Annotated in this window: 45 protein-coding genes, 1 tRNA gene and 1 pseudogene (2 of these 47 only partly in view); 23 read left to right on the forward strand and 24 right to left on the reverse strand. The window is 36.2% G+C overall.

Annotation, left to right across the window (positions count from 1 at the left end; all coding sequences use genetic code 11):
- From K350_RS30705 to K350_RS0102645, 4 genes and pseudogenes are all read right to left on the reverse strand, one after another.
- Window positions 1–3,391, reverse strand: the 5' portion of a protein-coding gene (locus tag K350_RS30705; RefSeq protein WP_028978589.1) for an Ig-like domain-containing protein. 2,012 nt of this gene lie to the left of the window's left edge; 3,391 of the gene's 5,403 nt are visible here — the first part of the coding sequence; its start codon is at window positions 3,389–3,391; its stop codon lies beyond the left edge, outside the window.
- A gap of 39 nt (window positions 3,392–3,430) precedes the next feature.
- A complete protein-coding gene (locus K350_RS0102635; protein ID WP_156026872.1) occupies window positions 3,431–3,925 on the reverse strand; it encodes a hypothetical protein in 495 nt (164 codons plus the stop codon).
- A gap of 324 nt (window positions 3,926–4,249) precedes the next feature.
- Window positions 4,250–4,453 (reverse strand): annotated as a pseudogene (locus K350_RS33060) (T9SS type A sorting domain-containing protein); the annotation flags it as partial.
- A gap of 248 nt (window positions 4,454–4,701) precedes the next feature.
- A complete protein-coding gene (locus K350_RS0102645) occupies window positions 4,702–5,394 on the reverse strand; it encodes a hypothetical protein (RefSeq protein WP_028978591.1) in 693 nt (230 codons plus the stop codon).
- A gap of 393 nt (window positions 5,395–5,787) precedes the next feature.
- Here K350_RS0102645 and K350_RS0102655 point away from each other — a divergent pair, with 393 nt between their 5' ends.
- Entirely contained in the window at window positions 5,788–6,330 is a 543-nt protein-coding gene (locus K350_RS0102655; RefSeq protein ID WP_156026875.1) for a hypothetical protein, read from the forward strand.
- 577 nt (window positions 6,331–6,907) lie between these two features.
- On the opposite strand, the gene K350_RS27110 is transcribed toward K350_RS0102655, so the two are convergent.
- Both K350_RS27110 and K350_RS0102670 read right to left on the reverse strand, forming a co-directional pair.
- The gene (locus K350_RS27110; RefSeq protein ID WP_051312794.1) at window positions 6,908–7,297 is read right to left on the reverse strand and encodes a response regulator; all 390 of its coding nucleotides are present in this window, start codon (window positions 7,295–7,297) and stop codon (window positions 6,908–6,910) included.
- Window positions 7,298–7,446: 149 nt separating this feature from the next.
- A complete protein-coding gene (locus K350_RS0102670) occupies window positions 7,447–7,779 on the reverse strand; it encodes a hypothetical protein (protein WP_028978593.1) in 333 nt (110 codons plus the stop codon).
- 283 nt (window positions 7,780–8,062) lie between these two features.
- Here K350_RS0102670 and K350_RS0102675 point away from each other — a divergent pair, with 283 nt between their 5' ends.
- Window positions 8,063–8,437 carry a helix-turn-helix domain-containing protein gene (locus tag K350_RS0102675; RefSeq protein ID WP_028978594.1) on the forward strand — a complete coding sequence of 125 codons (375 nt, stop codon included), beginning with the start codon at window positions 8,063–8,065 and terminating at the stop codon, window positions 8,435–8,437.
- A gap of 144 nt (window positions 8,438–8,581) precedes the next feature.
- On the opposite strand, the gene K350_RS0102680 is transcribed toward K350_RS0102675, so the two are convergent.
- Complete coding sequence (locus tag K350_RS0102680; RefSeq protein WP_028978595.1) at window positions 8,582–9,199, reverse strand: hypothetical protein; 618 nt, start codon at window positions 9,197–9,199, stop codon at window positions 8,582–8,584.
- Window positions 9,200–9,570: 371 nt separating this feature from the next.
- On the opposite strand from K350_RS0102680, the gene K350_RS0102685 reads away from it, so the two are divergent.
- Window positions 9,571–10,767 (forward strand): hypothetical protein, encoded by a 1,197-nt coding sequence (locus K350_RS0102685; RefSeq protein ID WP_028978596.1) that lies wholly within the window; start codon window positions 9,571–9,573, stop codon window positions 10,765–10,767.
- Window positions 10,768–11,418: 651 nt separating this feature from the next.
- On the opposite strand, the gene K350_RS0102690 is transcribed toward K350_RS0102685, so the two are convergent.
- Window positions 11,419–11,637, reverse strand: coding sequence for a hypothetical protein (locus K350_RS0102690; protein ID WP_028978597.1), 219 nt, complete (start codon window positions 11,635–11,637; stop codon window positions 11,419–11,421).
- Between the two features lie 86 nt (window positions 11,638–11,723).
- Here K350_RS0102690 and K350_RS0102695 point away from each other — a divergent pair, with 86 nt between their 5' ends.
- On the forward strand, window positions 11,724–12,128 hold the full coding sequence (locus K350_RS0102695; RefSeq protein ID WP_028978598.1) for a VOC family protein: 405 nt from the start codon (window positions 11,724–11,726) through the stop codon (window positions 12,126–12,128).
- Between the two features lie 252 nt (window positions 12,129–12,380).
- Here the strand turns inward: K350_RS0102695 and K350_RS0102700 are convergent, their stop codons facing one another.
- A complete protein-coding gene (locus tag K350_RS0102700) occupies window positions 12,381–12,620 on the reverse strand; it encodes a hypothetical protein (RefSeq protein ID WP_156026877.1) in 240 nt (79 codons plus the stop codon).
- Window positions 12,621–12,774: 154 nt separating this feature from the next.
- On the opposite strand from K350_RS0102700, the gene K350_RS0102705 reads away from it, so the two are divergent.
- Window positions 12,775–13,179: a VOC family protein gene (locus K350_RS0102705; RefSeq protein WP_028978600.1), complete on the forward strand. Its 405-nt coding sequence runs from the start codon at window positions 12,775–12,777 to the stop codon at window positions 13,177–13,179.
- A 363-nt stretch (window positions 13,180–13,542) separates the two neighbouring features.
- Here K350_RS0102705 and K350_RS0102710 read toward each other — a convergent pair whose 3' ends face one another.
- On the reverse strand, window positions 13,543–14,250 hold the full coding sequence (locus K350_RS0102710) for a hypothetical protein (RefSeq protein ID WP_028978601.1): 708 nt from the start codon (window positions 14,248–14,250) through the stop codon (window positions 13,543–13,545).
- A gap of 111 nt (window positions 14,251–14,361) precedes the next feature.
- On the opposite strand from K350_RS0102710, the gene K350_RS32225 reads away from it, so the two are divergent.
- Together K350_RS32225 and K350_RS32230 are read left to right on the forward strand one after the other, a co-directional pair.
- Window positions 14,362–14,715: a hypothetical protein gene (locus K350_RS32225; RefSeq protein ID WP_162144119.1), complete on the forward strand. Its 354-nt coding sequence runs from the start codon at window positions 14,362–14,364 to the stop codon at window positions 14,713–14,715.
- A gap of 746 nt (window positions 14,716–15,461) precedes the next feature.
- Window positions 15,462–15,641, forward strand: coding sequence for a PDDEXK family nuclease (locus tag K350_RS32230; protein ID WP_156026881.1), 180 nt, complete (start codon window positions 15,462–15,464; stop codon window positions 15,639–15,641).
- A gap of 174 nt (window positions 15,642–15,815) precedes the next feature.
- Here K350_RS32230 and K350_RS0102730 read toward each other — a convergent pair whose 3' ends face one another.
- Window positions 15,816–16,181, reverse strand: coding sequence for a winged helix-turn-helix transcriptional regulator (locus K350_RS0102730; RefSeq protein ID WP_051312796.1), 366 nt, complete (start codon window positions 16,179–16,181; stop codon window positions 15,816–15,818).
- A gap of 131 nt (window positions 16,182–16,312) precedes the next feature.
- On the opposite strand from K350_RS0102730, the gene K350_RS0102735 reads away from it, so the two are divergent.
- The 5 genes from K350_RS0102735 (at window position 16,313) to K350_RS0102755 (ending at window position 21,758) form a co-directional block, all read left to right on the forward strand.
- The gene (locus tag K350_RS0102735; RefSeq protein WP_037573605.1) at window positions 16,313–17,182 is read left to right on the forward strand and encodes an SDR family oxidoreductase; all 870 of its coding nucleotides are present in this window, start codon (window positions 16,313–16,315) and stop codon (window positions 17,180–17,182) included.
- Between the two features lie 1,122 nt (window positions 17,183–18,304).
- Complete coding sequence (locus K350_RS0102740; RefSeq protein ID WP_245598413.1) at window positions 18,305–19,090, forward strand: exodeoxyribonuclease III; 786 nt, start codon at window positions 18,305–18,307, stop codon at window positions 19,088–19,090.
- Window positions 19,091–19,175: 85 nt separating this feature from the next.
- Window positions 19,176–19,475, forward strand: a complete 300-nt coding sequence (locus K350_RS0102745) for an antibiotic biosynthesis monooxygenase (RefSeq protein WP_028978606.1) — start codon at window positions 19,176–19,178, stop codon at window positions 19,473–19,475.
- A complete protein-coding gene (locus K350_RS0102750; protein WP_028978607.1) occupies window positions 19,472–20,647 on the forward strand; it encodes an iron-containing alcohol dehydrogenase in 1,176 nt (391 codons plus the stop codon). The genes K350_RS0102745 and K350_RS0102750 overlap by 4 nt, the downstream gene beginning before the upstream one ends.
- Window positions 20,648–20,906: 259 nt before the next feature.
- The gene (locus K350_RS0102755; protein ID WP_028978608.1) at window positions 20,907–21,758 is read left to right on the forward strand and encodes a hypothetical protein; all 852 of its coding nucleotides are present in this window, start codon (window positions 20,907–20,909) and stop codon (window positions 21,756–21,758) included.
- Window positions 21,759–21,998: 240 nt separating this feature from the next.
- On the opposite strand, the gene K350_RS0102760 is transcribed toward K350_RS0102755, so the two are convergent.
- Window positions 21,999–24,218: a LamG-like jellyroll fold domain-containing protein gene (locus K350_RS0102760; protein ID WP_162144120.1), complete on the reverse strand. Its 2,220-nt coding sequence runs from the start codon at window positions 24,216–24,218 to the stop codon at window positions 21,999–22,001.
- 690 nt (window positions 24,219–24,908) lie between these two features.
- On the opposite strand from K350_RS0102760, the gene K350_RS0102765 reads away from it, so the two are divergent.
- The 4 genes from K350_RS0102765 to K350_RS0102780 all read left to right on the forward strand — a co-directional run bounded on the left by K350_RS0102765 (window position 24,909) and on the right by K350_RS0102780 (window position 28,864).
- On the forward strand, window positions 24,909–27,017 hold the full coding sequence (locus K350_RS0102765) for a DUF7619 domain-containing protein (RefSeq protein WP_028978610.1): 2,109 nt from the start codon (window positions 24,909–24,911) through the stop codon (window positions 27,015–27,017).
- A 247-nt stretch (window positions 27,018–27,264) separates the two neighbouring features.
- Window positions 27,265–27,936, forward strand: coding sequence for a hypothetical protein (locus K350_RS0102770; protein ID WP_028978611.1), 672 nt, complete (start codon window positions 27,265–27,267; stop codon window positions 27,934–27,936).
- A gap of 20 nt (window positions 27,937–27,956) precedes the next feature.
- Entirely contained in the window at window positions 27,957–28,364 is a 408-nt protein-coding gene (locus K350_RS0102775; RefSeq protein WP_028978612.1) for a hypothetical protein, read from the forward strand.
- A complete protein-coding gene (locus K350_RS0102780; RefSeq protein WP_028978613.1) occupies window positions 28,334–28,864 on the forward strand; it encodes a T9SS type A sorting domain-containing protein in 531 nt (176 codons plus the stop codon). Before K350_RS0102775 ends, K350_RS0102780 begins: the two co-directional genes overlap by 31 nt.
- 204 nt (window positions 28,865–29,068) lie before the next feature.
- On the opposite strand, the gene K350_RS0102785 is transcribed toward K350_RS0102780, so the two are convergent.
- Window positions 29,069–31,174 (reverse strand): T9SS type A sorting domain-containing protein, encoded by a 2,106-nt coding sequence (locus tag K350_RS0102785; RefSeq protein WP_028978614.1) that lies wholly within the window; start codon window positions 31,172–31,174, stop codon window positions 29,069–29,071.
- 531 nt (window positions 31,175–31,705) lie between these two features.
- On the opposite strand from K350_RS0102785, the gene K350_RS0102790 reads away from it, so the two are divergent.
- A complete protein-coding gene (locus K350_RS0102790; protein ID WP_028978615.1) occupies window positions 31,706–33,040 on the forward strand; it encodes a T9SS type A sorting domain-containing protein in 1,335 nt (444 codons plus the stop codon).
- Between the two features lie 341 nt (window positions 33,041–33,381).
- The gene (locus tag K350_RS0102795; protein WP_028978616.1) at window positions 33,382–33,780 is read left to right on the forward strand and encodes an immunity 22 family protein; all 399 of its coding nucleotides are present in this window, start codon (window positions 33,382–33,384) and stop codon (window positions 33,778–33,780) included.
- Window positions 33,781–33,850: 70 nt separating this feature from the next.
- On the opposite strand, the gene K350_RS0102800 is transcribed toward K350_RS0102795, so the two are convergent.
- The 6 genes from K350_RS0102800 to K350_RS0102820 form a co-directional block, all read right to left on the reverse strand.
- Entirely contained in the window at window positions 33,851–35,068 is a 1,218-nt protein-coding gene (locus K350_RS0102800) for a PrnB family protein (protein ID WP_028978617.1), read from the reverse strand.
- 856 nt (window positions 35,069–35,924) lie between these two features.
- A complete protein-coding gene (locus K350_RS32665) occupies window positions 35,925–36,065 on the reverse strand; it encodes a hypothetical protein (protein ID WP_156026883.1) in 141 nt (46 codons plus the stop codon).
- A 171-nt stretch (window positions 36,066–36,236) separates the two neighbouring features.
- Window positions 36,237–36,581, reverse strand: a complete 345-nt coding sequence (locus K350_RS0102805) for a hypothetical protein (protein WP_028978618.1) — start codon at window positions 36,579–36,581, stop codon at window positions 36,237–36,239.
- Between the two features lie 220 nt (window positions 36,582–36,801).
- Window positions 36,802–37,761 (reverse strand): PorP/SprF family type IX secretion system membrane protein, encoded by a 960-nt coding sequence (locus tag K350_RS0102810; RefSeq protein WP_028978619.1) that lies wholly within the window; start codon window positions 37,759–37,761, stop codon window positions 36,802–36,804.
- 204 nt (window positions 37,762–37,965) lie between these two features.
- On the reverse strand, window positions 37,966–46,215 hold the full coding sequence (locus tag K350_RS0102815; RefSeq protein WP_028978620.1) for a gliding motility-associated C-terminal domain-containing protein: 8,250 nt from the start codon (window positions 46,213–46,215) through the stop codon (window positions 37,966–37,968).
- 1,257 nt (window positions 46,216–47,472) lie between these two features.
- Window positions 47,473–47,546: transfer RNA gene (locus tag K350_RS0102820), tRNA-Met, on the reverse strand.
- 115 nt (window positions 47,547–47,661) lie between these two features.
- Here K350_RS0102820 and K350_RS0102825 point away from each other — a divergent pair.
- Window positions 47,662–48,057: an START-like domain-containing protein gene (locus K350_RS0102825; RefSeq protein ID WP_028978621.1), complete on the forward strand. Its 396-nt coding sequence runs from the start codon at window positions 47,662–47,664 to the stop codon at window positions 48,055–48,057.
- A 97-nt stretch (window positions 48,058–48,154) separates the two neighbouring features.
- Here the strand turns inward: K350_RS0102825 and K350_RS0102830 are convergent, their stop codons facing one another.
- Window positions 48,155–49,618, reverse strand: a complete 1,464-nt coding sequence (locus tag K350_RS0102830) for a hypothetical protein (RefSeq protein WP_028978622.1) — start codon at window positions 49,616–49,618, stop codon at window positions 48,155–48,157.
- A 153-nt stretch (window positions 49,619–49,771) separates the two neighbouring features.
- Between K350_RS0102830 and K350_RS0102835 the strand changes: the two genes are divergently transcribed.
- Window positions 49,772–50,356: a hypothetical protein gene (locus tag K350_RS0102835; RefSeq protein ID WP_028978623.1), complete on the forward strand. Its 585-nt coding sequence runs from the start codon at window positions 49,772–49,774 to the stop codon at window positions 50,354–50,356.
- Window positions 50,357–50,547: 191 nt separating this feature from the next.
- Here K350_RS0102835 and K350_RS0102845 read toward each other — a convergent pair whose 3' ends face one another.
- Window positions 50,548–50,835, reverse strand: coding sequence for an HU family DNA-binding protein (locus tag K350_RS0102845; protein ID WP_028978625.1), 288 nt, complete (start codon window positions 50,833–50,835; stop codon window positions 50,548–50,550).
- A gap of 500 nt (window positions 50,836–51,335) precedes the next feature.
- On the opposite strand from K350_RS0102845, the gene K350_RS27115 reads away from it, so the two are divergent.
- Window positions 51,336–53,738, forward strand: a complete 2,403-nt coding sequence (locus tag K350_RS27115; RefSeq protein WP_051312798.1) for an efflux RND transporter permease subunit — start codon at window positions 51,336–51,338, stop codon at window positions 53,736–53,738.
- Between the two features lie 74 nt (window positions 53,739–53,812).
- Window positions 53,813–54,727 carry a cation diffusion facilitator family transporter gene (locus tag K350_RS0102860; protein ID WP_028978626.1) on the forward strand — a complete coding sequence of 305 codons (915 nt, stop codon included), beginning with the start codon at window positions 53,813–53,815 and terminating at the stop codon, window positions 54,725–54,727.
- 9 nt (window positions 54,728–54,736) lie between these two features.
- On the opposite strand, the gene K350_RS0102865 is transcribed toward K350_RS0102860, so the two are convergent.
- From K350_RS0102865 to K350_RS0102875, 3 genes are read right to left on the reverse strand one after another with little or no spacing between them, the layout of a single operon-like run.
- Window positions 54,737–55,489 carry an MBL fold metallo-hydrolase gene (locus K350_RS0102865; protein WP_028978627.1) on the reverse strand — a complete coding sequence of 251 codons (753 nt, stop codon included), beginning with the start codon at window positions 55,487–55,489 and terminating at the stop codon, window positions 54,737–54,739.
- Between the two features lie 3 nt (window positions 55,490–55,492).
- Window positions 55,493–56,365, reverse strand: coding sequence for a hypothetical protein (locus K350_RS0102870; protein ID WP_028978628.1), 873 nt, complete (start codon window positions 56,363–56,365; stop codon window positions 55,493–55,495).
- Between the two features lie 40 nt (window positions 56,366–56,405).
- Complete coding sequence (locus K350_RS0102875; RefSeq protein WP_028978629.1) at window positions 56,406–57,203, reverse strand: M48 family metallopeptidase; 798 nt, start codon at window positions 57,201–57,203, stop codon at window positions 56,406–56,408.
- A 202-nt stretch (window positions 57,204–57,405) separates the two neighbouring features.
- On the opposite strand from K350_RS0102875, the gene K350_RS0102880 reads away from it, so the two are divergent.
- Window positions 57,406–57,671, forward strand: partial view of a DUF4468 domain-containing protein gene (locus K350_RS0102880; RefSeq protein ID WP_028978630.1) — the 5' portion only. The gene runs 265 nt beyond the window's last position; 266 of the gene's 531 nt are visible here — the first part of the coding sequence; the start codon lies at window positions 57,406–57,408; its stop codon lies off the right edge, out of view.

A 57,671-nucleotide genomic window follows, 5' to 3' on the forward strand; every position in this document is an offset into this window, starting at 1 on the left:
CAGCAGCCGTAAGAGCACTGAAATTCGGAAGGTTCGACCAGCTGCCTTCATAATAAGCATAATCCAATCCAGACAAAGTGTTTGTCGGATTTTCAGGATTTCTAAGATCAAGAACTTTAACTGCAATCGCCTGAGAAGCACCTACAACTCCAAGGTTGTCTGTAGCAGCAGCCACGATATTGAAACTTCCTGATGCAACATTTGTAAGCGTTAATGTATATGGACTGGTTAGATCTTCGCCTACCTTAACTCCATCCTTATAAAACTCTACTTTTGCGATTGAGCCATCAGCATCTGTAGCAGTAACATTTACAGTGATGTTTGAAGCCGCAAGTACAATTGACTTGGAAGCAGGAGAAGTGATGGAAACTACTGGAATTTTATTGGTAAAATCCATTGGCGAAAGTCTGCTTGCAGGAATCGGTCTTTCAAATTCTCCTGTCGGCAATTGCCATCCATAGGATAAATTATCATCACCATCACCTTCTTTTTGCAAGGCCTCTATATAATATTTCTGGCCAGCTACAAGGTTAATAGTAGCAGATTCCTGAGTCGGATATCTGAACCAGTCTCTCAGACCTGTAGTTTTTTCAGCATATGCAATTCTGACTTTGGTTGCAGGACTTGTGCTGGAGCTTAGCCATAATTCTGTGCTTTCATCGCCTCCAATCCAAAACTTATATGCACCGGTATAAGGAGCACAGATATAACCTCTTTGACGTACACCAAAATTGTTAGCCTGATTTACTACTTCTTCCACAGCAGTCACGTTGGTTTGTGAAGTTGGAGTTGTAGATACAGGAATCAAATCTACTGATTTACCTTCAACTGATGCCCAATATTCTCTCGTTATTGAGCCAGTTCCTGTACAGGCAATAGCATCCGGATTTCTGAAAAGTTCAGTTGTCGGAATTACCTGCTTGGTTATGCCAGGACCAGAATAGCTAATTGACAGACCAATAGAAGGCTGATTATTGAAATAATAAACAGTAATAGCATGTTTACCAGCTTTTAATCCAAGGCTTCCTGATTTCTCTGTAACCGCATGTTCCCCATCATTGTTAACAATAAGTGTCTTTCCTATAAACAACTGACTTCCATCATCTGAAGAAGTGTAGAAAGTATATTGTCCATCTGAAGGAACATTCACATAACCTGTATACACAAAACCAATCTGACCATCTTTGTTTCTTGGAGTAAGATCAAAATTAGTCACAGAACCGGTTTTTACAGTGGCAAGAGAATTAAAGTTAGGCATAAAGCTCCATGTACCTTCATAATATTTATAAGAAAGGCCATTTACAGCTATCGCTGGATTTTCCGGTTCTCTTAATACAGGTAGTTTTCCGTATAAAGAAGACCTCCAAACTCCTCTACCTTTAAATGCGACATAAAGCTCTGAATTCTGAGTTCCATCATTAAACATCATGAAATCATTAATATCTGCAACAGTCGGAAGACCTGCAGAATAGTTCAGCCATGAAGACATACCTGAGTTTCTATAATAAACAGCTTTTGCTGTACCTACATAAACAGACTCATCAGTACTAAAGGCATCGTGATGAATTTTAAATATGTTCACCAATGGTAAAGAACCTGTTATCTCCGTCCATGTAGCAGCTCTGTCTGCAGATCTGAAGACGCGGCTTCCGCAGCTCATATAAACAATATTAGTATTGCTTTTTATAACTGTAACACTTGCCATCACATTTACAGGAGCAGGTGTATTATAAGTAACAAAGGATGGTGTAGCTGCCTGAGCATTGTCGCTTCTTCTTATCTTACCATCAGCAGTTACCACATACAAAACATTCGCATCCGTCGGAGATAAAGCCAAAGCTTTAATACTACCAAAAGTAGTGGAGTTTATTTTCGTCCAGCTTGGTGAAGATCCCAGAGTTGTTGTCCTGTAAAGGTCATTCTGACCAATGAATGCCAGGTTAGGATTTAAGGCAGTAAATTCCATTTCAACGTCATTTCCTCCTTGATTTGAAGTAAACGGAAAACTCAGAGATGAAGAATTTCCTGTTGAAAGGATTTTCCTTGAACCGTTTCCATTATGAGAATAAACTTCGTCCCAGCTGTAATAACCAAAAGATAAGCGGTCTCCATAATCTCCACCGCCAATAGTTACCCAATTTTTACCATCAAATGTGACTTCTCCGTTATCTTGTGTACCAACATTCAGCACTGCTCTTTTAATCGGACTGGCAGCAGCATGGTAGATCTCAAGACCAGCAAGGCCATCGCTTTTTTGTGTCCAGCCCCATCCTCCGTCAGTGCTTACCCAGATCCCACCATCATTGGCATTGTAAAGTTTGGTAGCATCAAATGGAGAAAACACAATATGACGCATATCTGTATGTACTTTATTTGCCCATTCGCTCATCTGAGTCCAGGTAGCACCTCCATCTGTTGATTTCCAGACAACGTGCCCCACAGCATAAAGTGTATTGCTATTCAGGGGATCTACAGTTATGTCGTAGTTATAATTGCCTTGTCCTCCGTCATCGGCACTATAACCATTCAAATTTGGAGAGCCCGCCGGTTTGATTACAGTAAAAGATGAGCCGCTGTTTGTAGATTTTAAAATAGGAGTTTCTTCCTGCAAATAAGGAACATCATCCGTTTCCAGATGCAGACCAACAAAGCTTAAATAGACTATATTAGGATTGGCAGGTGTCACTCCTATCCTTCCTCCATTGCTGATACCAGTAGTTGTAGGTAAAGATATCTGTGTCCATGTATCGCCCATATTGTTGGAAACCCAGAACTCATTGAAGCTAGCGGCATAAATAGTAGTAGATCCTGCTCCTGGCTTGAAGATCATATCCGTAAAGTTACCTCCGCTCTTTTTAACAGTCCATGTAGCACCCGCATTGGTTGACTTCCAGATACCATCATTGGTAGCTGCAATCAGAACATTGTTATTGGTAGGTGACATTAAGAGCTCCACTGCCAAAGCATTTCCCAGACCGCTGCTGCTGCTGGTCCATGTCTGTCCACCATCTATAGTTTTATAGATGCCAATGCTTTCATTTGTGCTGTAATAATTAGGATCTCCGGTACCGATGTACATTGTCCTTGTATTGGTGTAATCTATGCAAACACTTGACAAGCGACAGAAAGGCAAATTATCTGTGCCTGTAGGTGACCAGTTAACACCTTCATCATTACTTATAAAAAGACCACCCATAGCCGTCATTCCATAAAGGATTTTCGGATCTGTAGGGTGAAATTTTAATTGAGTTACCCTTTCAATTCCATTGATCTGACCCATTCTGTTCAGAGGGAATTCATAACCTACAGGTTCCCATTTCTGAGCTCTTGTGAATAAGGGATAAGCGCTTAATAGTAAAATTATTAATGCAAATCGTAATAGTGGTTTCATGATTGTCTTATTAAATTTTTTGGGAGTAAAAAATAAGAATTAAGGTCTCTGATTTTTATAAATCTCAAGTCTTTGCTCTTGAGTCAGGATGCTGCCGTCAGGCTGTACATAGGGAAGTACATCCTTTCTCCATGATTTGAACCTTTTGTATTCAATCATGTATTGAGCACTTTCAGTTACTTCTTTCTCTTCTGAATGAAACAACCTTCCAACAAGGCTCCTCTTACTTTCTTCTTCTTCCTCCTCCTCTTCTCTACCTTCTTTTTTGTTTTGTTTTCGTTCAAACTCTTCTTCCACATCCGGCTCAGGCCGTTTTTTCCAGTATTGGTCATAAGCCAGCAAAATATCATAGTAATTTGCTGCCGAATCACTCATCATGGAAATCCAGAGTGGATCTTTTCTGTAGGCGCGTAATGTTGCTTTAGATACTTTTCGGGAATTTCCATAGGCTCCCTGAGTCTGGACACTACAGGAGCTTACAGAAATGGCCAAAAAGAACAAAGCAGGAACTGTCCGCCAGCTTTTTTTTTTCATAGGCATTTTGTTTTTTTAGTTTGGAGTAAAAAAATCCAACCCTCTATGGTTGTAGCTTAAAAATAGTTTTGTGTTAGCCCAAACTATGTAACTTTTGTTACATTATAATATCAGAGAAAGACACTATATTGATTCTTAAGACCTTAATTGCTAAAAATTTTATCAACGCCAGAAGAATTTATATTGCGATTGCTTTAATCAGAAAAATTTGAACTCTCTTTTGGTGAGTTATAATCAAATTCCCCAAAATAAAACCAAACTAAAAAGCCTCCGAACATGACGCTGCGGAGGCTTATAAAAATAAAACTAGTGTGTTTTACTCTCTTATTTTTTCACCACTTTAATTGTCTCTATAATTGTCTGATCATTCAACTTTACAAAGTAAATACCAGGAGCGTTTGATTCACCCAATGTAAATGAACAACGTGCAGAGATGCTCTCAAAAAGGTCTCCTGAAGCACTTAACACTTCAACTTTTACTTCTTGTTTTGAAGCCGGAATTAAAACTGTTGCATTCTCAGCAAAAGGATTCGGGAATACTAAATAATCCTCACTCTTATAACATTAAGATCTTCATGGTATCCTTTTCCTTCTTCCAAAGTTGATGGTAAAAACTTTAACTTCAATCAACCGGAGTATGATCTGATTCAGGAATTGCTTTAGCCGGAGAGGTTAAGAAAGAAGAAGTAATTGAAGGTTGTAACGGTGATTAAAAAAGAAAGCATACCTAAAGAGTATGCTTTCTTTTTTAACTTTAATTGAGTCTTATTTAAATGTTAAGATACATTGCTAACATTTGCTTTATTCATCATATGCTCATAATGATTTGCAATATAATTATTGATTGTATCATAGAAAGCTTCAAGCTCCATTTCATCAAGATCTATTATTACTTCTTCATTGTTTGACTTTAGCAATTGAATCTTTTTAATGACTCCATGTTCATCTTTTACCAATGTAAAATTAAGAACCTCTTTTAGTTTAATAAGTCCTGCCTTCTTGTTGTTCCTGAATTCGATAAAGTCGTTGGAAAACTTTAAGAAGTCATTGTAATTGTTAATACCTGAAGCAAGTTTCTCTACAATCGGAGCAATGATACAAACTGCAGCCCACAGAAAGAATCGGATGTGATTTATCTCGTATTCGAAATAGATAAAACCGAATATAGCAGGAATGAATAAATAAATAAACACTTGAGTCTTTAACTTATTCCTTCTGTTTCTGAAAACTATCTCGTTATTTACTTCTTTGATTTTTATAGGAAATAAAAACTCTTCCCAGATAATCAATACCATAATGATCACGGCAACGCCAACAAGTATCATTCCCGGATAAACATTACTCTTGCTGATCTCAAGAAATGGAACGTCGAATATCTGATGCGACAAAAAGATGGAAAAAATAAATATAAGCAACAGGAGTCCAATACTGAATTCTTTCGGATATGTAGGACGGATTAACTTTCGCATAGTGATACAATTTAAACTTTAATGAACTTCTATTATCATTAATAAATCAGGTAATTAAGCTCTTATTCCTTCAAAAATAAGACTTTCTACCCTCAAATACATGCAGAAAATATATTTTCTCCTTTCTAACCTGATTCTTGCTGACTTTAAAGATCTTAGCAGAATCTACATTAATCTCGCGAAAAAAACTAAAGGCAGTTTGGTGATATTTCTTTATACAGATTTTAAATAGAAGTGGACATATCAATTTTAACTGAAGAAAAACCAGGGAAAACCCGTAGAGGCGACATGCATTGCTCTGTACAAATTTTACTAATTGAATATTTTTAGATGAAGTAAATGAGGAATATGTGCACAGAATGCGTATATAACCAATCATATTCTATTATAAATATGTTTAAAATTTTTGCTTTAACAATTTTGGGAATCTATCTCTATCAGGACTATCAGACTGATAGAACTCAACACATTAAAGCAAAAATAATTCATGCCATTATTCTTATCGCGTTTACACTCATGTATTCCGAATCATTCCGGTATATCGGATGGATGATAAGAAAATTTGATAAAGCAAGAGAAATATGGGCTGTTCCAATAGGATTTATTCCTGGCGAATTACATTTCATGATAAACATAATTCAGGCAATAGCAGGAACCTTATTAATCTATTTTTTATTTTCTACAATCAAAAGAAAAGAATCGGGACGTAGATGGATGATGAGATTAATTCCTGTAATTGCTTTTACAGAAACGATTGCCTTTTACAGAGGCTGGATTAGTGAAGGTAATGATTCATTCATTCACCAATTTTTAGCCATTACAATCGGATGTGGGATTTTTGGGAGTTTAAGCTATGCAATTATCAAAATCTATATGAGTAAGTATATGGATGATTTTTTTAATCGAAGGAATTTAAATCAAGAGGAAGTATTGTAGAGCCGCCATGCATGGCGTCTCAAACTTTGAATTTCAGCAAGCTTATCCTTTTCTGTATTCGAATATAAGGCCTGCTTGTCAATTTAGTTAGTTAAAGACAAACCGGATTAGTTATATAATTCACATATCAAAGCTAATACACCTCATCCCTACCCTTCTCCTGAAATCATGCATAGGGCTCCACCCTATGCTGACCAAACAACACCCCCTCCGAGGGCTTAAGAAAACTTTGTTATGTAGCATCACCAGCCCTGGAAGGGCGGCTTTTTATCAACGTAGGGTAAAGCCCTACGTTTTGGGCTATATCATAAAGTTAACTACAATCTTCAGACTCTCCTAAGTTGACGCCCATATCCTGAAGGAGAAGGGAACAGTCGATGCAAAAAATGTTTCAATTAAAACTAATATAACTAATAACATACACATTAAAGTCCCTCTCCTTCAGGAGAGGGATTTAGGGTGAGGTCTTTTACAATTCTATTTAATTGTCCATTATCTTCGACAAGATTTAAATACCTAATCCAAAAAACAAAAGAGTACAGCCCTTTCTTCAAAAGGAGACGCCAGCATGGCGTCTCTACGGGATAACGTTCTGCTTCCATTTAATATAATTTACTGCTCGTTGAATGATCTCTTCCAGATCCTCTGCGAGCCATGGCTTGTCATGATAATCAAAAATGTATCCCTCTCTCCTTGCTTCTCTCAGTTTACTATTGTCTTTGTGAGCAGTGATGACTATCCTTACCGGTTCGTAATGCAGCTTTATGTTATACAAGAAATCAAAGCCTGTAATATCAGGTGTGAACTGATCCAGAATGATGATGTCGTATTGATTTCCCTGCTCTAAAAGGTCCAGCACTTCCCTGTTTGAAGAGCAGAGCTGAACTTCGTATCGCGTGCGGAAGTTCGCATAAAAAGATTTTCTGTTGTACTCTTCGTCGTCGAGGTACAGGATTCGCATTTTCATAGCTAAAAGTTGATTTAATCAGTCACGCTTGCCAAGGTTCTCCACTCTTATCAGGAGCTCAATGGTGGACATGCCTTTTCTTGTAAAAAAAAGCACTACAAAATCATAGATATAAAAAACCGGAAACAGGAGCTTTAAAATGATCTTCCTCATGTTGCCAGTATTTGCGGTATAAAAACAATTATAGGAGCAGATATAGGTGCCAGGTCTCTTACTTCACAGGACATATTTTTCTCTTTGAAGTAAGCTATTCCATTTGATATAGAAAGCACTGTGATAAGTCCGTATTTGGGCGATATGGCCCGGCTCCCGGGAACTATGTTGGGTTCTATGCGCAAGTGCCCTTTAAGCCTGTTGCCGGGGGCAAAGGTATAGCACAGGTACTCATATTGTACAGGATAGACGAGGTCATCTATCAGTACACTTATTCCATTAGCCTGGACAATTCCAATGTGTTCGGTAGCTGACTTCTGTAATTTCATTGTTGCTGTTTTTAAGACAAAACATTCATTTGTAATTAACTAGCATCTAAATAATTACAAGGCATTGTACTAATATCAGGTACCTGATACTTTAAACGGGGCCTGATTTTAGTCGTTCCTGTTTTTCGATGATGACAGTATTTTCTGGCACCATCACCATAAAAAAGCACTCGATGTTTTTGTATGGTAAAGATAAAGCCCTAATTTTAAAGGATTAAACTACCTATGAAACCAACAGATTGTTTTATAACAATTTAAAGTGGTTTCGCATTCTTGAAAAGCTATGACAACACTTGGAACCAAGATCAGAAAACTCAGAGAGCTGAAGAATTTTAAGCAGGATCATATGGCTGAGCTGCTCGGCATCAGCACCAATGCTTATGGCAAAATCGAAAGAGATGAAACTGACGTAAGTCATGATCGCCTCGAACAGATTGCAAAGGCTCTGGATCTTACTGTGACTGATATTCTGAATTTTGATGAGAAGATGATATTTAATATGATGCATAATAAGGATGGCATCTATAATAATGGCGGACCTTTTTATAATCAGTTTCCTGAAGATCTGAAGAAGCTTTATGAAGATAAGATAAAGTTACTGGAAGAGAAGGTTGAGTATATGCAGAGAGAGATTGAGAGATTGAAAGAAGGACGATAAGCGTATTTCTTATAGAGATATTTTAGGTAAAGCCGGGTCGAGAGAGTCGGCTTTTTTTGTATTTATCTCAAAACACATAAAAGCTTTATCTACTATTTTCTTTCTTAGATTATAGATGCGGAAAGAAATATCAAGTCTTAATAATTAATTCTCTGGCACTGTAAAATCAAATATGACATGACCTTCAATATTCCAAATTTCATCATCCTTAACTTTCCTCAATTTTAAAATATGACTCCTCGACTTTAGAAATTCGTTAATTGCGGTTTCTGGGTATGTTAATTCGTCTAAAATATTTGAAAAACCTCTTTTTGATTTCCTTATTAATTGCCACGTTAAATTATCAAATTCATATGGATTCATCTTTTTTCCAATGAGTGTGTATACTATATTCAATTCATTAATTCTTTCTTGAATAGGGAGTTTACTCGTCACCTTCATTATACCTATGTAAAAAGGATATTTCTCATTGGAATTAACATAAATTACTCTTTCTTTTAAAGCATTGAGATGTTGCTTGATTGAGCTAGTTTTGTATAATTTTTTAATGTTTTGGTTAGCCAGTAATTTTCCTCTAATTGCGAGTCCCCAACAACCTTCTATACCAATTCGCTCAATATAACCTAGTTCCTCAAGTTCCAGTAGGAGTTGTTTTGCTTGATTATCTTTCAACTTGAAAAGTTCAAATAACAATGCTTCTGTAATAAAATTATTTTCTCCTCTTCTTAATAATATTTTGACTTTGTTTTTCTCCAGTATCATAATTTAATGTAAATTCAAGTCATGAAAGTAAATGAATTAATAATTGCCATTTTTATTAATGTCCTTTCAAGTTTAATTTTTTACTACACAGAAAGGCTTCTTTTAAAAAGTCGCCGATAATTGTTTTTTAGTGGATTCGAACCTTATAACATCCTTAACAAAAAACACTACTGATCTCCAACCAATTAACCTTCAACATCTTTTATCATTAGACTTTTTTTTAAACCACCCGAAATTCAATAATAAAGTAAAAAAAATAATACGTTAATTATAAGTACATTATACACAAAATTCATTACTTCAAATATTCATTTGATGGCAAACCAAAACAACCATTCATATAACAAACTATATATCAATTCTCTACATATATGGATTCGTTAAACCTTTCACTTTTTTTTCATCCAAAAATTGAGAAAACTATTGAACATAAGAGCTATGTTGAAAAAGTTAAAATTTCTTTTAAATACACAGGTAGCTTTGGAAATACATACATTCGATTGTCCTATTTTGTAACTTTTAATGATCAATTTCAAAAATTACCATCAACAGAAAAACAGAAAATAATGGACACCTTCCAAAGTCCAGACTTTATATTCTCCTTAATACCTCAATCTAACCATAGCACTAATAGAGAAGTTGAGAAACGAACTTTATTTCGATTTTTAGAATTCAAGCAGATCTATGTAAGCCTCATCTCTTACATTACACTTCAATTAGATAGGCATCTGGGAGAAAATATTCCCATTAAAGTTCAAGGCATAGATTTTAATCCTTACATCAACTATGCTGAAAAATATTTTAATGATATTAAAAATTCATTTTGGGCCCAAGAAGAATTATCAAATTCTCAATTTACAAGGGATGCTGAAATTTATAATCTTCTCTATAATCTAGCATTAGATTCCCGAAAACGGTATGTCGAACAAAAGGATTTGTTTAAAGCGACTGATATTGATTTGGCAAACACCACAGATGAGTTAAGGTCAATCCGCAATATATTAATTAGACATAAAGTCCCAATTAGAATAAAAGGAATAAAAACAATAGATAAGATTAAAATTCATATACCAGAATTTATTGGAGCCCTAACAAAAGATATCAAATTAATGTCCGAAGACAACTATTACAGTTCTTCCTTTGGACGACAAAGAATATCGGAACTCAAATGGTTTATCGAACATATATATGAAAACTATCTTCAAGATGAAAAAAGAGAAATCATAGAGGCACAAAAATTAGATTACATAAAAAAATTTCCAATTCAACAAGGGGATATTTTAGAATTAGTAGATAGGCGTTTAGTTGTTGCAGAATCAATAACAGTTAGTATTGAAGGATGCATAGAATTAAGATATAACCTACTAAAAACCAATCTTGAAAAAGGTAATAGGCAAAGAATAATAAAGCTTGAAAAAGTATCTTTTTACCTTAAAGCCAATTCATTTAATTCATTTCTTGAAGATGTTCATATCAAACGTATTTCTTTGCTTGGACGATGGATGCAAAAGAAAAAGTTAAAGGTTGATAATATTCCTTCTTTCAAAGCCAATCTTGTTCTCTTATGAAGATTCAAACTAATCCCCTTCATCTTCTGGTGCACGTTTTCAAAACGCGTGCCCATTGCACTATCCATTATTCGTTTGACTATTCCGGCCTAAATTAAGCCCCAATAGTTTTTATTAATCAGCCAAGGATTCCAGAGATTAGCGATTTGAATCGCTACTACACTCCTCGTCTCCACCGTTATATGCCTAAAATAATGTTTATCTGCTTCATAACTGTATAACACCATGTACCAGACCATTATTATTACATTTATTTTTTGGAAACGAGCTTATATCCTGCTATTTTGAAATTATAAACGCACAAAGGTGCAGATATAATCCAGTTACCTGTCAATTACAGTGATAAAAAATAACATATAAGAAATGGAAAATAGCCAAACAGGACTTGATAACTTGACTAACCCCTATAGTCCTCGTTTAACCAACGAGGACTGGCGAGAATAGCGATTGTATCGCATCTCCATTACTTGGTGTTGTCCGACCAGGACTCGCTTCTGGACTCTTCCCTCCCCCCAAAAAACAAAAACCACCAAGGCTCTAAGCACCCTGGTGGTTCGGATCAATTCAAACAAACAAAAGCTCCTTACACTTCAATCTGTCTGGTGACAGTGATGTTGATGGTATTGGAAAATTCCCCCACCTGAGCACTCTTCAGCTTGAAGATTCCTTTGTAAGACCAGATTGCGTATATGTCCCTGTTGGTAAAGGATGATTGTCTACATAGTCACGAGTGGAATCATTGACAAGGAAAACAAACCCTTTGCCATCTTTGCGGTCTACATAGATGTCAATAGAGTCTGCAGGGCCTTTCTTCCACTTAATAATCGGACGGTGAGCATCAAGTCCCCCACCTAGAGAAATTTTGGACATTAAAGAAAAAAACTATACTATACCTGACATACAGTTGTCACAATGCCATTTTATTTTTGTGCTATCATTAATTAAAACAAAAGAAAATGAGTAAGACAAATTTAGTATCATTAAGAATAATTACTGCTGACATTAAGCGTTTAGTGAAGTTTTTTGAGGAAGTCACAGAAACAAAAGCTAAGTGGGCAACAGAGGACTTTGCAGAGGTAAAATCTGAGTCTTTCACTTTGGCAATTGGAAGTACACGAACATTAGCATTCTTTGGAGAAGGAGTTGCTCAATCTGCGGCTAATAAAAGTATTATTATAGAGTTCCTTGTTGAGAACGTAGATGATGATTACGAAAAAATTAAAAATTTAACAAACGAAATTGTTCAGAAACCAACAACAATGCCTTGGGGTAATCGTTCGTTATTGTTTCGCGACCCTGACGGGAATTTAATAAATTTTTTTACGCCAGTTAGTCTAGAAGCTAAAGAGAAATTTGCATAAAGAATAAGCCCCGCCGCTAACAGCAGTTTTTAGAAATTCCCGTGGTGTCAGGTCTTTCGCTCCAATAGTCCTCGTTTATTCAACGAGGATTTCCGAGATTAGCGATTGTATCGCTATTCATTAACTTTAAAATAAAGGTGTTGTCCACCAGGTCTCATACCTGGACTTTTCCCTCCCCCCAAAAAACAAAAACCACCAAGGCTATAAGCACCCTGGTGGTTCGGATCAATTCAAACAAACAAAAGCTCCCTCCTACACCTCAATCTGTCTGGTGACAGTGATGTTGATGGTGTTTGAAAATTCACCCACCTGAGCACTCTTCAGCTTGAAGATTCCTTTGTAAGACCAGACTGCAGTATCTGTCCCTGTTGGTAAAGGATGGTTGTCTACATAGTCACGAGTGGCATCATTGACAAGGAAAACAAACCCTTTGCCATCTTTGCGGTCCACATAGATGTCGATAGAACCATTTGATAATCGGACGATGAGCATCAAGTCTCCCGCCTATTTCAGGGTTCACAGTCATCCTGTTTAATGCCACTAAAAGAAATTTTGGACACTAAAGAAAAAAACTATACTATACCTGACATACAGTTGTCACTATGCCATTTTATTTTTGTGCTATCATTAATTTAAACCAAAAGAAATGAGTAAGAAAAATTTAGTATCATTAAGAATAATTACTTCTGACATTAAGCGTTTAGTGAAGTTTTTTGAAAAAGTCACAGAAACAAAAGCTAAGTGGGCAACAGAGGACTTTGCAGAAGTAAAATCGGAGTCTTTCACTTTGGCAATTGGAAGTACACGAACATTAACATTCTTTGGAGAAGGTGTTGCTCAATCTGCGGCTAATAAAAGTACTATTATAGAGTTTCTTGTTGAGAACGTAGATGATGAATACGAAAGAATTAAAAATTTAACAAACGAAATTGTTCAGAAACCGACAACTATGCCTTGGGGTAATCGTTCGTTGTTGTTTCGCGACCCTGACGGGAATTTAATAAATTTTTTTACACCAGTTAGTCAAGAAGCTAAAGAGAAATTTGCATAAAGAATAAGCCCAGCCGTTAATAGCGGTTTTCCCGTGGTGTCAGGTCTTTCGACCATAGCCGTCAACTTAGTGACTACATGAAGAGATAAGCAACAGTTTGAGCAAGAGCAAGAGATCTTTTAATAAATACAGAAAGGGTTTCTTGCTCTTGCTCAAACTGTTGCTTGTTTTTTCTTTCAAAGAGAATCCAATAGTCCTCGTTTATTTAACGAGGATTCCCGAGAATAGCGATTGTATCGCTATTTCATTAACAACAAAATATAAAATTCACTGACAGCCTTTATATACCCCCAAAAACAAAACCACCAAAGCCTATAAGCACCCTGGTGGTTCGGATCAATTCAAACAAGCAAAAGCTCCCTCCTACACCTCAATCTGTCTGGTGACAGTGATGTTGATGGTGTTTGAAAATTCACCTACCTGAGCACTCTTCAGCTTGAAGATTCCTTTGTAAGACCAGACTGCAGTATCTGTCCCTGTTGGTAAAGGATGGTTGTCTACATAGTCACGAGAGGAATCATTGACAAGGAAAACAAACCCTTTGCCATCTTTGCGGTCCACATAGATGTCGATAGAGTCTGCAGCCCCTTTCTTCCATTTGATAAGAGGACGGTGCGCATCAAGCCCTCCTCCTATTTGAGGTTTCATGGTCATCTTGTCTAGTGCAGAATCTGCAGCAATAATCATGAGATCCCTGCCAATAGCATCGTTGTAATTCCTATGATTTTTGATTCTCTGCACCATTTTTCCCACTCTCTTAAAGATGCCGGGCTTTACAAGCAAAGGCTGTGTAAGAACAGGTGTTGGGGCAGGATAAGAAATCTCTCCTCCTCCTTCCTGGCCATCATACATCAAATTTTTGAAGCCGATTTGCTGAGATGCTACACTCTTTGCTATTTCCGCAGCTTCAAGTGAATAGATGGCAACAAGAGCATCATTGGAAACGCTGAGAACTTCATCTGGAAGTATGCCTACATTTTCTGCATGACCTGCAAGTTTAATGGAAAAGTTTTTGAGCCAAATAGCTCTGTCTTTATCTGCCCTTGGCAGATATCCCGTGTTGGTGGACATAGTTGGTTAACTGGTTTAAAAGATTCTATTAAAAAAATAACTGGCTCAATATTAGAACATTAATTTATTCGACGCAACATTTTTTTTCAAAAATATCCTCCGCAAAGACTCGTGCTTAAGCACGAATGGTGCGTACTTAAGCTCCGTTGCCTCGTGCTTAAGCCTCAAAGCTCCGTGCTTAAGCACCAGAGTTCCGAGCTTAAGCACGAAGCTTCCGTAATTACTCACAGAATGAGCGGCAATATTAACATCACTTCCGAAAGTACTCACGCAGCATTCGGGAGTACTCACAGCCTCATCGTGAGCACTCCCGATGGGGACGGAAGCACTTCCGCAGGTCCTGTGCTTATGCACGGTCACTTTTTGCTTAAGCACGGACAATATTTGCTTAAGCACAGGCACTCTGAACTTAAGCAAAAAAAGCCCGTGAGTAAGCCAGATATAGTCCGGAATAAGCTCTATTAGTTCAGGAAAAGAAATTTTGAATGCGGGCTTATGAATATTGCTACCGTCATATACGCTCCTCGGTCTGTGGCTCACAGACCGAAACCTTTCCACCATGATCAAAGTAGTCTAATTAACTCTCCTTTTTTCATGAGTGTCATTTTTTTATTTTTGATGTAATAAGCTTAACCAATTATGGAAAAATTCTTTAAAGAAAGACGAATCTCTATATAACTTTTTCCTTTATTATAGATTATGGAGATTATTTTGGATAACTGTTATGGATAGATTCCGGTCTGTGTGCCAAAGACCGGTGAGAAAGGGGTTAGTCAATTGAATGATTGGTATCCACCTTTATTTTATACTTTGCAATATCCATTAATTCTCGTTTTTAAGAGCATCAGATTCTGCCCTGGGAGTGGACGTTTTTTTTGCCCATTGATATAGAACTTGAGAAGGCGTTATAGCAGGGCCTCATGATTTTGATAAAGAAATTATTGACAAATACGATATGTATAGAATTAAACGATATTTCAAACCTTTCACTGATATTAAGCCCAGTAGGACTTGGGGCTGTGATTCACCTATTGAATTGTTTTAATTCAAGGTCTCGCATTTAAAGATTTATTTCCTATACTTCAAACTTTAATTTTAAAAAATGGTGAAGCCCATGACAATTTTTATGAAATGATAGCAAGCGAGGTATTCATAAAAGGGGATGAATTGTTAACAGAAGTTGACTTATATTTTCCTGACAAAAAGTTGCTATTTTCTGTGATTCTACAAAACATCATAGGAATGGAAAGGTCAAGATGAAGGATGAAAAAATATCAAATGAATTACAAAATTTAGGAATTAAAGCAATAAGAATACAAGGAAGTGAAATTGTCAATAACTTAGAAAAGGCAGTTGATAGAATATTGGAAGAAGTAAAAAACAACACCTAACATTGTATATAGCAAATTGGGTGTTTATTTGTATTAGACAGTTTAGTTGTGTTTAGGAACAGCGGCGGAAGTCGAAAGTACTTTGCTTTCTTCCACCCTACTTACCATATACTGGCCGTTATAGGCTAGGGTGGAACAAACTATAAATAAACTGAGAAACTTTCGACAATCAACTTATTTTTTCTTTCCGATTATGTTTTTTCGATGTTGTAATCCCCATTCTAACATCACATCTAAAACTTTACGATAAGCATACCCAGACTTTGTTAATTCATACTCTACTGTAACAGGTACTGTGTCGTAAACTGTCCGATTTATAATACCGTTAACTTCCAAATCTTTCAATTCCTTAGACAACATTCGTGGATTTATTTTTGGAATTGTCTTTTCCAATTCAGTAAAACGCTTTTTACCAAAAAGCAATTGCGCTATAATAGGCGTTTTCCACTTTCCATTAAGCACATTTAAGGTATCGTGAATTGCCAAAACGTAATCGGTTGAACAGTCTTTAATACTGTTTATCTCTGATATTTTACTCATAACTACTTCATTCAGTTGTCTCTATATTTTTGTATAGCGCTATACAAAAGTATAGTACTATATATTTTATAGTTAAGGTAGATAACTTTGTCTTAATAATAAAATGTTCCATTAAATAAAACAAAAAGAAAATGAGCAAAATACTAATTACAGGAGCAACTGGTCGTTTAGGAAAAACAGTAATTGAACAATTATTGAAACACACAGCAGCAAATAATATCGTGGCATTTGCAAGAGATGAAAACAAGGCAACTATCATAAAAGAAAAAGGAATTGATGTAAGATTTGGGAGCTATGAAGATACAGCATCCCTTGAGAAAGCTTTAAATGGGATAGATAAAATTTTACTAGTTTCTTCTCCATCAATTGAAAATAGGTTTGAGCACCACAAAAATGTAGTTGATGTAGCGAAAAAATCAGGGGTAAAACACATAGTTTTTACCGGGGCCGTGTTCAAAAATCCAAGTGTATCGAAGACCAAAAGTTTAATCGAACCCTTATTCCAAACAGATGAATACATAAAGGCAAGCGGATTGATTTATACTTTATTACATAACTCCTTATATGCTGACGAAATAAAAATCTTTGTAGGGGAAAAAGTTCTTGAAACAGGAATTATCTTTCCTGCAGGAAACGGAAAAGTTCCTTACGCTCTTCGAAGAGAAATGAGCGAAGCAGCAGCAAATGTGTTATTGCAAAACAATCACGAAAACAAAATCTATGAACTTACGGGAAATGATTTATATTCTTATGAAGATATAGCAAACATCTTCTCTTCTTTATCTGGAAAAACCATCAGTTATACAGACCTTGACACTTCAGTATATTCAGAAAATTTAAAAATTTTAGGTATACCTGAAAACTTCGTTTCAATTATGACTGGATTTGCAACTGACATCAAAAATCATCAATATGAAATAATTAGCTCTGATTTTGAAAAACTGTTAGGAAGAAAACCAACAGATCTTAAGGAATCATTAAAAGAAATTTATAAATTTTAAGATAAAACTTAATATAAATCTTGCAGACATTGGACATAATTGAAAAAAAGATTTGTAATTAAATGAATAGTTTTTAATACAAACAAAAACCACAGCCTATAACACCAGGTTGTAGCTATAGCTGGGTGATGATGAAATTTTGAGTGCGCGCTTCTAAAGCCGCACTTTTTTATTTATTTTTATAAAGCGTGCTGGCGGTGTCTCGGCGGACAGAGAAGCGCTCTAAAACCCGCCATAGCAACAACCTAGACGGGCATCAATTAGGAGTGATTTTTATTGATGAATTCCAATCTAGCTTTAAATGAAAGTATATCAGAAAATCGCTTTGCATTCAATTTTAAAGTTAAGCATGTTTTATGTTTGATAAAAAATTTTATAAACCATTTGCTCCTCGGTCTGTGACACAGACCGAAACCTTTCCACCACGATCAGAGTAGTCTAATTAACTCTCCCTTTTTCATGAGTTTCATTTTTTTATTTTTGATCTAATCCGCTCCTCGGTCTGTGGCTCACAGACCGAAACCTTTCCTCCACGATCAAAGTAGTCTAATTAACTCTCCTTTTTTCATGAGTGTCATTTTTTTATTTTTGATCTAATCAGCTAAACCAATTATGGAAAAATTCTTTAAAGAAAGACGAATCACTATATGACTTTTTCCATTATTACAGATTATGGAGATTATTTTGGATAACTGTTATGGACAGATTCCGGTCTGTGTGCCACCATAGCCGTCAACTTAGTGATGAGACAAGTAAAAAAATAGTTTTCCCTGCTATATAAAAGAGTAGTAATAATGGAAAAAGAGAGCAACAGCAACAAAATATTCCAGGAATAGTCTTGCTGTTGCTAATTTACTTTGATTAAGAATTATGTAATTCTAAACTTGCTTAAGTTGACGGCTATGGTGTGCCACAGACCGGGGAGAAGAAGAAAATACGACGTAAAAACTGAAATAGCTAATAACATATGCATTAAAGTCCCTCTCCTTCAGGAGAGGGATTTAGGGTGAGGTCTTTTAATAGATATATTTCTCAAGCATCTAAATACCTTTTCAAATCATTTCATTTTTTAATTTTTCTTTATTAATTCTATAATTAACTTCGATTTCGAAATTTATCTATATGGCTTTACTGCATTTGGTCAATTGGAATGTAAATGGCATCCGCTCCATTATGAAGAAGGATTTTGTAAGGGACATTAACACCTTGAATCCTGATATACTGTGCTTGCAGGAAACGAAAGCCGGAGTTCATGATGTGGAAACATTGTGCGCCATGCTGCCTGAATACAAAGTTTATGGAAACGCATCAAAGGCAAGAAAAGGTTATTCTGGCACAGCTATCCTTACCAAATATGTTCCCATAAGCGTAACTTATGATATGAATATTGAAGAACACGATCAGGAAGGAAGGGTTATCACAGCAGAGTATGATCATTTTTTTCTTGTAACAGTTTATGTACCAAACTCAGGAGAAGGATTAAAACGTCTTGATTACCGCGAAAAGTGGGATGCTGACTTTTTAAAGTACGTTCTGGATCTGAACGCCAAAAAGCCTGTGATCATTGCCGGAGATCTGAATGTAGCACATACGGAAAAAGATATAGCCAATGCGAAAAAGAACTATAATAAATCTGCAGGATATACTCAAAGGGAAATAGACGGCTTCAACAGATTACTTGGTTCCGGTTTTTCAGACACCTTCAGGCTGCTTCATCCGGATGAAATCAAATACACCTACTGGAGTAACTTTTTCAATTCACGGGCAAAAAATGTTGGCTGGAGAATAGATTATTTTGTGGTCAGTAATTCATTGATCAGTCAGGTTAAAGAGGCAACGGTGAGCAATGAATTCATGGGTTCAGACCATTGCCCCATTGAGTTGAAGATTGAGATAGTTAAAAGTTGAAAGCTGAAAGCTGTTCCGTTAAATATTTGATAACATTAAGAAAGGCTATAATTTACCTTTACCAACAATAAAAATATTCACTACTATGATTGCAACTATTGTACATGTATATGTAAAACCTGAGTGCGTAGAGGCTTTTATAGCAGCTACCAAACAGAATCATGAGGAATCGGTTAAAGAGGCCGGTAATCTTAGATTTGATATACTACAGGATGCTTCGGATCCATCAAAATTTGTTTTTTATGAAGCTTATGCCAGCGAAGCGGCAGCGGCTGCACATAAAGAAACCAACCACTACCTTACCTGGCGTGATACTGTAGCTCCATTTATGGCTAAACCTAGAGAAGGTGTAAAACATCAAATATTATTTCCACAAAATTCATGATTGCACCATTTGTATTTGCACGCAACCCTGCCATTCAATTCGGATCAGGAAAAATCTCCGGTCTTCCTAAAGCTGTAAAAGCTTACGGCAGACAGGTCCTTATCGTAACAGGTGCTGCTTCTTTTATTAAAAGTAAAACCTGGGAGAAATTACAGGATGATTTCTCTAACAACGGCATTACCTGGGATCATTACACAATTGATAAAGAACCCTCTCCTTCGCTGGTGGATGAATGTGTTAAAAATTTTCAGGAGAAAAATATAGAGGTAGTTGTAGCTATTGGCGGTGGAAGCGTGTTGGATGCAGGGAAGGCTATTTCTGCCATGCTGAGAGAAAATGCATCTGTACAATTATTTCTTGAAGGTGTTGGAACAAGAACGCATTCTGGCAATAAGGTACCGTTTATTGCTGTCCCTACAACGTCAGGCACAGGAAGTGAAGCAACAAAAAACGCCGTGTTGTCAGAGGTGGGAGAACAAGGATTTAAAAAATCTTTGCGCCATGATAATTTTGTTCCTGATCTGGCAATTATAGATCCTGATCTGACATTATCCTGCCCTAAGCACATAACAGCATATACTGGTATGGATGCTTTTACTCAATTGCTGGAATCATTTCTATCTACCAATGCCAACCCAATGACTGATTCTCTTGCCATAGAAGGATTGAATAGAATTTCTGCCTCATTAGTCAATTGCTATGAAAATGGCAACACGGATATTGAAGCGCGCACAGATATGGCTTACGCTTCTTTGATCTCAGGCATTACCCTTGCTAATGCAGGTTTAGGTACAGTGCATGGTTTTGCTTCCACAATCGGTGGATACTTTGATATCCCTCATGGTGTAATTTGCAGTGCATTAATGGGACCTGTCAACAATATAACGGTAAAAAGCCTTCAGCAAAAAGATCCCCACCACATTGCCTTGCAGAAATATGCTAAAGTTGGCAAGATGTTCGCAAAGGAAAAAAATAAGTCTGATGCCTATTATATCGAGTTTATTGTAACGCAGATCGATGAGCTTACAAAGAGATTGGAAATACCAGCGTTGTCTGCATTTAACTTAACAAGTAAAGACATTGACCGGATAGTCACAGGATCTGACAATAAAAATAATCCTGTAAAGCTGAGTCCAGAACAGATGGCGGAAGCATTGGAAATGGCGTTGTAAATTTCTTAGCAACACTTTGAGCAACAGCAAGGCATTTCTGAGATATTTTGTCGCTGTTGCTCAAACTGCTCCTTTCTTCAATAGCCCCTTTGAATCTACGAGGATACCCTGGAATAACAATTGTATCCCTTCCCTGAACGCTAAGAATATTTCAACCAAACAAAGCAAAATTTAAAATCTTAGGTTATTGATTAAAATGTATCATTTTACTTAATTAACCGTAGTAAAAAACCAAATTAATAAACCACAACCCAAACCAATGAGAAAACCTTTTTTCAAACATTTGCTAGCAGCCTTGTTCGCTGTTTCACTTGTTATGACAGCGCAGGCACAAAGGAAACCCAGCGATCCTAAGCATGAAAATCATTATAAGGTAGAACCGATAGATACCGACGTATTGCATATCGAATTCATTGATGCCCACTCCCAGCAAGCCTTTACTCAGGTAAAGTTAAAGATCACCAATAAGACTGAAGACTTTATCTATTTTAAAGGAAATGAACCTACATTTAAGTATGAATTCGGAGACCAGCATGCCAGCGGTGGCGGAATGTTTCAGAGTATGAATATGGTGATTGATCCTAAAGCTACGGAAACAAAAATCCTTAAAGTAAGTGGCGGTCAGAACTTTCACGTGGAAAAACTGACCCTGATTTTAGATGGTTTTTACAGAATTTCTTCAGAAGGTAAAAAGCTTAGTGCCCCTGACTTTCAAATACCAGCTTCAAAAAATGAGTTTCAGGCAGGTGGTTTTACCTGTAACCTGGAGAAAATAAAAAAAGAGACTAAGGAAACAGCTGTTAACTTCAAATGCACTTATAGCGGTTCTGATGTCGGAAAAATTGAAGCAAACAAGTTGGTTTTAAAAACAGAAAGTGGCCAGGAGTTTGCTAACGAAAACAGAAAAACTGAAGTAGATCTTGTACTTCCGGGAGAGCATGCGAAAGTTATTGGCGTATGGCATATTCCGGGTAAAACTGTAGATATGCAATTTGCGACTATGAACATCGTATGGAAAGACACTTTTACGGAATCAAAAATGAAGCCGATAAAAATCGGTGATGCTAAATTCGTTTTAGACCCGGGCGTGACGGACGCGAAGAATAAATAATAGAAATCATAAAAAAGGGATCTGTAAGATCCCTTTTTTGTCTATCATTAATCCTTGTTTGCTCAACTAGGGTTATGTAGAATAATAATTATTGGCTTGATAGTTATAGTGAGACACAGGATGAGGCGCGGAAATGCGACTGAGCTGGTGTTACAAGTCCTTCAAATAAAAAGATCGGGTATTTGTTTATCCCGATCAAAAATTAAAATAGAAGAGTATTTATCTTTAACGCATTAAACGTTAATACACTATTATTTTTTCTGAGAACAATGATTCACTATTTTTTATTTTCAATAAATAAACACCCGGAGACAGCATTTTTACAGGTATTACAAAATTATTTATTCCTGCATTGGATGTTCCCTCAAATATAGTTCTAGTCTCTTTTCCAAAAACGTCGGACACTTCAATACTTAAGTTATCAATTACCTCTGAAATATATTCAAAACGGATATCTTCATTAAAGGATGGAACAGGATAAGGACTGGTAACATATGGTCTATTTCCCGAATTAGTCTTTCCGGAAGTTTGCTGTCCTGTTACAATTTCTTCTCTTAAAGAAATAATTGTCTGTCCCAAACTTGTAATATTATTTGCACTTGAAAACACAATAGTCTGCGAGTTTAAATCAGCCTGAGTTGCTTCACCCATATTTGCCCAAACTGATTCTGTTGCATTATGTGCTCTCTGATATAATTGAATATTTAATTCAGTACTTGATATTCTGGCCGTTGGTATCGCCCCTATATTGGTAAATGTCAGATTTTCGAGTGGTGAAAAACTATTGTTTTCCCCATAGTTTCTGATCACCCAATAGTTTTCAGTTACATCTTTAACATCTACCGGAGTAATTGCAGGAACCGATTTTAGTCGGGTTACAACTACTTCTCCATCTGGATAAACACCAGATGACGGGAATGTCATTTTTATTCCTGCTCCGGTGAAATCATAGGTGCCAGGACCTGTAACATTAAGATTTGTGCTTACTCCCCGTCCAACAGGAATGGGAGATACTATATAATAAGGCTTATATCCTCCCTGCGCAGCACCTCCCTGATGCATCAGAAGATCGAGCACAAACCCGGCACCAGAACCTGCTGTTCCTTCATTAAATTGGAGATAGGACCTGAGACCAGGTTCATCACCACGAAGAATAAGATTCATATTACCTCTGATATCGCTCAATGTTCTGGTGATATTCCAGAATTTAAGTTCGTCTACCTGCCCGTTCAGCCAGTATTTATATTCAATATCACCACCACGGCACTCTCCTGTAACAGGACAAACCCCGAAATAAGCTGAGTTATGCGTCCAGGACCCAGTTGATTTTGTGCCCATTACACCAGAACCCAAAGATTCATTTCCATCTACATAAAACCTGACATTGGTTCCATCTCCGGTGATTGCAACATGATGCCACTCATTGTCAGTAATGATAGCTGGTTCACTCAGGGATGAGATGATTTTTGTTCCGCTTCCGTTATAAAGTTCACAAACCAGTTGTTTGTTTCTGCCTATTGAAGTACGGTTATCAAATGCAAAGAAAATACCTTTGAAGCTGGCTCCTTCACCATTTGTAAACAAAGCCTGACAAGTATTCGCTGAGTGATCTTTTAGTTTCAGCCACAATTCCATTGTAAATACTCCTGTATTGTTAATGTAGGCTCCTTCCGCCAGCATAGTTGTATTGCAATCTGCATATCCCATCTGATCAAGGCAGCTGTTCACACCATTAAAATCAAGGGCAGTGCCGGCATATCTGCTGGATAGTTCTGCTGTTACTGCGGAAATGGATGGAGCTCCGGACAGAAGGAAAACAGATGTGATCAATGACCCATTGTATTCATATCCTTTAAAATAATACTGCCTCTCGGGTTTTAAATAGGAGATATCAATAACACTATCTTTTCCATTGTAAATAACAAAATTACCATCGCCAAGGTCCGTACCGGATCCATATTCCTTATAACCGGAATACATCTGATTATCGACAGGATCTTTTGAAACCGGAGCTCCTTCCCTGCCAACAATTAAAACACCTTGACCATTTCCTCTTTTATAGGAAAGTCTTAAAGAGCGCGCCAGAATACCTGATATTTTAAAGTTGCTTACCTGAATTGTTGGGGCTGTAATCGGGGGTACATATTGATAGATACCCATATTGTATTGTTGACTTTGGCCCGGGAAAAATGAAATCGGTCCTGAAGACGTTATCGGACTTGCGGAACTTTGTACCTGAAAGCCCTGAACATTGGAAAATGTATAACCTGAAGGAGCTGTAAACTTAAGTATGTAACTACCATACGGGATGTTTTCAAACGAATAATTACTTCCTCCCATGATTGATAAATTACTTGAGTAAGTTGTATAAAGAACAACATTGAAAGTATTCAGTAATTCGACTTTTACATCTGCAAAAGGAGGTTCAACATCATAAATTCCATTTTTATTATAATCCATATAAATGTTGCCTTTCAGAGAATTCTGGGCTGACACAATAGGTAAAAAATTTGTAAATAGAATCAAAAAAAGTATAAGGTTCTTCATGGTCTTTGAAATTTTTACTGTTCTAATTTTGTAATACACTTTTATTTATAATATGAGCTTTAGTTTCTCCAATTTGGAACAGAAATATCATTAATCGTTGTATCAATTATTTGAAATATGGTACACCTTGTTATGAAAGAACACGGGTCCAGTATTAATTAATTATCTATTGTTTCTCTTACCCACTGAGACTACACGATACAAGATATTCTCCCTAAAATACGAAATATATTAATATTTGCAGATTGTTAAATCTGATGTTGCCCGACCAGGTGTCCTGGCTAGACTCTTATTTTTCTAACCAGGAATTCTTATTTCCTAGCCGGTTAGTTCTTTTTCAAGCTTGCAATTTCAACTTACAAGCTTGAAATTTTTATTTACCTTGTTGACAATTCCTTTTATTTGAGACAAAGGATTAGAATTAGAAAATAGCCCGCAGGAGATCATAAAAATGCAACATTTATTCTCGTAATTTTCATTGGGAAACGAGTACTATCCGTAATATACCTTTAATGCCGCTTTAATTTCATATATTTACAGTTCATAGGATGTAATTACTACATCTAATTTCTTTTTTATCAAATTTTTAACCTATAACCAATTATGAAAAAACAGTTACTGTTAATTATCCTTTTACTTATTTTCAATTTTTCCTATGGCCAGAGAGCGGCAATTCCGGATCTTATATTTAAAAATTACATTCAACAAAAATTTCCTCAATGCATAGAATCTGACTCACTGAAGATTACATGTGCTGACACAATTACCGGATACATTCGGTTAGACAGTCTTGGGATTGAAAGCCTTGAAGGAATTCAGTATATGCAAAGCATCTCTGGACTTTTATGCAGAAATAATAAGTTAAATGCCTTACCAGGATTACCTAAAAACCTTGTCGACCTTTATTGTGCTAACAATAATCTAACACAACTACCCGCTTTGCCAGAGAAGCTGGAGATTCTAGTTTGTGACAACAATCCATTGACATCCTTGCCGCAACTTCCGGCTCCTCTCTTTATTTTACACTGTGCAAATGCCAAGCTTTCGGCTCTTCCTCAATTACCTAAACTACAACATCTGCTGGTACCTAACAACTCAATTTCAACACTACCCACACTACCCACAAGTCTGACATTACTGGATATTTCAAACAACAATATTGATGCTATCGGTTATTTCCCAAGCAAACTTAAGGTGGTATCTGTTTCAAATAACAAATTGAAATGCTTGCCTAGAATGCCTGACTTGGTAAAACTATATTGCAAAGGCAATCCATTAACCTGCTTACCAAATATACCTACGACATTAAACGAATTTCAAAGTCCTACTGATGAGATCTGCGTAGCTGAAAACGTTAACGGATGCACTTCATATCCCCACATAAAGGGTATTGTTTTTATTGACAGGAACAATAATCTAATCAGGGATGAAAACGAACCCGGTGTAGCAAACGCAAAAGTCAGCGTAGATGATGGTTCAGTTGTAGTAGAAACAAACCATTTAGGCGAATATGCGGTTGTACTTGGAGCTGGAGTACATACCCTGGCGCTTAACCAGGATATTCTTTTTCACAATGACATACTTCATACTGTAACAGATCCTGATTCTATCTATGAGTTTCCTGTTCCCTATTTGGAGCCTGTCAATAATCTTAAAATTGCCATAACACCCATCTCCTTTGCAAGACCAGGATTTATCACAGGCTACAAAGTCATGCTTCAAAATTCAGGAAATAATTTTGTAAATAATGCGCAGCTTTCATTTAACTATCCTTCTCTTTTAGATTTCATAAAAACGGATGTACAATTTTCAAGTCACATCAGTAATGTTTTGACATGGAACCTTGGGAGCGCTTCTCCTGGAGAGAAAAAAGAAATAAGGGTATATTTTCAAGTACCTGCAGAAACTGATCTAATAGGCACCGAATACATCGTTTCTGCTGAAGGCAAAGGAAATTCGGAAGAAAACATCTTACTTTCTAATCAAGTAAGCTATACCTCTCTTATTACAGGATCATATGATCCGAATGATAAAACTGTTGCTCCGAAAGGACCGATAAGCGAAAATCAGGTTCTTCAAGGTCAGTTCCTAGATTATACAATCCGTTTCCAAAATACAGGAACAGATACAGCCTTTACAGTAATAGTCCGTGATACTCTTGAAGATAAGTTTGATCTATCTTCTATAGAGCTTATCAGTGCAAGTCATAACTATGAATTTCTTCAAAGAGGCAAAGCTCTGCGCTGGACTTTCACAGACATCAATCTTCCGGACAGTGTTAAGAATGAACCTGAAAGCCACGGATATGTAAGGTTCAGAGTAAAACTAAAAAACACTCTTGTTAATGGAAATGTAATCAGCAATTACGGTGCTATATATTTTGATTTCAATGATCCTATTATAACAGATACTGTGAGTACAGAAATTAACTCGGATGTTGTTGCTGGTTTAACACCAAACAAGCTGAAAAGACTTTCAGTATATCCTCAACCTGCTAAAGATATAGTCTTCATAAACGACAATTTCAACACAAGCGGAAATGGTTTGGCATCTATTGCAACATTATCCGGACAAGTTATAAATCAAGTTCCCTTTGACAAGCAGCAAAGTAATACAATTACAATTCCATTATCAGGAATCAAAGAAGGGATGTATATTCTGTCTTTACAATTAAATGGAGAATACTTCCATGAAAAAATAGTAATAGAATAAAATTGCTATGATATAATTCAAACATAACAAAACAGCCAGTTGAGAAACTGGCTGTTTTATTTTATAAGCACATTCTATATCCTCCTCTTCCTCTATATTGTAAGTCAACGGGTTTGAAAATTCCAAAGCATTTCTCCAACTCCTTAAATACTTTGTACCTTTGATTATTATTCCTTAAAGAGGTATCTTAGTAAAAGATGGGCAAATAAAAGTATGATGAATTTGTATAATAATCAGACTAAAAAGCATGAAAGAATTCGAACTTAAAAACAGCGACCCTGAGGACATTGAAGACGTACTTAAAAAAGTTGAAATCTCATTTGATTTTGAATTCTTAGATGATGAACTTTTACATTTGAAGACATTCGGAGAGCTTTGTGATCATATTATTAACAAGATTCAACTTATTCACTCAGACGATTGTACAAGTCAGCAGGCATTTTATAAGATTCGTAATGCAATTAGCAAATCTCTTCATCTTGATCCTAAAGCAATCGCTCCGGACACTTCTCTTGCGGCCATTCTACCGAGCAACGACAGACGTTCCAGAATAAAAAATATAGAAATGATCTTAGGTTTTAAGTTGCACATATTAAGACCACCTTATTGGATAGTCATAACTCTTCTTGTTTTATCAGTTGCATCAGTTGTCGGACTTTTCATTAAATTCTCTATTGGTGTGGCAGGCCTGGCTCTTTCTATATCTGGATTCTGGCTGGCATTTAAAACGGGTAATGTACTTAACCTGCAAACTGTTGGTCAGCTCACTGAGAAGATTACAAGAGAGAACTATCTGAAATCCAGACGTAACCCAAAGACTTTTAACAAGCAGGAAGTTGAAAAATTATTGATAGACTTGTTCAGTGATGGTCTTGACTTAGAAAAGAGTAAATTGACGAGAGAGGCGACGTTTAATTGAATATCCCAAGACGGTTATAAATGGTACCATCTGAATTATTAACACTTTTTAGCTCCCTCGATTTCGAAGAAGGAGGTTCTATTAAAATTAATTCATGCAAATGGATTGAAGAGAACCTCTACCTTGAATTGAATATAAATTCAGGATCTCAAGAATCCAGCGAACAGTTATGGGAAATAATTATCGAAAAGATAAAAGAAGAAGCAATCCAAAATACATATGCATATTCAATAGATGAGTATAATGAACATCCGCTTTTACTTGAATTCAATGATACTCCTGCTGAATTATACAGTAATTCAGTAGGAGAAAATCATGATAAGTTAGTTATTGAAATAATAGAAATTCATTCACAAAAATTTGGAGACTGGATTCCATTAGATAAATATTTAAATAAATGCTCAGAAGGTTTGGTTATGGCACCCTAAAAACTTCCTTTGGAACATTCAACAATGTAATTCGAATTAAAGTAACCAGTATCTCCAACATAGAAATTACAGGCTCCGATAGTTATTCAACAACCATTGATGCATATGGATACTTTATTCCGGGATATACCAATCCATTGTTTGGCATTCTTGAAGCAACGCTTAATGGGCCGGAAGGAGAGTCTTCATTTAATGCGGTTATTGCATATGACCTTACATCCCTGACTTCAAATAAAAATACCTATTTGCAGAATTTAAAACTATCAGTAAGCCCTAACCCAGCTTCTGACCTGATATCTGTTGACTTTAAAGATCTTGCTTCGGACAATTATACATTAAGGATTACAGAGCAAAATGGGGCTGTTGTAAAAGAAAACAATATCTATGCTGCAAAAGGTGAAAGCCACAACATTGATATCTCCGATCTAAAAAATGGTTTATACTTCCTTGAAGTATCTTCTGACAATGGAAAAGCTGTTAAGAAAATTGTAAAGCTATAAGCACTTTCAGAATAATTAAAAGTCCCGTCTTATTTTTCACTAAGACGGGACTTTTAGTTTATATAAAAACAGAATCAGCTTCTCCCAGTGCGATAAAGTATGGGCTTAAGACTTTTGCTTACTAGTTTACTCCGTATATTTGCATTTTTTCTAAAATATTCCGAAGGTATTACAAACGGAATAATCTGATAAATGGATCCTTATTTATTTCACAACATTTAAAGGAATACTTTCAAAATCCTTTTCAGAATATATAAGTACATAATACAAACCTGAAGCATAAGAGTTAGTAGGAATTGAAATGGTATACATGTTTACATATGATTCATCAAAAACAATCTTGCCATCCACACCCACAACCTTTATGGAAATTTCATCCTGATCATATCCCGATAAATTTATGATAAAATTACTACTACATGGGTTGGGGTGTATGAATGATGATTTTACCTGATCATGACCTCCCAGATATTTGACAGGACTGAAGGAATAGGAACCATCATAGTCTGTGGTCTTAAATTTATAATATAGTCTCTCTTTATAATTAATATAATCACTGTATTGATAGGATTGATTTCCATTAGAAGGAACATGACCTATGGAATCAAAATCAATTCCATTTTCAGAAGAATAAATTGCATAGTGCTTTACATTTCTTTCCAAAGCTACTTTCCATTGAAGTATAGCTATACCTTCTTTAGCCTGTAGCTCAAAACTTAACAGTGTTACCGGAAGTGTTCCATCATAAGGACCGCTAAATTCAGAAGTACTGAAATCAGGGCCGGTCGCTGTAGATGAAATAAAACTGGAGCTAGGTACGCTTTCGAAAAGAACAAGGTTAAATTCTGCTTTTCCATCTGCATCAGTTGTGACAACTGTAGTGCCTATATATTCAGATCCTTCTCCATAACCTGAAGGGTCAGGTATTGAATTTGAAAAGAATTCCAGCTCATAAAATGTTAATGGTTCTCCGAACATAGTACCATTTATATTCACATCAGAGGGGTTGATGATAACTGATTCAAGCACCGGAAAATTTTGCAGTTTATTAGGGCCTGTGTCAATATCCTTTAGTTCATTGGCTGTAACACCATCATTGTTCAGATCAATTCCTAACAAGGCATTATTATAAATTGAATTACCAAGGAAGCCATTTCCACTTCCACCGTCTGTGGTGACATTGATTCCGTTTCCGCTGTTATGTGCAATAACGTTAGCTCTATCACCGGAAAAGCCAATAAAGTTTCTTCCGGCACCTTCAGCTATTCTGATTCCATCTGAACCATTACCTAAAGCAGTTGTACCGTCGCTTCCCAATCCAATATAATTATTATAAACCTCGTTCTGGTTCGAATTGCCCTTTAACAAAATTCCATGCAACTGATTTTTTGAAATGATATTGCGCTCTGATATCAAAGCCCCTCCGATAACAGTATTATCAGAATCCACTAATTCTATTCCAGAAATGATGTTAGGTATTCCTGCATTTCCTGTTATGTCTGTTCCAATAAGATTTCCTATAACAGAATTACCATTTGAGGCATTGATGCTTATCCCATTACTGCCATTACCTGATATGACATTTCTAGCAAACGGGGAATTCCGTCCAATAGAATTTGTATTGGAGTTAGATATGAGTTCAATACCATTCTCTGTATTAGGAATAGCAAGAGTTCCGGTGATATCCGTACCTATCAGGTTACTATTAATAGAATTTAAAGTACTTTGATTTAACCTTATTCCTGTAGCATTTCCGGAGATTATATTCATTTCCCTACTATCACCTTTACCATTCAGGTCAGAACCTATAATATTATTGTTAGCTGCATTAAGATTAATCCCTATTGTATTTGGATTAACACTTCCATCTCTGAATAAACCAATATAGTTTCCGAATATATAATTATTGTCTCCCTGGATATGAATACCTGTATCAAACCCACCAATACTTAACCCTGTTACAGTGCATTGGGAAGCTAATATTCTTATTCCGGCTTCATTAAGTGTAAGGCCATTGCCATCTATTTCCACAGGAGGAGGGCCAGAATACCCTATACCACCTTGTTCCATTCCATTGATATATACAGGACCTATAATATCGGGAAGTTGAGTCATAAGTGATATTCTGATATTACTGACGGAAGGCACTGTGAATAATATGAAGTCTTGATCAGGAAAAGAATTAGCTTCCAGAATCGCCTGTCTGAATGATCCAGGTCCGGAATCATTAACATTATCCACAAAATAAACCGCAGCTTGTAACCTGTGAACGCTGATAATAAAAAATAACAGTAAACTTATAATCCTCATGACCTATGTATTGTTCTTTTTAAATAGAAATTAGGGGAATAAAGCCTATATCGATTTTCGTTATACGCCTTTAATCCCCTACTACAATTGTCTGTTTTTGAGGTAACCCTTTATGTATATGCAAAAGTGACCGAGATTTACAAACGTAATATTTGGGATAACTAACGATAGTTTTTGATTTAGGAATGATAGACTTTGCTTATGCTGTTTATTAGCCAACATAAAACAAATAAATTCATTATAACAATTATATACTGCTCATCCTCGAATTGTTTATTTTATTCATTCTTCTATACCTGTTTTAAAATGCTTTATAGCTAAACTTATGTTGCATTAGAAATTCTGTTATAATAAACTTCTACAAATTTCATATAGCTGTAACCCTCCAGATAATAAAAAGAACAATGTAATGAAAAAGCATTTTACATGAAGTAACATTGAATTTTTATAAATATTTTTTCATTCGACGAGGCTACGTTTTTTTTTGCCACTCAGTCTTGATAAAAAAACAACACAACTAACAACAAAATTATGAACGCAAAAATCTACTTTAAGCAATTGCTTGTGATGGTGATTGTATTCGTCTGCTCCATTAATGTCAATGCCCAGAAGCATGGATGGCATGGATTTAAGAATGCAATAAGCAGCGTATATCCCAACCCATCTACTATCGGAGATACATTAGTATTAAAAGTTCATGCAGCTGCAACTGATACATTTTCGGTTGCTATTTTTAATGATGCTGATAGTATTAACCTGAAGGTAAACGGAGGTAAGACTACTTTGCCTCTCCTTAACGTTGGAGTATATCATTATATAGTATCAGACACTGATGGCAAAAAAGTTTCATTGGGTTCTATTATAGTAAAAGAACCAAGAGTAAGAACTATTGTTTCCCCTAACCCTTCCACCGTTGGAGACACTATATCCATTAAGGTTGAAGCTCCTGCATCAGAGTCTTTCACTCTTACAATTGCAGATACAGGTGATGTTGTATTGCATACTTTAACAGTCACGGGCGGCACTTCCCTACTGCCTCAATTGCCGGTGGGCTATTATACATATTCCCTTGTGAATGTTGATGGAAAGACAGTATCAAAAGGTAAAATAAACGTAAAAGCTCCAAGAGTACTTTCACTCGTAAAATACAATCCTTCAACAGTTGGAGATACCGTCTCTCTCTTAGTATTTGCAGGACCGACCGAAATTTTTACATTAACTATTGCTGATACCGGAGGTGTTGTAATAAATACATTGAGTGTGCATGGCGGAGCAAACGTACTTCCTGTCCTTCCGGTAGGAGTTTATTCCTATGCACTGGAAGACGCGCAAGGCTATATTGTGTCTGGAGGCAAAATAATTGTCAAGGCACCTAAAATTAAAAGTTTTGTACACCCTTATATCACTCATGCAGGAGATACACTGTCAATCAAAATAATTGCGGATGCAACCGAATCATTCACATTAAATATTTATACATTCAGTGATAGCTTGGTTCAAACTTTAACTGTCAATGGAGGATCTAACACCTTACCAACTCTTGCGTCAGGATTTTATTATTATGAACTTGTAAGCATTGAAGGATATAAAGTATCCACAGGAAAAATTGCCATACTTCCTCCAAAGGTGCATACAGTCATAGCTCCAAATCCATCTAATGCAGGAGAAGCGACCATTGCTGTAGATGCTGAGATTACTGAAACCTTCACCTTAAATATTTTTGATGCAGCAACCCTGGTTTCTACACAAACTATTACAGGTGGAATTACTTTACTTCCTGCAACACTTGATTCCGGCATACATTTCTATACTGTAGTAAATGCTGACGGGTCCATTGTATCCAAAGGAAGAATTATGATTTATTAATTACAGGTGTTATGACAAAAGTGAGCTCATTGGTCGAAAGATCAATGAGCTTTTATTTTGATTTGAAAACCTGGGGGAAAGTAAAACTTTCAACTTAACTTAGATTTTACCATACATAGGACGTCATGGTATGCCGACAAAGCAAGCCCTTTAAGGGACTTATGGAAATTGATATGCTGGCTCTGGTAAAAAACTCTATATATTAAAAATGTATTTAGATAATCCATTGCTCTTTGTGATAACAACAATTATTTTTAACATTATAAAGAAAATCGAATCATATTAAAGTTTAGCTGACGGAGAAACAGCCATACTTAGTAATAACTTAAGAAATTAACCTGATGAGAAAAGAGGTTTCAGACTTTTGGGTTGGAAATTTTGAAAGAGAAGATGCATACTTTAACTTTTTTGGTGAAAATCCAGACTTCTATCAAGAAGAGAATGATATTGAAGAAAAGTACATTTCTAAATTTGCAGAAAGTCAGAATGAAAATTGGATTGATCACGACTTTATGGAAAGCGGATTTGAAGATGGGAATGAATCTTTTATTGAAAGGTTTAAAAAGTACTCATATTCTGATCAATGGATAGCAGAGGTATTTGATAAAGCTAAGGAAACAAATTTAAAGAAAATTAACACTATTGTATTCATTACCAAAGGTAGGATTCAAAAGCCTACATCTATATTAACACCAGAGTATTCATTGCTATATATCGGACAAATTGAATACAACATTTAACACTATTTATTCTGCTTATAACGGATTAAAAAATGCTAAGAGAGAAACAGGACATGTCTTTCAAATCCTCTTAAGAAATTTTCTCTTTCACTGTTTCCTGTATTCTTTCTTCCATGTCTGCATCAAACTGCTTTATAGCTTCAAATGAATTTTGTACAGATAGTCCTGTTGTAGTGATACTTCGAGGGCTTCCATCACCTTTGATATACCTCTTGCCTCGCTGCTTGTGGCTGATCCTGTAGTTTTCAAGTGCTTCTATACATTGATTGTACTTAGCATTTAGCCCCCGGTCATCATTATTTTTCAAAAAAGACTTAAGTTTATATCTGTAGGGTTCAAGCGCTTCTAAAAACTCCCTACTATGTTTTGGGAAATACTTTCTGGAAGTCATCATAGCTCTACCCATGACAGATTCCATCTCCAATCCCAGAATAAGATCCATTAGCTGAATACATCCAATCTGCAAACCACTTACCCCTTCAAGAAGACATTGGCTATTCATATCCATCAATCCCCAGACGAAAGATGGCTGAATATGCTCACGCCATTGTTCCATATTTAGCTTTTGTCTTCTTACCTCTCTGTTAAAGACAGTAGTTATCCCAAGGATACCTTCATAGAGCATATCCAAAGCATTTGCAAGCATTTCTTTATCGTTTGCTATCATTGCATTCAAAATATTCATACAGGCTATGTTAGCAGTTGTACCAACTATTTCAGTCATAATGAATATTTTTATCCAGTGCTCCAACTGTCCTTGAAATTCCTTGCAAACCCAGTTATGGATTAAGGAAAGATCATTAAATTGTATTTTGTCTATCAGTATATTTGTTCCAGGGGCTTGTCCATTTACCTGACAATTCATGAGCATAATGCTCCATAAGGTGCCGCAATGCGGATGCTCTAACTTGTCAGCAAGGTAAATTAAAGGCTTCCAGATTTGATTAGGGAAATGCATCTGTTGCTTCTGAAATTCTTCAGGCTCAGGAGGCAGATAGTTCCAGCGATAGCAATGGGCAATTAATGTTAATACTGAAAAGAACTTCTCTTGTTCCCAATAATTCAAAGCATCTATCTGAATATCCTCGATGGATACATCTTTAAGAGCTTCGTAAACGAAACCTCTGACACCTCCCCTCTCCTTGCTATTCCATAGATGTATTCTATTCAGCAATTCTATATATTTATTAAAAGGTTCGGGCAATTGAGTAAAAGGCAATTTTTGAGGAAGAAAACTTGGATGTTTTAAGAATAGCTGAATTTGCTCTGACAGGACAATGGGAGGCATATATTCTATACTTTTAGTCTAACAGGGGTGAATATAGACAATGCTTCATTTGTAAGGCTGAGCACTTTGTGAATGCAACCTATCAATATGTGAAAGTGGGTTTTGGATTATTAATGCCCATTTCAAATTAAAAGAATTGTTTCAACAACTAAATTAATATGCCTATAAAAATTGAATGATTAAAAATGACTGATGCATTAAGGCTAATTAAACTGAAAGAATACTGCTATCTATTTCACAAAAATTTATATACCTGATTCTAAAATATTTCAAAAGAATTATCAGGATAACTGGGTTAATCTTTAGCTTTGAACTAAGAGTAGACATTGATTAATAAACTTTAATAAAATATGGGACAATCGAACGATTAATTAGAATATATGACAGAAAGGATAAAAGTTATTTTCGGGAAAAGATATCATGGAACCTTCCGGCCGGAGCTGAAAGAGAAAAAGTGATCGTTAAGAAGTTAAAAAGACCGTTAGAGTAATACGATTTGGTGGCTGGGTTAACAATGACAAAAAAAATGGGGACTTTTACTTATGGAGTACATCTGACTTCCATTCAAAATAATCTTTATCTACCTCATAAAATTGTAAACCTTTTATTTCAATTCCATCTGAATACTGTAATCTTATCCTAGCTATTTGAAGAAAGAAGAAGGACTCTTTGAAGATTTCTAAAACTTGAAATACTATGCTATAATTATATTTTCTCTTGAAAACTACCAGTTATAGTATGTGTGAATAATTTCCTTTTAATAGAAGTTATTAATTCTACCCTATTAACAATAAACCAATTATACCATTTTTAGGAAACTTTTAAGCATTTCATCAACTATCAAAGCTTTATATGATTAAACAAGACTAAATGTACTCCCATCAGACAAACAAATGTGTTCCTCAAGATACTCTGTCTGGTTGAAGTCCAATGGCTTCAAGCCACAAATGACAGTAAATTTATCAACTTGCAGATTTCGAAGAAACAACTTTGTCATTAGAATGTCGATTTTTGTTCATTATTTAATTTCACCAGTGAAGGTTATCGAACTTATTTTGGATAGGGGAAAAAGAATGCTGCACATTTTTAAAACCAATCGGGGGACAAGACTTGAAGGTAGGTTACATAACAAAAACCAGAACTCAGATTTTTATACAAGGAATAGGAATTAAATATTTGCTTTAAGAAATTGTTTCCAAGCATAACAGAGATCTAGGAATTCTTTGGTATCAAACTCCCGTGCTCCTATAATCTTATTATCATTTATTTCACCGATTTTTGATTTTCTACTACCCCATAAAAAAGGTTGATATATTATAAAACCATCCTGAGTATAGTCTGGAACATTTCTATTTATCAGCTCTTTTATCCATTCGATTTCTAAATCTAAATCTCCCAAATCACTAATACCCTTTATAATGTTTAATTCTTCATAAGGAGGATCAATGATAAAAGCATTTATTTCTTCATCATTACCATATGGCTTAATTTTTTTTATGGAGTGTCTAATCATATATTAAACTTAGGAAATGAAGACTTAACGGGATTAATGGAAATCATCACACTATATAATCAATCATCAAAAACTTCAACATATATATAATCTTTTATCAAAGACAAACCTGACAAAAATAATACTGCCCATCCCTTAATCCCATAAATCTCGATTCAAAATAAAAAAAGGTTCGCTTTCTGCAAACCCTTTTGAAAATTATTATATCTTAAAATAATTCTTACCAGAAGTGCGAAGGACAAATAACCCTGTTCTTCATCTTCAGTCTGTATCCCACAACGATCTCATGAGAACCAGCACTGTAAAGTCTTATATCACTTGTTGTATAATCGTATGCATAGCTGATATCCCATGTATTGTTGATGATAACACCTGCAAGAAATGCGATCGCATCTGTATTACGATAAGATACACCAGCCCATAAGAAATCTCTGTAACGAAGCTTTGCATTAATATCATAAGAAATGGGTGCCGGAGAAACTGATTTTACGCAGAAAGATGGGATAAGAGCGAAGTCATATCCGATAGGGAATCTATAACCTGCCATTACAAAATAATGCTGAGATAGTTTACCTTCAGAAACAACTCCATCTTTTTTATTGTAAAGATTTTGTGGCATCACCTGAACCATAGAACCTCCTATAAAAAATTTATCAGAATACACCCAGAAACCAGTATTGATATCTGCAAGAGATGTATTGGTTGAACTTTGAAGCAAAGCATCATCAGGGTTTGCAGTATGCAGCATATTGGCATTTAAAGAGTACTGCTGAAGTCCTCCCATGATACCTAATGAAGCATATAGATTTTTGGCGAATTGCAGATGATAAGAATAAGCAAGATCTATGGTTGTGTTTTTAGTTGGCCCGATAACATCGTTAGATATTATAGCACCGACTCCATGAAACCCATTTTTTTTATTTTTTGACCTGTTATTGGTAACCCTGCCCCTTCCAAGAGCAGTGTGAGCACTCAGGTACATTGTACGAGGAGCACCTTCAAATCCAACCCACTGCTTCCGGAAACCTAATCTGATGTCTGTGTAATCTTCAGTTCCTGAAACTGCAGGGTTCAGCATAAATGGATTAACCATATACAGAGAGTATTGCGGCTTCTGCTGTCCCAAAGCAAATACCGAACATACCAAAACAAGTACCGCTGATAAGTAATATTTTTTCATTGTTGCCATTTAACTCTTACTTAAATCTTTTGTTAGTTCGTCTTCCCACGAGGAGCGAGACTTTAATGAATGTGAATTGTTCACACTCAACTCTAATCTTTTTCTAGGTTTGTCACCGAGGAACGAGGAATCTGAGTTCTTAAAATCTCAGATCCTTCGCAAGCTCAGGATGACAATGAAAGCTTTAAACTTTATACGTTAAGCTTACTTCAGAATCTGAACATATCCTGAATAAGGCTCTTTAAAGATCACACTATGAAGATCTATCACATAGAAGTATGTTCCATCTGGAAGCACTTCTCCATTACGGTAGTTAGTTCCATCCCATTGTTTTAGGTTTCCTGTCCATTTCCAAACAAGAGTACCCCAACGGTTATACACTTCGAAGGTAACATTCGGGAATCCGTTAATATTTTCAATTTCCCAGGTATCGTTATTACCGTCTTTGTTTGGTGTGAATGCATTCGGAATTTTAACAGGTCTTTCAACAAATACCTCAACTTCATCTGTTGAAGAACATGTATTCGTGGCATCAGCAACAGTTAACACATAAATAGTATTATCAGTCGCTGTAAATGTTGGATTTGGTATATCAGTGAAGTTTAGTCCAGTTGCAGGAGACCATGAATAAAGATCTCCACCGCTACCGTTCAATGTGACAACTGTATTTTCTAGAACATAAATATCACTTCCTGCATTCGCTACCGGAGTAGGGATTACAGTTACAGTTACAGTATCAGAGAATCTCGGACATACACCGTTATCTTCTTGCAAGGTGTACTTACCCGGCTGATTTACTATTAATGATAATGTTGTATTGCTTAAAGGAAGACCATCTTTAAACCACTTAAATGTTGTTCCTGTACCTATAACAGCAGTATAAGTTGTATCATCACCTGAACAGAATGTGGCATCAGACTCAACTATATTAGGCTGAGGTACATCTAAAACTGCCATCTTCACTGTGTTTGATGTTCCATATGGAGTAGTTACACAGGTTAACGGAGATGTCATTTTAACATATATCTCATCTCCATTATTGAATGTTCCACTGTATGTAGCGGAGTTAAGAGGAAGAGAAAGCAGTGTTCCGTTCAGATACCATTCATAAACAGAAGGTAGTGTATTATAAGTTGGAGTAAATGTAGTTACAGTTCCCTTACATATAGGATCCTGAGCAACTAATTTAATATCCGGAGTTATATTAGATAGCATCTGAGCCAATGCTATGTTTGAAAATACCTCTTGCTTACCCGGAGCAATACAAGTCTCTGAAGATTTTAACTTCACCTGTACCTTATCTCCGTCATTTAATGTTGCTGATGTAAACTGATCACTGTTTGTTCCTGCTGTTATACCATTAACCGTCCATTCATATACTGGAGTAGTTCCTCCTGCTACAGGTGTTGCCTGGAAGGAAACAGTCGAGCCCAAACACACTTGTCCTGGAGGAACAATCGATACGGATGGATTAGAATTTGGAGTCACTGTTATAGTCACTTCATTACTATTTCTAGGTCCGCAACCTAATACATCGTTAACGACTCTTCTATAACTAGTGGTTATTGTCAAAACACCTGGATCAAAAACCGCATTAGTTGAATTACTAATTGGATTCCAAGTTGTTCCGTTAGTTGAATATTGCCAAGAATATTTGTATGCAACATCATCCTTTCCTCCTGTAGGAGTTACAAGCTCAGCAAAAGCTGCAGGATCGCCATTTTCACAAATGGTTTGATTGCTTCCTATCTGTCCACCAGTTAAAGGAGCTCTTGTGACAATCTTAACAGGAGCTGTTTGTGCAGTATTGCAAAGAGGAGGACCGTTAGGATCCGTTACATCTTTTATGATCCATATGGTCCCAGCAGTCAGGGATCCCGGATATTTATAAACTACATCGCTTGGTACTAACTGAGCTGGTGCATTTGACCATGGTCCGGAAGCACTTGATGTTGATATTTTCCAGACAGAACTAGCCGCCGATGAAACATTAGATGGAAGTGTTTTCGTTTTTATAGTGTCCGCATAAGAACCACTACATATATCCTGATCAGAACCAATGCTACCCGCAAGAATTCCAGGCAAAATAGTTATTTTAACTGGGTTAGATAATACTGACTGACAGCCTGGAGAGTTTTCTAGCCGTGCAAAGTAGATGGTTGATGCCTGCGGAACCGGCGTAAAGCTACTTCCTGTTGCAGCAGGAGTTACATTAACAAATGAGCCGGCGGTACCTGTCAAAGAATATTGCCATTGATAATTATAGTTTCCATCACCACCAGTTGGAGGAGTTTTCTCAGTTAAAGCATTGATTGTATTTCCGCTGCATAAAGTCTGATCATCACCTATCGTTCCTGGCTTAACAGTTGGATTTACTGTGTAAGTAACCACATTACTCTCCGCTGTTGGTGAAGGACATAAGGTTGAAGATACAATTCTTTTCACCGTATATATCATTGCCGTAGTTCCTGTGTTTGCAGGAAATGCCGGCACTACATAACTTGCCCCTCCTGGGATAGCAGGAGAAGTTATGCTATTTGCAGTCACTTGCCAGCTATAATTATAATCTGCCGTTCCATTTGCACCTGTTGGTGAAACCTGGTTAGCAATATCAGCAGGATCTTCTCCACTACAAACTGTTCCACCTCCGACTATTGTTCCACCTTTTAGGTCAGGTAGCACAGTAACTTTTACTACATTTGAAGTTGTTGATGCTGCTCCGCAGCTTCCTGTTACCACAAGTCTATATTGCATGGTGTCAGTCAAAGTACCTGGCGCATATCCTGCAGTAATTCCAATTGGTCCAGCCCATGTGCTGCCGGAAGCATCCGCAAGGGACTCCCATCTGTAGGAGTAGGAATCTCCAGATTTTAATCCTCCTGTCGGAGGTGAAGAAATTGCAATGTTTGCAGCAGAAGTATTATAGCAGATCGTCTGGTTCGCCGAAATCACAGCAGCAATCATATCTGGCACTAAAGATATTTTGATTGTATCTGAATATTGATCAGGACAAGCACCAGAACTTACCTTTCTTCTATAATAAACTTCTGCATTTACAGCCGCTGGAGGAGTATAAAGAGCAGTATTTGCACCAGAACCTCCCAAAGCAGGTGAGAAGGCTATATTATTAGACGATTCTTGCCATTCATAGGCATAAGTTCCTGATCCTCCTGTTGCAGGAGTATTTGTAAATGCAGCCGGAGTTGCACCTTTACAGATCGTCTGATCAGAAGAAATGGTTCCAGGAATTATACCTGGAGTTACTGTGTATTTAACAACATTACTTTCTGCAGTTGTATTGCATTCCAGAGATTTAACCTCACGTTTATACTCATAAGTAACAGGTGAAGAAGTCGTATTTGTCAATGAATTGATCACAAATCCTGAAGTGTTGGTACTTCCCGCATCAGCAGAATAGGCTCCTCCATTTACCGACACTAACCATCTATAGTTCCAGTCTGCAGGAGCATTAGCTCCACCAAAAGGTAACTTCAAGTTTGTTATATCAGCAGGATTTGCTCCGCTACAGATTGTTGCACCACCGGCTATTGATCCTGGTAAAAGATCCGGTCTTACAATGATCGTTACTTCGTTGGATGTATCACCTTCTGCAGAACAGCTTCCTTTTACAATTAGTCTATATTTGGTTGTGTCAGTCAGATTTGCAGAAAATGCATATCCCGGAGTAGTAAAAGAATTTACCCAGCCCGTTACTGGATTTGCCTTATCCGGCAATGTTTGCCACTGATAAGTATAAGAATCTCCAGATTTCAATCCACCTTTGTGTGCTGTACTGGAAAGATCCGTTGGTTTTGTATTGTAACAAATAGTTTGTGTTAATGATACTGTACCTGCAATAACCGGTGACACCATTGCTATTTTAATTGTATCAGAGTAAACAGCCGAACATGTTGTTCCGCCAGAGGTAGAAGTTACCCTTCTGGTATAATAAATAGAGTCAGTCAGAACCGGAGGAACATAAAGATTTGTAGTTGCGCCTGTTCCACCAGCCACATTTACAAAAGGACCAGCTGGAATTTTAGATGACAACCACTGATACGTATAAGTTCCTGAACCACCCGTTGGCAGTGTCTGAGTTAATGCAGCAGGTGCAGTTCCTTTACAAATTATCTGACTTGCACTGATTGTGCCTGGCTTTAAAACAGGCATTACTGTAATTGTTACAGGATTGCTGTTTACAGCAGGACAAACACCTGAACTATCCCTTCTTATATAAGTGTAAACTTTATCTAAAGCAGAAGTATTATTAAACACTGTATCAGCAGGAGTTGCAAAGGTATAGTTTTGTCCGTTTCCTGTCGAACCTGTAATTTTCTTACCATTTACGAACCATTGATACTTACCTGCACCTGTGCCTCCTGCTGCTACAGGAGTAGTGAATGCAACAGGTTTAGTACCACTACAAATTATTTGGTTCGCAGTTGGTGTCACAGCTGTATTTGGCACATTGACAGTAAGAGTCAACGAATCCTGAAGGTAACATGACTTATTACTTGTAAGGCCATCTCCATCATCAACTTTAAAGAAATAGGTTGCGTTATCAGCAACAGTGATATTATTCAAAGTTAATGTAACAGGAGAAGTTGTTACTGCTGTAGGCGCAGTTATAACAGTGATTGTGGTACCTACTTTTTTATACCATGAATATTTATATCCCTTTTGAGGAGGTGTTGCGGCATTTAGAGTATATTCTCCAGTAATGGTAAGATTACTTCCCGCACACATAATTGTATCATTATCAAATGCTTTATTTACTATCACTGTTTTCGGAGGAGAACAAGGACAGTTTTCAGTTAAAGTAACTGGAGTACGAGGGCATGGTGCGGCTGGAATTTCAAATTTAACATCGAATACCATACCTGATTTACTTTGCCCCCCGGTACCATATCCATCACTTCCGCCACTTCTGCTTACTGTTGTTCCATTGAAATCATCCCAAACAACCCCTTGATTACAATCACTTCTACCTACACTTATATTTCCGTTTCCGGAAATGACATTATTATTCTGAACTATAAAAAAGTCCCCAACAGGCAAAGTAGTTGTTGATCCAGTAAGCACCAATGTTTCGATTTTTACCTGAGCTTCTGCCCCTTTGGTTCTGGTCCAGTTAGTTGTAAAAGTACCATAAACTTTAGTAAGGTCTGCGTCTTTACCTCCACCGTTAGTGGCAGGTTTTGACCCCACGATACTGTAGCTGATAGTTGCTGACTTTACATCACCTGTATTATACAATTCAGACTTAAGATTAATGCTTAATGAGGTAATTTTTATAGGAGTAGTATTGGTAAACTGGGATTGATATGGATATTTTGAACCTGGATTCAAGTTTTCCCAGGCATCATCAAACTGAGCATCGCATGATTGTGCTTTTTTAAACACAGTACCCATCCCTTTCGCAGACTTGGTATAGTATACAGTTTTATTCCCTGAAGCATCCGCCGCAATACCGGTAAGATCTATTGTATCTTTCAGGCTTCCTTCAGTAGTTCCAAGAAGTTTGCTTGGGTTTACAGATTTATCATACCAACTGTAAATAACACCTGGGGACTCCGAAGAATGAAGATTTAAACTCACATATCCTGAATTTCCACAATAGGTATGCTCATTAATAGTTGCTTTATTAACACAAGGATCGCAAACAGGCGTGACCACTGTAGCAGTTTTTACAAATCCTACTGCTGGTGCCAAAACAAATCCGTCTAAAACGAAATCGTTACCTGGACCGCTTGTACCTTTAAGATCTCTCACTTCCAGCGTATGGGTTCCACCAGTTGTTGCGGTCCAATTGGCTGTCATTTTGATCCAATTTTGATTTGCACCTGTATTTCCAACAGCTACAAGACTACCATCTATGAAAATTCCAATTTTTGCTGGAGTTCCGGAATTTACAGTATCTGGAGTTGTTTTCGCAAATTCTGTATGCTGATTTGCGACATAACCAGAAAATGCAAACTTATCACCTATAGCACCTGTAAAAGTCCAACCGACAACCTTTCTTCCAACTGGACCTTTGGCATCCACTACATAACGTAACGACCCTGCAGGTTCTCCAGGAGCCTGAGGTAAATTACTCCAAAATGAATTCCCGGATGAAGTATTTGCTGTAACATTGTATTTACTGTCTCCATAAGTCGCAATTGGATCATAATAAGGTGAACCACTCAAAAATCCAGTAGGTCCCTGATTAAAGTCTCCATTAGCCAATACGTTACCCACTGCCATATACCCAACTGCTGTGTAAGATACTGCAGCAGGAGTTTTTACACGATACGGATTGTTTGTGCTTACTGAAACACCCGGAGCTGAGGTTAATTCCCAGTGATCAAATATTAATCCTCCTGCAACAGTAGCAGTCAAATCGGTAAGTGAATCCTGAATACATGGACTTGCTGTTGCTATTATACTGGAACAGTCAGTTATCGGACCAACTACTATTTCGTCTTCCTGGCTCTCCTGTCCACCGAAAGAAATATTATCGATACCATAGTCATACCCTCTTGGCTGAGATACGGTCGGAGAAACTTGTCTGATTTCAAGCGTTGCAGAATTTACAGTGGCTCCTGCAGTCCACGGAAATGTAAATGTCTTCCATTTGCCGACAGCAGCTATGCCGCCATTTGCAGCAAAATTAGTGCTTGCCTGCCCTACTTTTACTCCATTTACTAAAACATCCAATAACACATCTCTGAAAGGGGCTACAGCAGGAGCATTGCCATAACCTGATGCCATATTATCTGAAACTATATAAGTTACAGAAGTAAGGTCAAGTGAAAAATTATAAGTTTTACCTGCTTGAACTGTTACTTTTTGTCCCCATACAAGAGATTGTTTGGTTCCATCAGCGCCCCCATTTACAACCAGGAAATTACCAGGATTACCTGTAGCATATGTATAAAGCCCTCCTGCGTTCCAATCGGCCTGAGTTCCCCAAAAGCCTGCACTGTTTGCTACACCAATTGCACCATCAACATTTCTTGGGTCACCGGCATTATTAAACTGAGTAGTAATTCCTGATGTTCCTGCGGAAAAGTCTCCGTTTACTACAACATTACCTGAGACTACATCGCCTGTCAGAGTAATTTTGGTCATCCCTAATTTGGTAGCTGTAAAAGTTGTAGTAGGACCAGTTGCATTACTTAACGTTCCTCCACCTGTCGACCAAGCCAGATTAGCAGAACCAGTACCTGATAAATCCCATTTGTCACCTATACATAATGGGGAAGTTGTAGGCGCCTTAACAATTGAAGCAAAAATTTTCTTATCGCTAATAAGGACGAAAAAGTCAGAATAACAACTTGGATTATCTCTGTCAGTAACAGAAGTTCCTGCAGAAATTTCTCTTACCTCCCAGGTTCCTGTTTTATTTGAAGAATAAGAAATTTTCCCAGTACCACTCGCTGCTGGCACTGCCACTCCATCCAAATACCAAGCAAAGTAATTCGAGGCACTGGCATAACTACCAACAGTTAATGTTACATTATCAGGTCCATTATTAACAATAGATGTTTTATCAGGACTTAATGTAAGAATATTGATGCTAGATGGAACAACGCAGCATACTCCTGCTGTAGTTTCTTTAAAAGATTCGGCTACATGTTGCGGAGGACAAATAGCTGTAAAATTCCAATCATATATTGCAGAATAACCAGGTGCTGAATTAGATGCACTTACATTGGAGATTGGTCCAATATTGGAAGCTGGCACCTGAGATGGAGCATATAACAAGTTGTTAACAGCAATAGCCGAGCCTCCACCTGTTGGATTCGTATTAATAACAAGTTTTGTTGCCCCGGTCGTTGTCAATGTATAATTTACAGGTACATCTATATAATAGCCATTGGTTACCCCGGGAATTGGGGTACCTGAAACGCTGGAAAATGTATAAACAGAAGAACCCGGACCTGTTGTAGATCCGAAACTCACTTGAATTTTATATAATTGACCAGGATTATTTAAGACGACAGGAACTCTCACAGAGTTAAACCTTACTGGCATACTATTACTAAAGTTCATTTCGAAAGTCCCCCCTGATGGCCCAGCCACATAAGCAGGAGTTGCAGCAGGAGTTGGAACAGCCTTGTAATCAACTTTCTTTATATATGTAAATCTAACTGAAGTATTAGGAGCTATTCCAGCTGTTGTTACCCTAAATGGGGAATAAAAGGTACTAGATGTAGTAGAATCATAAAAAACAGTTCCCGTCTTTATCAATCTACCTTCAGCATCTATATCTGCTGCTGTATAGGTCGGTGTGTAACTATACCAAAGATATCTGGCGTTTGGAGTAGGATTATTAAATGTCCATTTAGCAAAGGAATTCTCGCACCAATTGGATGTGGTAATTGATTCCGGACCACATTGAGCCCAAACTTTATTACTCCAGACACTCAATAGTAATAAAACAAAAAGAAAATTACGTTTACCAGCCATATCTCTGTTTTTCTTTTTTTAATGATAGTGCACAAAAGAATTGTACAACTTTTATTTCGATTTATTTATTTTGAAAAGTAACTTACTCAATTACTTTTTTATGTCATTGATATTCAGCTCTGATAAGAGCTTGAGGCAATTTTAGGAAATAAAGAACTACTATAGCGGGCTTACTATGATTGTACGCACTAAGGAAAGGCTTGTTCCTTAACAAGCATCCAATTCCTTACATTATATCTAAATTAAGTCCTCTTTAATTTTTTGTAGATACTCACAACCATGAGAAAAGTAACCAGTGAAGTAAAAAAAATTGCTACAAAATCCTTAACTAAAAACATATACCATTATAAATTATTGATAATAAAAAGAATACATTTAAGTTAAATTCAGAATCATTATGGAAGCTATTCCTTATTCAGGTGTATCAAAGAGATAAAGTCTGAAACACCTGTCCCAACTGAGATAGTTAATGCTCAAATATCTTGATGGCCAGTGTATATTCTCCTGCTGCAAAACCCTCATCGCTATATTTTGTTCAAAATCAGGCGGAATACTTTAATTAAAAAATTATTGGTAAAATGAATTAAACGAGGAAAAAATTTTAATTGATTTAAATTTCACTTAGCTTTAGTACTATACCCTTTTTAACCTATCTCTACATCTCCCGAAAATATTGTGAAGTAGCCAGTTCACGTATAGTTCTCGTATACCCCACGTATAGTTTCCGTATAGTTTCCGTATAGTTGCGTTAGCCATGCATCAGCCATACATTAGCTATATCTGACATTACTTTGTCTCTTACTGAAAAACTATACATTGTTAATACTTATTACTAATATAACTATACAAAGATGAAATAACCCTCCTTCGTATCCTTTTGGAGGTATCTTATTAAAGACCTTTTGGAGGTATCTTATTAAATATTAGAAATAAAGCTAAATCTGCTGCAGACTTTCGATTGGTATTTATATAAAAATTAAATAGGCTGCTCTGTACGAGCAGCCTATTTAATTTTTATTCAACTTAACCTTTTAAAAAATGGACTATGTCAAAAATAACTGGTTGAAAGACATTACAAAGGTATTCTAGCAAGCAACCATTATCAATACCGTAAAATGGTATATTTATTCAAAACTATATGTTACTTTATCTCAAGAAAATTCAATTAATAAATTGATTATTAGAATGTTTTAAATTTCAACAGAGGGGAACGTCTAAAAAAATAAAAAGGCTTCTGAAAAATCAGAAGCCTTTTAGTAGCGAGGGGGGGAGTTGAACCCCCGACCTTTGGGTTATGAATCCAACGCTCTAACCACCTGAGCTACCTCGCCGTTTCAAAATCGGAGTGCAAATGTAACAAACTCATTTGTGAAAAAGCAAGTTTTTACCAAATCTTTTTTATCTTGCTTCAGAATATGGGCAATATCCCTTGAGAATCTTTTTATTATGGAAAATAAATTCAAATACACTGCGGAGTTTGAAATCAATGCCTCCTCAAAAATGATCTTTCCTTATCTAAGCACTGCCTTAGGCCTAAAGACCTGGTTTGCTGATAAGGTGATTGCAGAAGATGAAAAACTTTATGATTTTTTCTGGGATGGCAGATTGCAGAAAGCTCGGAAAGTTGCCCAGAAAACAAACCAATATGTAAAATTTGAATTTGCTCCTGAGGAAACAGAAACTATAAAAAATAATTCTTATCTGGAATTTTCCCTTCAGGAAAATGAAATCACACAAACTTCTTTTCTGAAAGTCGTAGACTATTCTGATAATGATAGCAATGATCTTCAGGAAATGTGGAAAGGACTCATTGAAAACCTTAAAGAAAAGGTTGGAGCATAAAAATAAAAAGCAGTAAAGAGAATCCTTAATACCTTCTCTTTACTGCTTCTAACAACATAGAAGTTTCTTTGATCTTTTTACTTTAAGCTTTACGAGATTAGCTTTTAGCTTTTAGCTTTATTTGGGAAAGTAATAACTTATACTCTTGTTGATTCGGAGCATCATTAAATATCTTATCCTCCTCTACTCTATTAGTATCCGTAAAACCAAGTCTTACTGCCTTATTCAGGCTGGCATATGCAAGTTTCCAGTTTCCTTTAGCTGCATAAACTTTAGCATGCAGATATGCATGTTCAGAATTTTTAGGTTCTATAAGTTCATAGATTTGCAAGAACTTCGGTGCTTTTTCATAATCAGTTTGCTGAATAGCCGAGTTGGAAAAGCTGAAAGCTGCAAGTCCTAAAAATCCTTTCAATCTCTTATACATACTCCTCTCCTCTTGTGGAAGAGTATTATTCTGTGTCATAGTCAGAAGATTGGAATAATTGCTTTTCCACCATTGTATATCTTCTTTTTCAAAAGCAGACCAGAACTTCCTTGTCAACTCCACCTCTTTCTCTTCTACGATAGTAATCTTTGCAAGCTTGACTTTTACAGGTTCTGACTGAAACAAAGTATTTCCCTCTGTTTTAAATGCATCAACAGAAGTTAAGTCTTTCAGAATGCTTATCCATTTCTTACAAGCCACTAGAGCTTCATAGCTCTCATTCTTCTTCTTTTTCTGGTTTATTTCAGACATTCCTGCATTTACCAATGAATCAACTAGAGATTGATTTTTAGGAATCACATTTTTTCTCATAGCATTCATTTTTAGCCATAAGAAAGCTGTTTGCATATCCTGAGCTTCTGGCCACTGATGTCCACCTTTTATCTCGCATATGAAATGTGTCATTCCTGAATTATTCATAGACATATCTAACTGTCTCACTTCTCCCAGATTGAAATCCTCCTCGCCAACTATTCCATAATAATCAAACGGATATCCTATATTATTGGATTTTCCGGGAAACCCTCCTCCACATCCAATCACTCCTTTTACTTCATCACCTGAAATTGCCATTCCGCTGGCAACCCTTGATCCTCCTGAAAAACCAGAAGTGTAAATTCTATTTTTGTCGATAGACAATTTAGATTTACAATCTTCCATCATTACCATTATTTTGGGCTGAATCTTATCCCAGGCAAGACCATTCTCAGAATTGTAAGATCCTGCCAGAATCATCTCAAACCGATCCGCAAGTTGTTGGTATTTTTCTACAGGCAACTTACCATCCCCTTGTGGATCAAACATATACACAATCGGATATTTCTTTGATTCTGAATAAGATTTGGGAATGTAAAGACTGTATTTAACAAGCGAATCCTTTGATGCTTTAACTGTTTGAATTTTTCCTGGTGTTAGATCTAACTCAAGCTTCTTTTCACTGGTAGTGTCTGTGTCTGTATTCGTTCCGTTTACAGTTATTTCCTTTTCCTCTGTTTTATCTGCTTTCTTTTTCTCACAACCAAATGTAAGTAGCAAAGCGAATACTATAATCCAGTAAAAATTTCTTGAGGTCATGTTAAAAGAAGTCCAGGTTTAATTATTTAAACACAAACATAAATAGAAAAAATTCAGTTGCCTTATAGCTCAGGAGTTTTTCATGAAAGGACATAAGTGTTCAATATTCTTAATTAATGAAAAGCTGCTAAAAATTCAGTGAACCAATGTTTTATGGAAAATCTTTTTCAATCCGAAGAACCGAAGCATTTTTATGTGTGGATTAATCCCAAAGATGTTTATGCCTATTACAATGCACTAATGATGGGCTCTTTTGTTTCTGTAAGTAATCGGGAAGACAACCTGATGTTTTTACCTAATCAGAATTTCTCAGGATATATCAGTCCTTTTCAAAGCAATCTTTTGCGTGGTTATCAGACAGAACATAATCTGGAATTGGTGAGAAAAAATAAATTTAAGGAATATCCTTCTCGTCTGGTTGCTACTTTTTTATTCGAAAATGAAGAAGATGCAATGCTTTATAAAGAATCTCACGATTTTCATGTGAGCCAGAGGGAATTAAAAAAAGGAGTTACTGTCGGAGCATATACCTATTCCAAACATGATCTTTCCTGGATAGATTTTCTTAAATCTCCGCTATTGGTCGACAGTCATATCAAAAACGGAATGCACTGTGCATATTGGGAAGGGAAATCCGTAGCGAATTTTAAACTTGAATTGATGGAAAAACCGCTTTCAGCTGTGGCTCAGTCAATATATGAAATCCTGTTTCTGGGAAGAATAGATTTTTTAAAGTAAGATAAAGCTAATAGCTGAAAGCGAAAAGCTTAAAGTATTAGTTTGAAAGAACTTTAACAGTTTTACCACTTGAGGTGAATTGAAGTCCTGCTCCTTCAGAAGAAGGATTTAGGATGAGGTCTTTCTTAAAATAAAAAATCAGAGCAAATATAAAATTTACTCTGATTTTAAAATTATTTTTTAAACAGGAATTAAGCTTTTTTGCTTGCTTTAATAAGATCAATGAACTCAGCAGAAGGCTTAAATTTTGGAGCATAGTGCTCATCAATAACAACTGCAGTGTTTTTAGATATATTTCTACCGATTTTTTTAGCTTTTTTCTTAATGATAAAGTTACCAAATCCTCTGAAAGAGATCTCGTTACCTTTTGCCATCGAATCTTTGATAACAGTGAATAAAGTTTCTACAACCTGAGTAACTTCTGCTTTATCCTGTCCTGTTTTGTCAGCAATTCCTGAAATGATTTCTGCTTTAGTCATATTAATATTGAATTTTTTCTGCTTGAATTATTACGTAAAACAATAAAATATAGTGCAAATAAGGAAACGGAAGTAAGTTTTTTGACATATTTACCTAATATGAATCCCAAACTCTATGATCTCCCAAACACTTTTTTTTATCAGTTTAATATAAAACGTCATATTATATAAACTGTTACATATCAATTTAATAAATATAAAAATAAATGTTCAAACAAATATATTTTTGTGTATTTAAAAAATAAAATTACTCATTAAGTAATGATAATCAAATGATTCACTTTCTTACAGGTATTATTTTAACTTTCTCCTTATTTTTTTCATTTAATGGATTTAATTTTGGCGCGCGGATGTTAATCGATGGATTAAATTTTGGTATTTGAGCAAACTCCATATTCAGCCTCATTAAATTCTGAATTAATAAAAAAACTATAATAAACTGAATCTTTTTCAGTCATATTTCATTTATTTAACCAAGCCTAAAAGGCTTTGTAAACTTTATGTGGTCTAAACTTTCATCTCTTATTATTAAAAGTAGGGTTTGGCTTCTCCTTCTTACAGTGCTATTCACTGCATTTATGGGATACCAGGCAAAAAAGATTGAAATCACCTACGATTTTATAAAAGTAGTTCCTGACAAAGATCCGGATCTTATTTATTTCAAGGAATTTCAAAAGACATTTGGTGAAGATGGAAATATTCTGGCTATCGGATTAAAAAACGATAACCTCTACGAATATAAAACATTTGCCAAATACCAGCAACTTGCCAAAGATCTTGCTAAAGTAGAAGGTGTTACAGGAGTCATCGCTTTGCCAGAGCTGATGAATTTTCAGAAAGATACAGTAAATAAAAAATTTGCCATTTCTCCTGTCTTCACTAAAGAGGTGAATAGCCAGGCGGAGCTTGACTCTTTGCTGAAAACTGCTGAAGGTGTCAAAGTATATGAGAATCTTATTTTTAATAAAAAGACGGGTGCTACGCTTATGGCGGTCACTATTGACAAAGATTTTCTGAATTCAGCCAAAAGAACAGTCGTTGCAAACAATATTCTAAACCTGACAGAGAAGTTTTCTCAGGAGTCCAGTATAAAAATGCATTATGCCGGTTTGCCTTATGTAAGGGCAATTATGGTAAGTAAGGTTAAAGATGAATTAAACCTGTTCCTGGGACTTGCAGTGCTGGTAACTTGTATATTCCTCTTTATTTTCTTCCGCTCATTCTTTGCAGTATTCTTTACATTCCTTGTAATTATGATTACTGTCCTCTGGACACTTGGATTCATTGTTGTCCTGGGATATAAAATAACCCTGCTCACAGGTATGTTGCCGGCCCTGATAATTATTATCAGTATTCCTAATTGTATTTATATGTTTAATAAATACCATCAGGAATTCCGTAAGCATGGTAATAAAATTAAAGCAATCAGCAGAATCATTGAAAAAGTCGGCTTCCTGACTTTTATGACCAACATTAACACTGCTGTAGGTTTCTTTGTACTTCTATTCACTGACATTTCCATCATCAGAGAATTCGGTATGGTTGCAGGTATTGTCAGCGTAGCTACATTTATCATAACACTGATTGTAATACCATCTTTACTGCTTTTCCTTCCGGAACCAAGCAAAAAGCAACTTAAACACCTTGATTTTAAATTATTCAGACAGATTAATACTTTCCTTGAAGGATTAGTAATGAACAAAAGGAAATGGATCTATATTGGTACTGTCATTGTACTTGCCGTTTCTGTCTGGGGGATATATAAAATACAAGCTGTTTCATACATGGTTGATGACCTGCCTGAAAACAGCCACGTTAAATCTGACCTTGGATTTTTTGAGCAAAACTTTAAAGGTGTAATGCCTTTGGAAATTGTGGTAGATCTTGGTAAGAAAAATGGAATTAAGAGTATCTCAAACCTAAAGAAACTGGAAGAGTTGGAAACATACCTGAAAGACCAGGAATATGTATCTCCTCCCCTTTCTATACTTAATGTTGTTAAAGGTGCTGTTCAGGCATTCTATAATGGAGATCCGGAGCAATACAGATTACCAACAAACAGAGAAGCTCCTTTTATCACAAAATATCTTGGGAAAAAATCTCAGGAAAATACCTTAAAGTCTTTTGTTGATTCTACAGGGCAATATGTACGTTTTACCTGTAAAGTGGCAGATATTGGTACCACCAATATGAATATTCTGATTAAAGATAATATTCAGAAAAAAGCTGACGAAATATTCGCCGATAAACACTTTAAAACGCATATCACAGGTACAACACTTCTTTTCCTAAAAGGAAATGAATACCTTATCAATGACTTGAAGGATAGTTTGATTCTGGCTTTTATTCTGATCTCCCTAATGATGGCCTTTATCTTTACCGATATCAGAATGATCATAATTTCATTGATCCCTAACATCGTGCCAATGGTCATTACTGCAGGTATTATGGGAATCTTCCATATTGCTCTAAAGCCTAGTACTGCTTTGATATTCAGCATCGCCTTCGGTATTTCAATTGACAGTACAATTCACTATCTGAGTAAGTTTAAGCAGGAGTTGAAAAACTTAAATGGAAACGTATTCGCTGCTGTAATTAAAAGTCTTGAAGAAACAGGTGTAAGTATGATCTATACTTCCATGGTACTTTTCGGAGGCTTTGTAATCTTCTCATTCTCTCAATTCGGTGGAACTATCGCTCTTGGAGTGCTTACTTCATTAACCTTGTTCTTTGCAATGATCACCAACCTTATTCTGCTTCCGGCCTTGCTTATTACATTTGTGAGCCCGAATCAGAAGAAAGAAATGAAAGGCTTTAAGATCATTAAAAACTTAAGAGCTAAGCGACTTCAGAAAAAGGCTGAAAACGCTGAAAACGACGAAGAGACCAAACAAGCGGTTTAAAAAATAAGTTATATAAGAGCCGGGAATTTTTTCCGGCTCTTTGTTATTTACAGAGAGTCATCATTTTTCTTCCAATGCACAAACATTCACACAGCCATCACCATCACGGTCATGATCATCATCACCACCACGATTCCGAAGGTGGATTAAAAATGGCTTTTTTCATCAATCTGCTTTTTACCTTTATAGAACTTGTAGGTGGTATTTATACCAATAGCATTGCTATTATATCTGATGCTGTGCATGACTTCGGAGATTCATTTTCGCTAGGACTTTCATGGTATTTTGAAAATCTTTCCAAGAAAAAAAGAACACCTTCATTTTCTTTTGGATATAAAAGATTTTCATTATTAGCGGCCTTAATTAATGCCACCATTCTACTAGTGAGTTCTGCTTTTATTATTTATAAAGCGGCCGAACGTATCTTTAAACCTGAAGAAGTAAATGCTGAAGGCATGCTCATTCTAGCCATACTTGGTGTAGTTTTCAACGGCTTTGCTTTTTTAAAGCTCAGCAAAGGCGACAGTATGAACGAGCGAGTAATGAGACTCCACTTTATCGAGGACATACTGGGATGGGTGGCTGTTTTGATTGGAAGTATAGTTTTACAATTCTGGAAGATCCCGGTTCTGGATCCGCTTTTATCTATTGGAATTTCCGGATACATTTTATTCAATGCCTTCAGAAATCTTAAAGGAACTCTCAGAATACTGCTTCAAGCAGTACCTGATGATAAAAAAATGGACGAAATAAATGAAATTCTGTTAAGCTTTAAGGACGTAAAAAATGTTCACGATCTACACGTATGGGGGCTGAATGAAACTTATACTATTCTTACAGTACATCTTATTGTAGCTTCTGAGAAAACGATTTCGGAACTCGCCCACATAAAAGAATCTATTAAGTTAAGGTTATCTAACTATGGGATTGAACATACAACCATAGAATTTGAAACAGCTGAAGAAAAATGTAATCTTGAGAATTGTTAATTTTATTACCTAGAATAAAATACATTCCCCTTCTTCTGCTTTTTCTCCCTTAATCTCTGAATAATGAGCTAGACTTTCTTTTCCAAAGTGGGTTAAAATCATACGTTTAGCTTTAAGGTTCTGCTGCTCTGCTACTATTTTCTTATAATTGAGATGCGTTAAAGTTTCTCTTTCATAAAAATTACATTCACAAATAAAAAGGTCAGCATTGTCCGCAATTTGATATAGAATGTCTGTCCAGCCTGTATCTCCCGAATAAGCGAGAATTTTAGAATCCTTTTCAATTCTGAATCCATGAGGATTTACCAAAGGATTATGGCTAACCTCAAAAAAATTCATTCTAAAACCTTCGATTTCGATTTCTGCATCTTGTGAGTATTGAACAAAACGAATATCAAGGTTCTGAAACATTGTCATTGCATCAGGATATAAAAGTGCAGAAACTTCTTTAATCCTTCTTTCTCCGTCAGGAGGTGTAATAATCGTTAAAGGCTTTTTTCTTTTAGCTGCTTTATCCGCTTCCAGAATTAGAAAAGGAATTCCTGCTATATGATCACCATGCAGGTGTGAGATCACAATGATATCTACAGCCATAGGATCAAGGCTACACTTTCTTATTGCAGCAAGAGAAGTGGGGCCACAATCTAACAACACCTTTTTGTCCCCCCACTCCACGTAGTAACATGAATTAAATCGGCCATCGCTGCAGAACGCATCGCCGCTGCCTATAACTGTAAGACTGACATTGTCCACAATATTCATTTATCAAATAATTATATAAAAACCAATTGCTATTGCTAATGAATTGGAATTTGCTTTATGTTTCAATTGCCGTAAAGGTTTGTTAGGATTTTGAACCTTTTCATCTACTTTATCAACAAAAACTATCTTGGTCTGCGATTCAGTCAAAGGAGAAGTTAACTGTACGTCCTTATAAGAATTATTTATTCGTTCTCCTTCTTTAAAAGAAAGGCCTAAACTTGTGTATGTTGCTTCTAAAACCCAAAAAACTTTCTCATTTTTTGTCTTTATTTTTACTCCTATTGAAGAGTTGACACCAAGACCAAAGCCTCCTTTCCAAGCCCAATCGAATTTTTCAGTACCCTGGTATCCATTTTTAAACGTTAATTTGTTTTCATATTCAGATAATCCACCCCCCAAAGCCATAACTGGTCCTACTTTCAAATATGGTTTTACACCTCTTTTATTCTTCGTTGTTAAAACCATATTTGGATTAATTAAAATATATTTTGCACTATAAGAAACCCATTGGTCAATATATCTCACACTTGAATTATCATCTATCCAATAGCCATTATTAATTTTATTCTTCCCTCCATAGTGATATCCCAAATTTAACTCTATTCCAAGATTACTAGAAAATAATATACCTCCAGCGAAAGAAATATTAAATCCTTTACCATAAGAAAATGGCTTAGTTGTTATTCGATTACTATTTGAAGATTGCAAAACCTGATTATTTTGACCTGGCCCAACTCCGAATCCATAGCCTAATAATACAGTGTAATAAACTTCATTTTTCTTTTCATTTGCTGTAAAATTTTTAATACCAGTGCTATCCTGCCCAAATACACTCAGATGAAAAAATAAAACTCCTACCAATAAATAAACTCTCATAATATAATTTTAAAACGAATACCCTTTCTGATTTCCCCGATTAACCTTTTTTATAATACTTCATCGCTTCAGGAAGCTCTTTTTGTATCTTCTGAATTCTTTGTTCATCAGATGGATGTGTAGACAGTATCTGAGGAGGCTTCGCTCCGCCCTGGGCTTTCATTCTCTGCCAGAATTCTACAGCTTTTGAAGGATCATAACCTGCCATGGCCATGAATATCAGTCCCAAATGATCTGCTTCTGATTCATGTAAACGACTATATGGCAATAACACACCTACCTGACTTCCAGTATTGTAGACTGTATTGAAAAGTGCTTTAGTTTCAGCAGGTTTGCTCGCCAATGCTATATTCATTGCCGTTCCTCCCATCTGAGTGATCAATTCCTGGCTCATTCTTTCTGAACCATGCTCTGCGATAGCATGTGCAATTTCATGTCCTAGAACCACAGCTAACCCCGTTTCATCTTGCACCACAGGAAGTATACCTGTATAAACCACAACCTTCCCCCCAGGCATGCACCAGGCATTTACAGTAGGATCTTCAACCAGATTAAACTCCCATTGAAACCCTTTTAGCCTTGAAGTCAGATTGTTCTGAGCCATATATTGCTCTACTCCTCTCTTAATATTTTCACCAACCCTTTTTACCATCGCAGCTTTCTCTGCATTGGAAGACAATTGATGTCCTCCTAAAAATTCTTTATAATTGGTATAGCTCATGGACTGCATTTCTGACGCAGGAATAAAATCCAGCTGTCTTCTGCCTGTTACCGGTACTTTCTGACATTGAAGTAAAGAAAGACTTAATAAGGAGCTTAATAATATTTTCGTTTTCATAAAAAATAGTTTAATAACTCGGTCTCTATAGTATTGTGTAAAACAAATTTACCAATAGTAGACAAGGATTTAAACTCACTTTTCCAATAAATTTTACATGGTTTCAACGAATGTCCTATTGTATTTTTTCAAGATCGTTTTTAACTTTCGCTAATTATTATACATTTGCATCAGAATTAATCTTTAACCAAATCGATTAAGCATGAGGACAAAAATTTTATTATTCCTACTGGCTTTACTGCCGGCTGTGTCTTTTGCCCAATCTTTCCCGACAGATCCTGAGACAAAAAAATTCACTTTCCAGGAAACCGTGAATGTAGACACTTTGACAAAAGAACTGATCTATGAAAGATCTAAAGAATGGATGGGAAAATTTTACAACAGTACAAGTCTGGATTTTGACAACAAGGAAACAGGAAAAATCAGTAAAGAGGGTACATTCAATGTTTTAATCACGTATGACTTTAA

This window comes from Sporocytophaga myxococcoides DSM 11118, assembly GCF_000426725.1.
GTDB classification, from domain to species: Bacteria; Bacteroidota; Bacteroidia; order Cytophagales; family Cytophagaceae; genus Sporocytophaga; species Sporocytophaga myxococcoides.

Excerpts from the sequence above, each read along its gene's own strand:
- K350_RS0102680 (WP_028978595.1), bottom strand. The coding sequence starts at position 9,199 with ATGATACTGGAGAAAAACAAAGTCAAAATATTATTAAGAAGAGGAGAA.
- K350_RS0102815 (WP_028978620.1), bottom strand. The coding sequence starts at position 46,215 with ATGGCTGGTAAACGTAATTTTCTTTTTGTTTTATTACTATTGAGTGTC.
- K350_RS0102700 (WP_156026877.1), bottom strand. The coding sequence starts at position 12,620 with ATGCTCATCGTCCGATTATCAAATGGTTCTATCGACATCTATGTGGAC.
- K350_RS0102730 (WP_051312796.1), bottom strand. The coding sequence starts at position 16,181 with ATGAGTAAAATATCAGAGATAAACAGTATTAAAGACTGTTCAACCGAT.
- K350_RS0102695 (WP_028978598.1), top strand. The coding sequence starts at position 11,724 with ATGAGTAAGACAAATTTAGTATCATTAAGAATAATTACTGCTGACATT.
- K350_RS0102635 (WP_156026872.1), bottom strand. The coding sequence starts at position 3,925 with ATGAAAAAAAAAAGCTGGCGGACAGTTCCTGCTTTGTTCTTTTTGGCC.
- K350_RS0102780 (WP_028978613.1), top strand. The coding sequence starts at position 28,334 with ATGCTCAGAAGGTTTGGTTATGGCACCCTAAAAACTTCCTTTGGAACA.
- K350_RS0102755 (WP_028978608.1), top strand. The coding sequence starts at position 20,907 with ATGAGAAAACCTTTTTTCAAACATTTGCTAGCAGCCTTGTTCGCTGTT.
- K350_RS0102785 (WP_028978614.1), bottom strand. The coding sequence starts at position 31,174 with ATGAGGATTATAAGTTTACTGTTATTTTTTATTATCAGCGTTCACAGG.
- K350_RS0102765 (WP_028978610.1), top strand. The coding sequence starts at position 24,909 with ATGAAAAAACAGTTACTGTTAATTATCCTTTTACTTATTTTCAATTTT.
- K350_RS0102740 (WP_245598413.1), top strand. The coding sequence starts at position 18,305 with ATGGCTTTACTGCATTTGGTCAATTGGAATGTAAATGGCATCCGCTCC.
- K350_RS32665 (WP_156026883.1), bottom strand. The coding sequence starts at position 36,065 with ATGACAAAGTTGTTTCTTCGAAATCTGCAAGTTGATAAATTTACTGTC.
- K350_RS27115 (WP_051312798.1), top strand. The coding sequence starts at position 51,336 with ATGTGGTCTAAACTTTCATCTCTTATTATTAAAAGTAGGGTTTGGCTT.
- K350_RS0102865 (WP_028978627.1), bottom strand. The coding sequence starts at position 55,489 with ATGAATATTGTGGACAATGTCAGTCTTACAGTTATAGGCAGCGGCGAT.
- K350_RS0102870 (WP_028978628.1), bottom strand. The coding sequence starts at position 56,365 with ATGAGAGTTTATTTATTGGTAGGAGTTTTATTTTTTCATCTGAGTGTA.
- K350_RS0102745 (WP_028978606.1), top strand. The coding sequence starts at position 19,176 with ATGATTGCAACTATTGTACATGTATATGTAAAACCTGAGTGCGTAGAG.
- K350_RS0102845 (WP_028978625.1), bottom strand. The coding sequence starts at position 50,835 with ATGACTAAAGCAGAAATCATTTCAGGAATTGCTGACAAAACAGGACAG.
- K350_RS0102750 (WP_028978607.1), top strand. The coding sequence starts at position 19,472 with ATGATTGCACCATTTGTATTTGCACGCAACCCTGCCATTCAATTCGGA.
- K350_RS0102705 (WP_028978600.1), top strand. The coding sequence starts at position 12,775 with ATGAGTAAGAAAAATTTAGTATCATTAAGAATAATTACTTCTGACATT.
- K350_RS0102675 (WP_028978594.1), top strand. The coding sequence starts at position 8,063 with ATGACAACACTTGGAACCAAGATCAGAAAACTCAGAGAGCTGAAGAAT.
- K350_RS0102770 (WP_028978611.1), top strand. The coding sequence starts at position 27,265 with ATGAAAGAATTCGAACTTAAAAACAGCGACCCTGAGGACATTGAAGAC.
- K350_RS0102875 (WP_028978629.1), bottom strand. The coding sequence starts at position 57,203 with ATGAAAACGAAAATATTATTAAGCTCCTTATTAAGTCTTTCTTTACTT.
- K350_RS0102835 (WP_028978623.1), top strand. The coding sequence starts at position 49,772 with ATGGAAAATCTTTTTCAATCCGAAGAACCGAAGCATTTTTATGTGTGG.
- K350_RS27110 (WP_051312794.1), bottom strand. The coding sequence starts at position 7,297 with ATGAAAATGCGAATCCTGTACCTCGACGACGAAGAGTACAACAGAAAA.
- K350_RS0102830 (WP_028978622.1), bottom strand. The coding sequence starts at position 49,618 with ATGACCTCAAGAAATTTTTACTGGATTATAGTATTCGCTTTGCTACTT.
- K350_RS0102860 (WP_028978626.1), top strand. The coding sequence starts at position 53,813 with ATGCACAAACATTCACACAGCCATCACCATCACGGTCATGATCATCAT.
- K350_RS0102800 (WP_028978617.1), bottom strand. The coding sequence starts at position 35,068 with ATGCCTCCCATTGTCCTGTCAGAGCAAATTCAGCTATTCTTAAAACAT.
- K350_RS0102790 (WP_028978615.1), top strand. The coding sequence starts at position 31,706 with ATGAACGCAAAAATCTACTTTAAGCAATTGCTTGTGATGGTGATTGTA.
- K350_RS0102710 (WP_028978601.1), bottom strand. The coding sequence starts at position 14,250 with ATGTCCACCAACACGGGATATCTGCCAAGGGCAGATAAAGACAGAGCT.
- K350_RS0102825 (WP_028978621.1), top strand. The coding sequence starts at position 47,662 with ATGGAAAATAAATTCAAATACACTGCGGAGTTTGAAATCAATGCCTCC.
- K350_RS0102690 (WP_028978597.1), bottom strand. The coding sequence starts at position 11,637 with ATGTCCAAAATTTCTCTAGGTGGGGGACTTGATGCTCACCGTCCGATT.
- K350_RS0102760 (WP_162144120.1), bottom strand. The coding sequence starts at position 24,218 with ATGGATTATAATAAAAATGGAATTTATGATGTTGAACCTCCTTTTGCA.
- K350_RS0102775 (WP_028978612.1), top strand. The coding sequence starts at position 27,957 with ATGGTACCATCTGAATTATTAACACTTTTTAGCTCCCTCGATTTCGAA.
- K350_RS0102670 (WP_028978593.1), bottom strand. The coding sequence starts at position 7,779 with ATGAAATTACAGAAGTCAGCTACCGAACACATTGGAATTGTCCAGGCT.
- K350_RS0102805 (WP_028978618.1), bottom strand. The coding sequence starts at position 36,581 with ATGATTAGACACTCCATAAAAAAAATTAAGCCATATGGTAATGATGAA.
- K350_RS0102795 (WP_028978616.1), top strand. The coding sequence starts at position 33,382 with ATGAGAAAAGAGGTTTCAGACTTTTGGGTTGGAAATTTTGAAAGAGAA.
- K350_RS0102645 (WP_028978591.1), bottom strand. The coding sequence starts at position 5,394 with ATGCGAAAGTTAATCCGTCCTACATATCCGAAAGAATTCAGTATTGGA.
- K350_RS0102655 (WP_156026875.1), top strand. The coding sequence starts at position 5,788 with ATGTTTAAAATTTTTGCTTTAACAATTTTGGGAATCTATCTCTATCAG.
- K350_RS0102735 (WP_037573605.1), top strand. The coding sequence starts at position 16,313 with ATGAGCAAAATACTAATTACAGGAGCAACTGGTCGTTTAGGAAAAACA.
- K350_RS0102810 (WP_028978619.1), bottom strand. The coding sequence starts at position 37,761 with ATGAAAAAATATTACTTATCAGCGGTACTTGTTTTGGTATGTTCGGTA.
- K350_RS0102685 (WP_028978596.1), top strand. The coding sequence starts at position 9,571 with ATGGATTCGTTAAACCTTTCACTTTTTTTTCATCCAAAAATTGAGAAA.